This window comes from Neosynechococcus sphagnicola sy1, assembly GCF_000775285.1.
GTDB lineage: Bacteria > Cyanobacteriota > Cyanobacteriia > Neosynechococcales > Neosynechococcaceae > Neosynechococcus > Neosynechococcus sphagnicola.
The window spans coordinates 1-43635 of sequence record NZ_JJML01000063.1; the positions used below are offsets into that span (position 1 = coordinate 1).

41 protein-coding genes, 2 tRNA genes and 9 pseudogenes are annotated in these 43635 nt (G+C 52.6%); 17 read left to right on the forward strand and 35 right to left on the reverse strand.

Annotation, left to right across the window (positions count from 1 at the left end; genetic code table 11):
- Positions 1-414, forward strand: a 414-nt coding sequence (locus DO97_RS18355; protein WP_036536276.1) for an IS5 family transposase, incomplete at its 5' end; no start/stop codon positions are given.
- A gap of 190 nt (positions 415-604) precedes the next feature.
- Here the strand turns inward: DO97_RS18355 and DO97_RS18360 are convergent.
- The 4 genes from DO97_RS18360 to ebsA form a co-directional block, all read right to left on the reverse strand.
- Positions 605-1096 carry a YajQ family cyclic di-GMP-binding protein gene (locus DO97_RS18360; protein ID WP_036536279.1) on the reverse strand — a complete coding sequence of 164 codons (492 nt, stop codon included), beginning with the start codon at positions 1094-1096 and terminating at the stop codon, positions 605-607.
- A 352-nt stretch (positions 1097-1448) separates the two neighbouring features.
- Positions 1449-1955, reverse strand: a complete 507-nt coding sequence (locus tag DO97_RS18365; RefSeq protein ID WP_036536282.1) for a hypothetical protein — start codon at positions 1953-1955, stop codon at positions 1449-1451.
- An 85-nt stretch (positions 1956-2040) separates the two neighbouring features.
- The gene (locus tag DO97_RS18370; RefSeq protein WP_036536284.1) at positions 2041-3132 is read right to left on the reverse strand and encodes a phosphotransacetylase family protein; all 1092 of its coding nucleotides are present in this window, start codon (positions 3130-3132) and stop codon (positions 2041-2043) included.
- A gap of 132 nt (positions 3133-3264) precedes the next feature.
- A complete protein-coding gene (ebsA, locus tag DO97_RS18375; protein ID WP_036536287.1) occupies positions 3265-3648 on the reverse strand; it encodes a type IV pilus biogenesis protein EbsA in 384 nt (127 codons plus the stop codon).
- 99 nt (positions 3649-3747) lie between these two features.
- On the opposite strand from ebsA, the gene DO97_RS18380 reads away from it, so the two are divergent.
- Both DO97_RS18380 and DO97_RS18385 read left to right on the forward strand, forming a co-directional pair.
- A complete protein-coding gene (locus DO97_RS18380) occupies positions 3748-4722 on the forward strand; it encodes a radical SAM protein (RefSeq protein WP_036536289.1) in 975 nt (324 codons plus the stop codon).
- The gene (locus tag DO97_RS18385) at positions 4676-6112 is read left to right on the forward strand and encodes a glycosyltransferase family 2 protein (protein ID WP_036536292.1); all 1437 of its coding nucleotides are present in this window, start codon (positions 4676-4678) and stop codon (positions 6110-6112) included. The genes DO97_RS18380 and DO97_RS18385 overlap by 47 nt, the downstream gene beginning before the upstream one ends.
- 78 nt (positions 6113-6190) lie before the next feature.
- Here the strand turns inward: DO97_RS18385 and DO97_RS18390 are convergent, their stop codons facing one another.
- From DO97_RS18390 to DO97_RS18415, 6 genes and pseudogenes are all read right to left on the reverse strand, one after another.
- On the reverse strand, positions 6191-8134 hold the full coding sequence (locus DO97_RS18390; RefSeq protein WP_036536295.1) for a DNA polymerase III subunit gamma/tau: 1944 nt from the start codon (positions 8132-8134) through the stop codon (positions 6191-6193).
- A 34-nt stretch (positions 8135-8168) separates the two neighbouring features.
- The gene (locus DO97_RS18395) at positions 8169-8615 is read right to left on the reverse strand and encodes a hypothetical protein (RefSeq protein ID WP_081980856.1); all 447 of its coding nucleotides are present in this window, start codon (positions 8613-8615) and stop codon (positions 8169-8171) included.
- 138 nt (positions 8616-8753) lie between these two features.
- Positions 8754-10455, reverse strand: a pseudogene (nadB, locus tag DO97_RS31480) (L-aspartate oxidase).
- Between the two features lie 198 nt (positions 10456-10653).
- Positions 10654-11082, reverse strand: coding sequence for a photosystem II complex extrinsic protein PsbU (gene psbU / locus DO97_RS18405; RefSeq protein WP_036536297.1), 429 nt, complete (start codon positions 11080-11082; stop codon positions 10654-10656).
- Positions 11083-11201: 119 nt separating this feature from the next.
- Positions 11202-12255: pseudogene (locus DO97_RS18410) on the reverse strand (adenylate/guanylate cyclase domain-containing protein).
- A 223-nt stretch (positions 12256-12478) separates the two neighbouring features.
- On the reverse strand, positions 12479-12964 hold the full coding sequence (locus DO97_RS18415) for an acyl-CoA thioesterase (protein ID WP_036536300.1): 486 nt from the start codon (positions 12962-12964) through the stop codon (positions 12479-12481).
- 455 nt (positions 12965-13419) lie between these two features.
- On the opposite strand from DO97_RS18415, the gene DO97_RS18420 reads away from it, so the two are divergent.
- Positions 13420-14217, forward strand: coding sequence for a universal stress protein (locus DO97_RS18420; RefSeq protein ID WP_052128945.1), 798 nt, complete (start codon positions 13420-13422; stop codon positions 14215-14217).
- A 104-nt stretch (positions 14218-14321) separates the two neighbouring features.
- Here the strand turns inward: DO97_RS18420 and psbM are convergent, their stop codons facing one another.
- Both psbM and DO97_RS18430 read right to left on the reverse strand, forming a co-directional pair.
- The gene (gene psbM, locus DO97_RS18425) at positions 14322-14426 is read right to left on the reverse strand and encodes a photosystem II reaction center protein PsbM (RefSeq protein ID WP_036536303.1); all 105 of its coding nucleotides are present in this window, start codon (positions 14424-14426) and stop codon (positions 14322-14324) included.
- 94 nt (positions 14427-14520) lie between these two features.
- The gene (locus tag DO97_RS18430; protein WP_036536305.1) at positions 14521-14817 is read right to left on the reverse strand and encodes a 2Fe-2S iron-sulfur cluster-binding protein; all 297 of its coding nucleotides are present in this window, start codon (positions 14815-14817) and stop codon (positions 14521-14523) included.
- 633 nt (positions 14818-15450) lie between these two features.
- Between DO97_RS18430 and psbB the strand changes: the two are divergent.
- The 6 genes and pseudogenes from psbB to DO97_RS18460 all read left to right on the forward strand — a co-directional run bounded on the left by psbB (position 15451) and on the right by DO97_RS18460 (position 18797).
- Positions 15451-16981, forward strand: a pseudogene (gene psbB / locus DO97_RS18440) (photosystem II chlorophyll-binding protein CP47).
- Between the two features lie 123 nt (positions 16982-17104).
- A complete protein-coding gene (locus DO97_RS18445; protein WP_036536311.1) occupies positions 17105-17200 on the forward strand; it encodes a photosystem II reaction center protein T in 96 nt (31 codons plus the stop codon).
- Positions 17201-17367: 167 nt separating this feature from the next.
- On the forward strand, positions 17368-17868 hold the full coding sequence (gene nrdR / locus DO97_RS18450; RefSeq protein ID WP_052128946.1) for a transcriptional regulator NrdR: 501 nt from the start codon (positions 17368-17370) through the stop codon (positions 17866-17868).
- Between the two features lie 42 nt (positions 17869-17910).
- Positions 17911-17983: transfer RNA gene (locus DO97_RS18455), tRNA-Arg, on the forward strand.
- Between the two features lie 353 nt (positions 17984-18336).
- The gene (locus tag DO97_RS27015) at positions 18337-18471 is read left to right on the forward strand and encodes a ribbon-helix-helix domain-containing protein (protein ID WP_239651873.1); all 135 of its coding nucleotides are present in this window, start codon (positions 18337-18339) and stop codon (positions 18469-18471) included.
- Positions 18468-18797, forward strand: a complete 330-nt coding sequence (locus DO97_RS18460; RefSeq protein WP_036536312.1) for a hypothetical protein — start codon at positions 18468-18470, stop codon at positions 18795-18797. Before DO97_RS27015 ends, DO97_RS18460 begins: the two co-directional genes overlap by 4 nt.
- On the opposite strand, the gene DO97_RS18465 is transcribed toward DO97_RS18460, so the two are convergent.
- The 7 genes and pseudogenes from DO97_RS18465 to DO97_RS18495 all read right to left on the reverse strand — a co-directional run bounded on the left by DO97_RS18465 (position 18787) and on the right by DO97_RS18495 (position 21844).
- On the reverse strand, positions 18787-19032 hold the full coding sequence (locus DO97_RS18465; RefSeq protein WP_036536314.1) for a ssr2422 family thylakoid membrane protein: 246 nt from the start codon (positions 19030-19032) through the stop codon (positions 18787-18789). The genes DO97_RS18460 and DO97_RS18465 overlap by 11 nt on opposite strands.
- A gap of 20 nt (positions 19033-19052) precedes the next feature.
- Positions 19053-19298, reverse strand: a complete 246-nt coding sequence (locus DO97_RS18470; RefSeq protein ID WP_156120656.1) for a hypothetical protein — start codon at positions 19296-19298, stop codon at positions 19053-19055.
- A gap of 424 nt (positions 19299-19722) precedes the next feature.
- Positions 19723-20204 (reverse strand): annotated as a pseudogene (locus tag DO97_RS18475) (IS1 family transposase); the annotation flags it as partial.
- A 340-nt stretch (positions 20205-20544) separates the two neighbouring features.
- A tRNA-Pro gene (locus tag DO97_RS18480) sits at positions 20545-20618 on the reverse strand.
- 36 nt (positions 20619-20654) lie between these two features.
- Entirely contained in the window at positions 20655-21020 is a 366-nt protein-coding gene (locus DO97_RS18485) for a DUF1818 family protein (RefSeq protein WP_036536319.1), read from the reverse strand.
- A gap of 9 nt (positions 21021-21029) precedes the next feature.
- Positions 21030-21575 (reverse strand): hypothetical protein, encoded by a 546-nt coding sequence (locus tag DO97_RS18490; protein WP_052128947.1) that lies wholly within the window; start codon positions 21573-21575, stop codon positions 21030-21032.
- 41 nt (positions 21576-21616) lie between these two features.
- Positions 21617-21844, reverse strand: coding sequence for a DNA-directed RNA polymerase subunit omega (locus tag DO97_RS18495; protein WP_036536324.1), 228 nt, complete (start codon positions 21842-21844; stop codon positions 21617-21619).
- A gap of 53 nt (positions 21845-21897) precedes the next feature.
- On the opposite strand from DO97_RS18495, the gene mrdA reads away from it, so the two are divergent.
- Positions 21898-23697 (forward strand): penicillin-binding protein 2, encoded by a 1800-nt coding sequence (gene mrdA / locus DO97_RS18500; protein ID WP_036536326.1) that lies wholly within the window; start codon positions 21898-21900, stop codon positions 23695-23697.
- 207 nt (positions 23698-23904) lie between these two features.
- Here mrdA and DO97_RS18505 read toward each other — a convergent pair whose 3' ends face one another.
- A complete protein-coding gene (locus DO97_RS18505) occupies positions 23905-24243 on the reverse strand; it encodes a P-II family nitrogen regulator (RefSeq protein WP_036536328.1) in 339 nt (112 codons plus the stop codon).
- Between the two features lie 421 nt (positions 24244-24664).
- On the opposite strand from DO97_RS18505, the pseudogene ispD reads away from it, so the two are divergent.
- Together ispD and DO97_RS18515 are read left to right on the forward strand one after the other, a co-directional pair.
- Positions 24665-25379, forward strand: a pseudogene (ispD, locus tag DO97_RS31485) (2-C-methyl-D-erythritol 4-phosphate cytidylyltransferase).
- 121 nt (positions 25380-25500) lie between these two features.
- Positions 25501-25956 (forward strand): NUDIX hydrolase, encoded by a 456-nt coding sequence (locus DO97_RS18515; protein ID WP_036536330.1) that lies wholly within the window; start codon positions 25501-25503, stop codon positions 25954-25956.
- A 19-nt stretch (positions 25957-25975) separates the two neighbouring features.
- On the opposite strand, the gene DO97_RS25470 is transcribed toward DO97_RS18515, so the two are convergent.
- Together DO97_RS25470 and DO97_RS25475 are read right to left on the reverse strand one after the other, a co-directional pair.
- Positions 25976-26305 (reverse strand): acetate and sugar kinases/Hsc70/actin family protein, encoded by a 330-nt coding sequence (locus tag DO97_RS25470; protein WP_204368749.1) that lies wholly within the window; start codon positions 26303-26305, stop codon positions 25976-25978.
- On the reverse strand, positions 26268-26768 hold the full coding sequence (locus DO97_RS25475; protein WP_204368750.1) for a type III pantothenate kinase: 501 nt from the start codon (positions 26766-26768) through the stop codon (positions 26268-26270). The genes DO97_RS25470 and DO97_RS25475 overlap by 38 nt, the downstream gene beginning before the upstream one ends.
- Positions 26769-26912: 144 nt before the next feature.
- On the opposite strand from DO97_RS25475, the pseudogene DO97_RS31490 reads away from it, so the two are divergent.
- Both DO97_RS31490 and DO97_RS31495 read left to right on the forward strand, forming a co-directional pair.
- Positions 26913-27711, forward strand: a pseudogene (locus DO97_RS31490) (peptidylprolyl isomerase).
- A 25-nt stretch (positions 27712-27736) separates the two neighbouring features.
- Positions 27737-28872, forward strand: a pseudogene (locus DO97_RS31495) (beta-ketoacyl-ACP synthase).
- A 2-nt stretch (positions 28873-28874) separates the two neighbouring features.
- Here DO97_RS31495 and DO97_RS18535 read toward each other — a convergent pair.
- On the reverse strand, positions 28875-29441 hold the full coding sequence (locus tag DO97_RS18535; protein WP_036536333.1) for a photosystem I assembly protein Ycf4: 567 nt from the start codon (positions 29439-29441) through the stop codon (positions 28875-28877).
- A 375-nt stretch (positions 29442-29816) separates the two neighbouring features.
- Between DO97_RS18535 and psbD the strand changes: the two genes are divergently transcribed.
- Both psbD and psbC read left to right on the forward strand, forming a co-directional pair.
- On the forward strand, positions 29817-30875 hold the full coding sequence (psbD, locus tag DO97_RS18540; RefSeq protein WP_036533894.1) for a photosystem II D2 protein (photosystem q(a) protein): 1059 nt from the start codon (positions 29817-29819) through the stop codon (positions 30873-30875).
- 10 nt (positions 30876-30885) lie between these two features.
- The gene (gene psbC / locus DO97_RS18545) at positions 30886-32247 is read left to right on the forward strand and encodes a photosystem II reaction center protein CP43 (protein WP_036536336.1); all 1362 of its coding nucleotides are present in this window, start codon (positions 30886-30888) and stop codon (positions 32245-32247) included.
- A 120-nt stretch (positions 32248-32367) separates the two neighbouring features.
- Here the strand turns inward: psbC and DO97_RS23405 are convergent, their stop codons facing one another.
- The 12 genes and pseudogenes from DO97_RS23405 to DO97_RS18605 all read right to left on the reverse strand — a co-directional run.
- Positions 32368-32952 carry a sensor histidine kinase gene (locus DO97_RS23405; protein WP_081980860.1) on the reverse strand — a complete coding sequence of 195 codons (585 nt, stop codon included), beginning with the start codon at positions 32950-32952 and terminating at the stop codon, positions 32368-32370.
- A complete protein-coding gene (locus tag DO97_RS23410) occupies positions 32898-34409 on the reverse strand; it encodes a GAF domain-containing protein (RefSeq protein WP_052128949.1) in 1512 nt (503 codons plus the stop codon). The genes DO97_RS23405 and DO97_RS23410 overlap by 55 nt, the downstream gene beginning before the upstream one ends.
- Positions 34410-34455: 46 nt before the next feature.
- Entirely contained in the window at positions 34456-35538 is a 1083-nt protein-coding gene (locus DO97_RS18555) for a PAS domain-containing protein (protein ID WP_036536338.1), read from the reverse strand.
- 175 nt (positions 35539-35713) lie between these two features.
- Positions 35714-36340, reverse strand: coding sequence for a pseudouridine synthase (locus DO97_RS18560; protein ID WP_036536341.1), 627 nt, complete (start codon positions 36338-36340; stop codon positions 35714-35716).
- 14 nt (positions 36341-36354) lie between these two features.
- A pseudogene (locus DO97_RS31500) lies at positions 36355-37490 on the reverse strand (geranylgeranyl reductase family protein).
- 98 nt (positions 37491-37588) lie between these two features.
- The gene (locus tag DO97_RS18570; protein WP_036536344.1) at positions 37589-38578 is read right to left on the reverse strand and encodes a pentapeptide repeat-containing protein; all 990 of its coding nucleotides are present in this window, start codon (positions 38576-38578) and stop codon (positions 37589-37591) included.
- A gap of 29 nt (positions 38579-38607) precedes the next feature.
- Positions 38608-40275 (reverse strand): adenylate/guanylate cyclase domain-containing protein, encoded by a 1668-nt coding sequence (locus DO97_RS21550; RefSeq protein ID WP_052128950.1) that lies wholly within the window; start codon positions 40273-40275, stop codon positions 38608-38610.
- A 42-nt stretch (positions 40276-40317) separates the two neighbouring features.
- Positions 40318-41732, reverse strand: a pseudogene (locus tag DO97_RS18580) (dihydroorotase).
- 230 nt (positions 41733-41962) lie between these two features.
- The gene (locus tag DO97_RS18585; RefSeq protein WP_156120658.1) at positions 41963-42214 is read right to left on the reverse strand and encodes a hypothetical protein; all 252 of its coding nucleotides are present in this window, start codon (positions 42212-42214) and stop codon (positions 41963-41965) included.
- On the reverse strand, positions 42195-42419 hold the full coding sequence (locus DO97_RS24145; protein WP_156120659.1) for a hypothetical protein: 225 nt from the start codon (positions 42417-42419) through the stop codon (positions 42195-42197). Before DO97_RS24145 ends, DO97_RS18585 begins: the two co-directional genes overlap by 20 nt.
- Before the next feature lie 298 nt (positions 42420-42717).
- Positions 42718-43068, reverse strand: a complete 351-nt coding sequence (locus DO97_RS18600; RefSeq protein WP_036536353.1) for a hypothetical protein — start codon at positions 43066-43068, stop codon at positions 42718-42720.
- A gap of 65 nt (positions 43069-43133) precedes the next feature.
- The coding region (locus DO97_RS18605) for a hypothetical protein (RefSeq protein WP_204368751.1) at positions 43134-43635 on the reverse strand (502 nt) is incomplete at its 5' end.

Here is a 43635-nt window from a genome sequence, read left to right on the forward strand (position 1 = left end):
ATTAAAGGTCGAAAACGGTTTATGACGGTCGATACCCTGGGATTGCTGTTGCGGGTCTTGGTGACTGCCGCGAGTGTACCCGAACGAGAGGGGGCTAAACAGGTACTCCAACAGGTGAAACAGATGGGTCAAGGGGTATCGCGACTGCATACGATTTGGGCCGATGGCGGTTTTGACGGTAATCCATTCCTGATGTGGGTGATGGATGTTTGTCGGTGGATTGTGGAGGTTGTGCTGCGACCAGAGCAAACCAAAGGGTTCGTATTGCTGAAAAAAAGGTGGGTTGTTGAACGAACATTTGGCTGGCTCATGGGGTACCGTCGATTGGTTCGAGACTATGAGTTATGGCCAGAAACTTCGGAGACATTTATTTACCTGGCCATGATACGAATCATGGTGAGGCAGTTAGCATAAAATCTGACCCAAAAAGACTTTTAAAACATCCTCTAAGTAGCCCTCAAAAAAACTCTCCTTGTAAAGTCCTCTGAATCTATAGCAGTCCTAAGTCACTTATCAACTTTCATCCTTTCTGGACAAGGATTTTAGGCTGATTTAGTTTACGAATCTTTTAGGATTTCTATATCAACTCAACGTTGACTGCATGCTATCGATAGTTAGTAAATTGCAAAGCAACGGGCCAATCTTCTTGTTTGAGGTGCTGCATCACCCCTTGTAAGTCATCTTTAGACTTTGCCGAGACACGCACTGCATCCCCCTGGATCGATCCCTGGACTTTCTTAAACTCTTCTCGGATCAGTTTTGTAATTTGTTTGGCAACTTCTTGGCTAATCCCTTGCTTGAGCTTAATTTCCTGCCGCACGCGGTTGCCACTGGCAGACTCGATCTTGCCGTAATCAAAAATTTTCAGTGATAAGTTACGCTTTGCAGCCTTGGTTTGCAGCAGGGTATGTACCGCATCCAGGGTGAATTCGCTGTCAGTATTGACAACAATTGATTCTTCCCCGAGTTCCAGGACAGTTTTGGTATCTTTGAGGTCATAGCGGGCTTGAATTTCCCGTACAGTTTGATCGATCGCATTCACCAATTCTTGCCGATCAAAGTCACTGACAATATCAAATGAAAAAGTTGATGCCATAAGCGCTTCACTATCCTTGATGTACCTGTAATCAACTAACAACCCACAGATGGTCGGTTTAGAGAAACCACCCTATCCTGTGCTGTCCCTGGAGCCAAGAATCTCGTCGCTAAGATCATTCGGTGGCGGCAGCAAAACATCCACGCAACCGCATCTTAACTCTTAAGCCCCCCAAGTCACCGAAGGGTTGTCACAAAGCCATCGATCCAACAACGTCGGCAGCTGCTAGATCGAACTTGCCCTGCATCTGAGGGCAAACTACCCCAAAATGGAAAGGGCACTAAAACGATTGCCGTGCAAATTTTCCCAGCAGCATTACTGGCATCGGCAGAACAACAGGGATGGTATGCCTTTAGTCAAAATAGAACGGTGTCACCAACCGCCGTTGATCCTCGGCATCCCGACAGGTCTGCAACAAGGTGTGGCTGTCATGGAAGACAAAACAGATTAGTTGCTGACAACGGGAAACAATTTCCCAGTTACAGAGAGCACTGGCTTCTGCCAGAGACAGATGATCGTTGGCGGGGTTCTCCACAAGATGCATCACCTGCTCTAGTTGCTCACGGGATTCTCGGGGTTGACGCTCCATACTCTGGGGCAGAATTACCGTTAGCAAACTGGGGTTCGCTCGCATAGCTCCTCGCACAACCGCCAAGTTCGTCCCAGTCGCCCCTGATGTAATGAGGCTATTGCCAGAAAGAACCAGCGCATAGCTCATCATTTCAATCAGGTGTTGATGGGTCAGGGGAACATGGCGAGATCCCAGAATTGCCAGCCGCTTGGAGCCTGTTTGCTGGATTGTGGCAAGTTCTTGTAAGAATTCGTCTACCTGAGGCAGATCTTGAACGGGTTGACTCAAAGATTAGGGTTCAGGAGATTGACGCTGATTATTCTAACAGACCGGGTTGCCCCCTCGTGGAGGAATCTAGGGCGACGCTTTGCAGTTAAGCGACGGGGAGGGCTGCGACCAAGCCCAATCCTGCCATCAGGCGATCGATATTAAAATGCTCGATCATCAACTGTTGCATGCACTCAACCTTGATCGCCTCATGGAGCCGTACCTGACCAAAAGCTCGATCGATAATTTCAACGGTGCTCAAGGTATCTAAATCAACTGATAGCACCGGAATTTCCAATTCCTCAGCACGGCTGAGAATCGAGGTGTCTGGAGGGAGTTGCCCGGTTAAGATTAAACATTGGGTCGAGGTCTCCAGCGCCGCCCACTGAATATCCGTGCGATCGCCCCCAGTTACCACCGCCATGTTATTGGCCTGTTGAAAATACTTGAGGGCTGCACTGACGTTCATCGCTCCAATCTTCAAGCTCTCCACCATCAAATCCAAGCGATCGCGGCAACAGAGTACCTCGGCTTTGAGTTGACGGACGAGCTCGTCCACACTGACGCTGCGGAGCAAGTTATTCCGGGGCAACATCCCTAACACGGGAATGCCCGATCGCTCTAGGTAGGGTTGGACAACGGTTGCCACCGCTTCTGAATGCTCGACAGGAATATCATTAATCAACACCCCAATTAGACGATCGCCCAAATGTTGTCGAGCTGCAATCAGGGCATCCACCAACAGCACTGTATGGAACCGGGCAACTAACATCACGGAGGCATCAATCACCTCAGCCATTTGCAGCAATGATAAGTCAAACAATTGCCCTTCTTCGAGGGTGCCGGGGCCTTCCAACAACACCAACCCCTCCGCAGGAGCTTGTAAGCCCTGGAGCAGCAATGATTGATAATCGACTTGATCTTCACCCCGTAGCCGCTTCTGAATTGTTTGTTCATCCAACGAGAGCAGCGTTGGACGCAGACAGTGGGAGGGTAAATTCAGTACTTGGGCAATAAAACGAACATCTTCATCCAGGGTGTCAGCCTCGGACTCACTCAGGCAGGTGCCAACAGGTTTGCCGTAGACCAGCTTCAACCCCTGTTTTTGGATCAAATGGGCTAGCCCCAAAATAGTTGCTGATTTTCCACTATAGGTTTCGGTTGATCCAATCAACAAATGCTTCACAACGTTGGGCACGCGCTCACTCCTGCCATCTGACCGGTAATATACATGATCCTGATTCCTATTGTAGAGGGAAGCTTCTGAAGCTGACCCCCTTGGGGGATGCTCTCTGGGTCAATATCCCTTGATCCCCAGCGATGGGGCAGCCTAATCATCAAGATGTAGCAACTTGCGATAAAACGTCTGGGAGAAGTCTGCGCTTTTGGTGCGTTTATAGGTTTGAATCACATCGATTAAATAATCAACAAATTCAAAGTTCGCCAGCATCATTTCGTAGCTCAGTTCCCCACTGCCATCAAATTGCAGGCGACAACGGGTCAAGTCAGCCGGGAGGCTGGAGATGTTCCAAGTGGCAATAAAAGGAATGCTATCGGCTCCCTCAATGCGACGTTGACCTTCGAGAGAGCCTTTCTGATAGAGGCTGATCGCCAAGGGTAAAAAGCTGCGCTTGTTTCCCTGGTAATAGGGCATATAGACATTCACCGCTTGGGGAGCGGCAGGCTGGAGTTGGAGGATCTGCTCGGTTGACATAGTTGCTAATTCCTTAAATGTGCAGAATGGATAGGATTCCCCCTTTACCTGGGCGATGAGTCAGGTATCCTAAGATGAAAGACCTTGCGATCACCAGCTATGAGTCCCCTTGTTGCCAACTATTATTTGACCTATCGCTGTAATGCTCGTTGTCATTTTTGCGATATTTGGGCTTTAGAGCCGCCGCAGGAAGCTGACTTGCAAACCATTCAGCAGAATTTAGCTGATCTACGTCGCCTGGGCGTCAAATATGTAGACTTCACGGGTGGTGAACCTTTACTGCGCTCAGATGTAGGAGCAATCTATACTGAGGCCAAGCGTCAGGGATTCTACACCACCATGACGACCAACACCATTCTGTACCCAAAGCGGGCAAAAGAAATTCAAGGGCTGGTAGATTTCTTGAATTTTTCTCTGGATGGTTCTGATGCCGAAACCCATGACCAGTCTCGGGGGGTGAAAATTTTTGACACCCTCGTGGAGTCTGTGGCGATCGCCCAAGACTTGGGTGAATTTCCGGTGCTCAATCACACGGTAACAGCCCAGAACTATCAGCGCATCAGTGAGGTGGCGGAATTAGGGCAGCGCCTGAATGTACGCATCTGGCTGAATCCTGCTTTTACGGCCCACAGTCACTACAACTCCAAAAAGAACCCGACCCCAGAAATGGTGGCAGCCATTGAGTCTGCTGCACGGCAGTATAGTGGTTTGGGCTATAACAAGGCGGCTCTTGCTTTCATTCAAGCGGGGGGCAACGATACCCAGAATCCACGTTGCAAAGCCGTGGATGCCGTGATTGCGATTTCACCGGATAACAAGCTGCTCCTCCCCTGCTATCACTTTGCTCAAACCGGCGTTCCCATTGAAGGCCGACTCTATGACCTGTATCGTCAGTCCGAGGTGGTGGAGTCATACCGACAATCTCAAGGTAAACTATCAGTGTGCGAAGGTTGCACAGTCTGGTGTTACCTGATCCCCAGCTTTTTCATGGGGATGGACAAATACTGGTGGTTAAACCAAGTGACCTATGCCAGCGAATTCTTGGCCCGAAAACGATTCTTGCAACGAGTTTGAGGCGATAGATACTCTGCTTGCGGAGCTCTCGACCTTTAGCGAAGCGGATGAAACCCCTCATCCAGTTCAGGGGCAGTTTCAAGGTCGCCGTCGTAAGGCGGCGATCGTCCTAGTGATCATTTGGAGTGGTACCATTGCCCTCCACTTAGTTTCTTGGGGCATCTGGTTAGTCCTAGCCTTAACCACGGTCATGGGGGTTCATGCCCTGCGCATCTTACTGGCTCGTCCTCTGTCAGTGTCTGAATGGACGACGGCGAGCAAACCTGAGACGGACACCCTGGCTGAAACCTGGCCGCTGATTTCCTTACTGGTCGCCGCCAAAAATGAAGAGGCTGTGATTGGGAATCTGATTCGTACCCTTTGTAATCTGGACTATCCCGTCAGTCGCTACGAACTCTGGGTGATCGATGACAACAGTACGGATCAAACCCCTGTCATCTTGGAGCAGTTCACTGGAAAATATCCCCAACTGAAAGTATTACGACGTCCCCCCGGTGCTTCTGGGGGTAAATCCGGTGCCTTAAACCAAGTGTTGCCCCTGACCATGGGTGACATCGTTGGAGTCTTTGATGCCGATGCCCAGGTGACACCGGATCTCCTCCAACGTTTGTTGCCTCTGTTTGTCCGTCCAGCCGTGGGCGCGGTTCAGGTACGTAAAGATATTGCCAATGCCCCTACCAATCTTTGGACCCAGGGACAGGCAGCGGAAATGGCTCTGGATTCTTACTTTCAGCAGCAGCGAGTTGCCATTGGCGGTATTGGGGAGTTGCGCGGCAATGGTCAATTTGTCCGCCGCACGGCTCTGGAAGGATGTGGGGGTTGGAATGAGGAGACGATTACAGATGACTTGGATCTCACCCTGCGCCTCCATCTTCACAACTGGGATGTTGACTTTCTCCTCGCGCCCGCCGTGTCTGAGGAGGGGGTGACCCGTGCGATCTCCCTTTGGCACCAGCGAAATCGTTGGGCAGAAGGGGGATTCCAGCGTTATCTAGACTATTGGCAACTGTTATTCCAGAATCGCTTGGGCAAAGCTAAAACCTTTGATCTCATCTTGTTTTGGATCACGCAATATCTGTTGCCAACAGCTGCCATTCCCGATTCCTTAATGGCGATCGCCCGCAGTCGCCTTCCAATCTTGACTCCCATTACCGCCCTGACGATTGGGCTTTCCCTGGCGGGGATGTTCTTGGGTCTGCGGCGGATTCAGCAACGTTCCTACGTCACCACCCTTCTACAAACCCTCTACGGCACTTTTTATATGCTGCACTGGCTGGTCATTGTTGCCAGTGTCACGATGCGGATGTCCATTCGTCCCAAGCGTCTAAAGTGGATAAAGACAATACACCAGGGTTCCCACACCGCTGAGGTCGGTCAGTCCCAGAACTAGGGAGCGATGGCCGAAGGCCTCTCTAGAGAACGGAGGAGCAGCTCCGCCAATGACCATCGCAGCCTAGCCATCCTCGATTCAGAAGGAAGTTTCGCCATCCCCATCTGGCTCTTCCCAGATGGGCAGAGGATCGCTGGCGATCGCTTCGGGAGCGGTTGATCCCGACTCTAGACTTACGATCTGGCCGCGAAAAAAATCGGCCAAGCTCTTGGCGGCTCGGGTAACTTCGTCCTCGGGTTGCCAGGTGAAGCTCTGGCTCAAACCTGCTGTGGGGGTGGGTGGTACCTCTGAGTCTTGAGGTTCTGGTGTCGAAGGCGGAGTTGCCGCTTCCCCTATTTTCGGAGGAGGGGCGGCGGCAGCCATCGGCAGTGAATGGGAAGCAAGGGTTGGCGGCGGCGGGGCGACCAGAGGTGGCAGCGGCATCTCATTTACCGGGGCGCGATTCTGGTACTGTCCATTGTCAATGGGCAGAGGTGCGGGAGTCAGGGGCTGCTCGGGAGAACTGGCAACCTCTAGGGTGACTTTAACCTTGCGCTGGAAAACTTTTTCAAAGGCTGCTTCCAGATTGGGAAGTTTTCCCTGGGTAATCTTGAGGAGGGGCTGGGAACTAACCGCAACCCTGGCGTCCTGGCTCCGAAACGCTAGCAAGCGACACTGTTGTCGGACCAGTACCTGGGTTGAATAGGGTTGCACCTCCTCAATCACCGTATTCCAGATCTGGGTGAGTTCGGTTGTGGCATCTAGCTGCGGATCGGCGAAGTCAGAGGGTTTTGGAGCTGCTTCTGTCAGCGATTGCTGCGGTATTGGGGCGAGGCTTGTCTTGGGGGGCTGAGGTGGAGATGATGACGTGATTGCAGCTGGCGGCGTTAGCGGAGGGGTCGCAAGACTGGCGGATGCTGGAGGTGGGGCTTGGGATTTTAGGGACAGGATTTGGGCTGAAGGAAGTAACCCCATCAGGGTGACCTCTAGCCACAGGCGCGGCTGGGTGGTGTTTTTGATTTGCAGTTCTGCGGTTCGTAGATGTTGCTGCCCTACTAGAATGGTTGCCAGATCAAACCCCTGGACAAATTCACAGAGTTGTAACCAGGTGGGGGCCGTAATGGCTACCAAGTCCTGGCGAGTGGGGGCGGTCTTGGCAATCAGCAAGTCCCGGTAAAAGCTAGCTAAATTTTGGAGCACAATCAGGGGTTCCCGACCCCGATCCATCAGGTGGCGAGCCTGATCGAGGATCTGTTCTGGCTGATCCTGGGCGATCGCCTGCACCAGGGTGAGTAAGTCCCGCTCTGGCACCGCGCCCACCAGATCCCATACCTGTTCCACCCTCACGGGGCCGGGCAAGAGGCTCAACTGATCTAAGAGACTCTCCGCATCTCGCAGTCCTCCCTGAGCAATTTGACCCACCAGTTCCAGGGCATCGGGGGTAATTTGAATCTGCTCTTGGTGGGCGATCGCCCCCAAATGCCCCACCATCGCCTCTAGGGGAATGCGACGAAAATCAAACCGTTGACAGCGGGAAATAATCGTCGGTAAAACCCGCTGGGGGTCGGTGGTCGCTAGGACAAACACAACCCGGGGCGGGGGTTCCTCCAAAGTTTTCAACAGAGCATTGAAGGCCGCCACCGATAACATGTGGCATTCATCGATCACATAGACTTTGTAACGACATTGGACGGGGGCAAATTGAGCTCGTTCAATCAACTCCCGGATGTTATCGACCCCGGTATTGCTGGCGGCATCGATTTCAATCACATCCAGTGCTGCCCCGCGGATGATGGACAGACAAACTTCACAGACTCCGCAGGGGTGTTCCGTGGGTCGATCTTCCTGAATACAGTTGAGAGACTTGGCAAGAATCCGGGCACTGGAAGTTTTACCCGTTCCCCGTGGCCCGGTAAATAGGTAAGCTGGGGCGATCCGTTGCTGGCGCAGTGCGTTTGTCAAGGTGGTGGCGATCGCGGTTTGCCCCACCAACTGGGCAAAGGTTTGGGGTCGATACTTATGGTGAAGCGGTTCGTAGGTCACAATCGCCAGCGCCGGGAGGGAGTGGGTAAGCTGTCTATCGCCAACTTCGGATCACAGGTTCACGCAACAGTTCGCGGTTGCCTTGGGTCACCGTCAGGAAAATGCCCCGAGGGGTATCCGCCAAGATATAGAGCACATCTCCATTGACCGCTTCAAAATAGCTCCCTTGGGGAGCGTAGTCCTTGAGGGGGAGGCGAATTCGTTGCTGGGGATCTGCTTTGGCAACCCCCACGTAGAAACCAGGCAGATCGCCCCCGCAGATGCTAACCCAAAAGCTGCGGGTTTCGGTAGCGACAAAAACACTTTCCCCTGGTTGACAATAGTCCGGTGAATTTTGGGCCATCTGCATCGGGCGATCGCCCCCTCTCAACGGAGGCGCCTCAGTCCCTCCGCCAACCGATGCCAGAACCCCACTGATCCATCCCAGCCCCAGTAAAACCGCCGGCACAAGTCTATGGAGTAGTCGTCGTAGACGCACCATCTTTCTATTTCTCCGCGCAATCCTTCGCAAGCTTTCAACGTTGAGTTGGTGCCTCAAGAGTTTTCAAAGGGGACATTTTTGAGGATTTCCCCCCATGAATACGGGTCTTGACAGACCCCTAGGGTGAGTGTAACCCGTTCATTGCGGAATCGGGGCAGACTGCCAGAGGCGATCGCCCTGAACCAGGGTATGCACCTGCCATGACGTCTGGGTATGGGGATAATCCAAGCGATAATGACTGCCTCGACTTTCGGTGCGAAAGAGCGCACTCTGCAAAATCCCATCGGCAATGTCCAGCAGGTTCTGGGTCTCACCCCAGTACCGCAAACTGGCAGCAGGTTCTGGGTCAGCAGGTAACTCCCAGGAGACACCAGGAGGCAAGGATGCTAGAAATTGGCTGAGGGGGAAAGCGGCAAAGGATTGTCGCCAATCTGTGACTTGGGCGATCGCCCGCTGGAGATCGAGAAGTTGCCGACAGATCCCCGCCCCTTGCCATATGAGTTGGGGGAGTTGTTGGCGCAGGGAATGGATCGCATGGATCTGAGGCAGGGTGAGTAAGTTGGGTGGCAGCTGCAAGGCTGGCCGGAGAGGATTTGAGAGGGCTGGAATCTTGCAGCCCTCTCTCCCTAGGGGCAATTCCGCCATTTGCATCCCAAAGACCAGGCACTCCAGCAGGGAATTACTCGCCAGACGATTGGCACCATGCACCCCCGTACTAGCCGTTTCCCCCACCGCGTAGAGACCTGGGATGGAGGTCTGCCCGACGAGATCCGTCGTAATTCCCCCCATCCAGTAATGGGCAGCAGGAGCCACCGGAATCCGCTGCTGGGTAACATCAATCCCCCACTGTTGGCAGACCCGCAGAATGTTAGGGAAGCGGTGGTGCAGCGTTTCTGGGGGTAGGGGACGCAGATCTAGCCAGACATGGGCTGGGTGATCTGGATAGCGGTGGGCAAAGGTTTGCAGATGACTGTAAATCGCCCGACTGACGACATCCCTGGGGGCTAATTCCCCACTGGGATGGTAGTCAAAGGCAAATCGATGCCCCCGACTGTCAACCAAGTGTGCCCCTTCCCCCCCGCACTGCTTCACTGATGAGAAATCGTGGGGCTCCCGGACAGGTGAGAGCCGTGGGATGAAATTGCACAAATTCTAAATCCCGAACTTCAGCCCCTGCCCGCCAAGCTAGCGCCACCCCATCTCCGGTGCTCCCCTGGGGATTTGTGGTTTGGGCATAGACCTGACCTCCGCCTCCGGTGGCTAAAATCACTGCGTTGGCTCGAACCCAGAGAATGCGATCGCCGTGAACCAATGAGACTCCCTGACAGCGGTGTCCCTGAGCATCCATCCATAGATTCAAGACAAAGGTTTCTGAGAACAGATGAATGTGGGAGTGCTGTAAGACCTGGTGAATCAGGGTGGTGATGATCGCCTGCCCCGTGGTATCAGCCGCATGGAGCACCCGTCGTCGGGAGTGGGCTGCTTCTAAGGTGAGTGCCAGTTCTCCCTGCTGTCCCCGATCAAATCCCACCCCCATGTCTAGGAGCTTTTGAATACACCGGGGGGCTTGCTGTACCAGTAGTTCCACCGCATCCGGTTCACAGAGCCCCGCCCCTGCCCGCAGGGTGTCCTGAATGTGTAACTGGGGGGAGTCATCTGCCGAGATGGCGACAGCAATGCCCCCCTGTGCCCACCCACTGGCAGACAGCGACAGGGAATCCTTCGTGATCAGTCCCACACGAAGCGTTGGGGGCAAACACAGGGCTGCATACAGTCCAGCTGCTCCACCACCGATAATCAAGACATCAAAAGGACTGGACAGCCGGGATAACGATGCCAACTCTGGAGGATTCAACGTCCGATCCCATCAAACATAAAAAACTGCTCTCTGTTGGCGATACCAGGGATGAATTCCCTTGGGTCCCACCCAGGAATCCCAGAGAGCAAAAAAAATCATCCCTTTAAATTATCTCCGGCAGTCAGTGACTGGGAGCGATCCTGGGAGCGAGAAGGCTCAAGGTTCAACTACTCTCCCGGTTTAGCGATAGATCCCGTTATTGTAGCGATCGCCCCCTTCCACCAGCGCCGATTCGACATCCGTGACGGTAAAATTCCCCAGATTGCTCTGCAAGACCGATTTCTGGACATCGTTTAAGCCAGGGATGGCTAGCACCTCATCCACGGACGCATAGGGGGCATTTTCCACAATGATGCGAGCGAGGTTCGGATACATTCCCGCATACTGACGAAAGGCACGGACATTGGTGTTATTCAAATCAATCTTTTTACCAAAATCAGTGCCGAGCTTATCATCCACTGTATTTCGGATCGGCTCTTCCACGGCTAAAACTGCGGTGGCACGTACCTGATTGAAATCTATAGCAAGGGCAGGCTGAGGGAGGCCAAACCATCCCAGTAATCCAATGCCTAAACTCAAAACCGTCAATAAGTGAATGAATCGTTTCATAAATTCTTGCCTCTGACTCTTAGACTGCGTTCTAGACACATCATCTCTTTGAGACTACCATTTCCCCTGATCATAAAAGTCAATTTCTCCTTCCCTTAAAAGTTACAATTCTTAATGTTTTAAGAATAATAAGTCTCCGTTTCCTTCGCGGTTCCCAAGTTCTCTAATTGGGACAGCTCGACCCATTCACTGGCACAGGGAAACTCGAGCATGTTGACAATGAAGCTGCTGAGATCCTCAAAGGAACCCGCATAGGTTAGCATCGGAGACTCATAGCCCTTTAAACTGACCTGATGCTGCTGGAAAATATTGTGGTGGCCGAGAAGCTTGGACAGCAGGCGATAGGTTGTTTCTCCCAGGGCAAAGTCAAGGCTGATTTGTTTGGTGATCGTCTCTAATCGAAAGGCCTCATTCACCGTATCCCCTAAGGCTGTGTAGTCCGGGCGATCGCCACTGCCCGTATTCCCCACCATGGCATAGCCGGTATTGATGCCAGCCCCAACCCGCAACTGGAAAGGCACGGGGTAGAGGTTGCACAGTTCGCTGGTCATGTGATGAAAACTTTGGAGAGCCTGCAAAATCTGGAGCATTTCTCGGTGACCCACCCCCTGGGTGCCGTGAATCCAGACGGCCATGACGGCATCACCAATGTATTTGTCAACCCAGCTTCCATGCTCCCGAATAATGTCCCCTGCCCGCCGGAACCAGGTGCCAATCAACTCCGAGAGAATTTTCTCATCCATTTGCCGTGCTAACACGGTGAAGTTACGGATATCCACCACCAGCACCGAAATCAGGCTGCGGACGTGGAGAGCTGCGGTCGCCGTGTATTCCTTAGAGCCAGAGTTGTCGGTGGCCACAGGTGCATGGGAGGGGCAACAGAACTCTAGTTCACTCTGACCAAAGGTGAGGTGATCGCCATTGTGCAAAATGACTGGAATACTGACCCGACGACCATTGATAAAAGAACCATTCCGACTGCCCAAGTCAATCAGATAAAAATTCCCCCGTTTCCATATACTGCAACATGGCATGGTTCCGGGAAATCCAGCGGTCTATCAGCACAAAGTTGCTGTCACTACTCCGGCCAATTGTCCAGTAGTAACCGCCAACCAGTGGGAAATAGCGATCGCCAAACTCAGTTCTAAGAATGAGATGAGGAACAGCTTGCAAAGTATCTGAAGAGTGGAAGGGTGAGACCCGCTCATTTACAATGACGCATCAGACAAAATCATACGCCAGAGTTACCTAGAATAGGGTCGTATTGATGATTGATATCGGTACAAGCCTCGATCTTTGGCTACAGGTACCCTGGGTGCGGTGACTGTCGTCCATCTGCCCAGAGATGGTGAGCGGCTCGAGCCTAACTTCACGAGTGAGGAGGGCAAGACAGCTATTAGCGCTTTGCCAGCGCAGATTGAATGGTCGCTGGTAATTGCCGCAGGATTTTCCCCTTTTCCCGATCCACAGCCACCAAGGTCACTTGGGCACTGACATAGAGTTCTGAGGCGTTCGGAGACTGAATTTGATAGTCCCAGAGAATTCTCACCCCTTCTAAATCCGCCATCCGGGCTTTCACCAAGGCAGTCTGCCCCATCCGTACCGGGCGATGATAGCGTACCGACAATTCAACGACGGGCAGATCACAACCCATTCCCACCAAGGTGGCAAAATCGATCCCCAGTTGGTGCAGGTATTCGACTCGGGCTTCCTCCATCCAGGTGAGATAAGTGCCATGCCAGACTACACCAGCATAGTCTGTGTGATGGGGATAGGCTTGAACCAGATACTCAAACCAATCACCGGACGTTCCCTGAGAGCAGCTTTGGAGATCAGGTTTCGGTGGTAATTGGGGTTGAAATTGTGTCGCCGTATTGTTCATCCTTTGCCAACGCATTCCTCCAACAATATGCTCTTATAGCATCTTTAGCGTCCTTTGCTCACTGATGCTGGCAAGAAATCCCAATCTTTCTGATCATGGGTGAGTTTGAAACAATTCTTAAACCAGGGCGATCGCATTTTTTTATAATCCCCAGCCAGCCCTAGCCTGGAAGTACAATTACTTATACGAACCAACGTTGAGATCTAAATTGGATCCATCTCCAATCCAGAGGCAACGTTGGTTGCAAAGAGCAATATTGAGATTGAGGGGCGTTTGACGCATCTTAGACCATTATCGAAATCTTTCCCAAGGGCGAGCTGACACGTCAGCGCCTGTGAGATCCCAGAGAATGAGATCAACTGAAACGATTTGAGCAGACTGAACTCCATAGGGAAGCGCGACCATGATAGAAAAAACTTTTACTCGCAGATTCTGGCACCGGTCAGTCCGAACAAATGCTCAGAAGCCTGATGGAAATTCCATCCATTCAACGTGCTACCGTGACAGTTCTGCACGTTGTTCCTCCCCAAGTAACCGCTGAGGCCATGACTGACAAGTGGGAAGCAGGGGGTAAAACCCTCGCTGCCGCAATTCAAGCCCTTCGGCTCGATCCGAACTATGTCACGGCAATGCTCCGCCAAGGCGATCCCAAAGACATTGTTTGTAAAGTCGCTGAAGAAATCGACACCGATTTAATCATCATGGGATCGCGAGGGCTGAAGCGACTGGAATCAATTCTAGAAAACTCTGTCAGTCAGTACGTTTTCCAACTTTCCGCCCGACCGATGCTATTGGTCAAGGATGATATCTATGTCCGTAAGATCAACCGGATTATGGTTGCCATTGATCCATCCGATGCTGCCAAACAGGGGTTGAAACTGGCGCTCTACCTACTCCGAGACATCAAAGGCGGGCAGTTAACCCTGGTGCACATCAATGAAGATCCCAAGTCGGGGGCCGATGTCTCCGGGACACTTGCTGAGAAAGAACCGAGTTTGGCTGCTGCCGTTACCGAGGCTAAGAAGTTCGGTGTTCCCTACCGCTGCATTGCCAGCTCGGGGAAACCAGGGGAAGTCTTGTGCCGACTCGCCCAGGAAACCAATGCTGATCTGCTGGTGCTCGGTTCTCCCGATCGCCGTCCGTCCATTGCTCGGAGCATGCCTGACTTGGATCGACTCCTAGGTACCTCCCTCTCTGACTACGTGCGAGTTCACGCAGAGTGTCCGGTGTTGCTGGCTAGGACGGCCGCCTAGCCTTGGGCGGGAATCCATAAAACAAGCACCAGAAATAATCACTTCTGGTGCTTGGTTTTTTAGCGAAACAGGTATGACGTTTCCAAGAAGTCTTGAAATTTTGGTCAGCTTCCTTGCTTACCCGTCTGAATGTACAAAATCAATAGAAAGACGCTTGGCACCAAGACAAATAAGATGCTGGCAACAAACCCTAAGTCATTGACTTCCATTGCATCTGCCCCTAATACACATGAAATGCTGATCCACAGAATACCACTTCATGAATCGACCCGTTCTCCCCAGGGTCAGTTTTACAGTTTTGGCTCACGGTTTCGTCTTCACCGTCACAGGGCCTTGGACAACAACTTGGCAGGCTAACCGATAGGTATCTGGCTTCTTTTTTAACTTACGGGTTTCAAAATCACTGCGGGGCGAGAGATTCTCGGCACCCTCCACAATCTCAACCACACAGGTTCCACACTGACCGTAGCCGCCACAGTTCGTCATTTTGCCAACGAAGGTGTAGATATCCACTCCATTCTCTAGGGCCTGCAGTCGCAAGTTAGCTCCATCCGCAGCCACAACTTCCCGGCCTTCTTTAAGAAACGTAATATTTGCCATCCCTAATTTCCTGGTTCCTTCACAGGAAATTATAAAGAAAAGTGAGCATTTTTTGCTAATTGTAAACCTTCCGATGACTTCCTGAGGCCGCTTGCACGGAGACGGAATTCATGGTTACAATTCTTTAGATTCTTTTTCATAAACAAACCACAAGATTAACTTCCAGTTATGAGTGGAATTGCAACCGTCCAAAGTGGCACAATAGCTTCAAAGGAACGGGGGATTGGTGGAGTCTGAAGCTCAATCATCTGACAGAGTCATCTGAATGTTGCCACTGAAGCTTGGTAACCTGATAGGTGGGACTTAAAATACCCATCGATCAGGGATTCAGAAGGCTAAGGTTCAAGACTACAGGGGCACTTCCTCTGACGGTCATCTTAAATCAGGATTGATTTGAGGAATCTGGAATCTGAGTCATATGGGTATTGAGTTTCATTTTTTAACAAACAGGATGGGCAAATCCCAGCTTTTGCGGCGCAGACCCCTGCTCCGAAGTTGCGGAAACGATCTGACCTGGAGTTTCAGTCTCCTGATGCTGTTCAGGTCATCTGAGGGCATCAGCACTGACAACTTTAATAAGCTGCTGAAACCAGCGTAGAAGAAGTAGATGTATTAAGAGGAGGCGCGTAGTCAATGGGACTACCCTGGTATCGAGTACACACGGTCGTCCTGAATGACCCCGGGCGACTAATTGCTGTACACCTAATGCACACCGCTCTGGTGGCTGGCTGGGCTGGCTCTATGGCTTTGTATGAGCTAGCCATTTTTGATCCAAGTGACGCTGTTCTCAACCCGATGTGGCGTCAGGGTATGTTTGTGCTGCCATTCATGGCTCGCTTAGGCGTGACCAAGTTCCTGGGGAGGATGGAGCATTACCGGTGAATCTGTTGCAGATCCTGGTTTTTGGTCATTTGAGGGGGTTGCTAGCGTTCATATCGTCCTGGCGGGGTTGCTGTTCCTGGCAGCTTGCTGGCATTGGGTCTACTGGGATTTGGAGCTATTCAGAGATCCCCGAACAGGTGAGTCCGCCTTGGATCTACCTAAGATGTTTGGCATTCACCTGTTTCTGTCTGGTCTACTGTGTTTTGGTTTTGGGGCATTTCACCTGACGGGTCTGTTTGGACCAGGAATGTGGGTCTCCGATCCCTACGGCCTGACGGGTAGCATCCAACCCGTTGCTCCCGCATGGGGCCCCGATGGCTTCAACCCCTTCAATCCCGGAGGGATTGTCGCCCATCATATTGCGGCTGGTATTGTCGGCATCATTGCTGGGCTCTTTCATCTGAGTGTTCGTCCCCCCCAGCGACTCTACAAAGCGTTGCGGATGGGGAATATTGAGACTGTACTCTCTAGCAGTATTGCCGCTGTGTTCTTTGCTGCTTTTGTGGTGGCAGGAACGATGTGGTATGGAAGCGCTGCGACTCCCATTGAGTTGTTTGGCCCTACTCGCTACCAGTGGGATGGTGGCTACTTCCAGCAAGAGATTGATCGTCGTGTGCAGTCCAGTTTGGCAGATGGAAAAACTCCTGAAGCTGCTTGGTCTGCGATCCCTGAGAAGCTAGCCTTCTATGACTATGTCGGCAACAGCCCTGCGAAGGGAGGTTTGTTCCGAACTGGGCCGATGAACCAGGGGGATGGATTGGCTCAAAGTTGGTTGGGTCATCCTGTCTTTAGAGACAGTGCTGGTCGGGAATTAAGCGTTCGCCGACTACCGAACTTCTTCGAGAACTTCCCAGTTGTTCTCTCTGATCAAGATGGGGTAGTTCGTGCAGACATCCCCTTCCGTCGGGCTGAGTCTCGCTACAGCTTCGAGCAAGCAGGAATTACGGCTAGTTTCTACGGTGGCGCTTTGAATGGGCAGACCTTTACTGACCCAGCAACGGTCAAACAATATGCCCGGCGTGCCCAATTGGGTGAAGTGTTTGAGTTTGATCGGGAAACCTTGAACTCGGATGGAGTCTTCCGTACCAGTCCTCGTGGCTGGTTTACCTTTGGCCATGCGGTCTTTGCCCTCCTCTTCTTCTTCGGCCACATTTGGCACGGATCTCGGACACTCTTCCGAGATGTGTTTGCTGGGGTTGATCCAGATCTAGAGGAACAAGTTGAGTTTGGTCTCTTCCAAAAGGTGGGTGATCTGACAACTCGCAAGAAGGAAGCTGTCTAAGCTTTTCTCCTCAATGACAGAATGGCCTAACCCCTCCTGTGATTCTTCGCAGCTGATTTGTTAGGCCATTCTTAAAGGGCCGACTGTAAACTGATGATGATTAAATAGTTAGGACAGCTAGTTATGGAAAGCGTTGCTTACATTCTGATTTTGGCTTTGGGTATCGGGGTCCTGTTTTTTGCGATCGCCTTTCGGGAACCTCCCCGAATTGGTAAGTAAGTCCATCGCTCCTGGCAGCCATTCCTTACGGATTTTGTCAGGAGCGATGCCAGAGCTATCCGAGATTGGTCCTTTGAAATCACTATCCGAGATACTTAAGGTTAAGGGCATCAGTCCTAGTTAGTAAGTTTTATTTATCTATCCCTTGTCTACAGGACAACAGCAGTATGCGGTGTCCCTTCTGTCAGTTCACCGATAGTCGAGTGCTTGAGTCACGTTCCTCTGAAGCTGCCCAAAGTGTGCGTCGTCGTCGCGAGTGCTTGCAGTGTAACCGTCGCTTTACAACCTACGAACGCATTGAGTTTGTACCTATTACTGTGATCAAGCGAGATGGACTGCGTGAGTCCTTTGACCGCTCTAAGCTCCTCCATGGAATTATCCGTGCCTGTGAGAAAACTGGAATTCCCACCACTCGGCTTGAATCTCTCGTGGATGAAATTGAAGCAGATTTACAACAGCGTTCGGTACGGGAAGTTTCCAGCCACGAGATTGGTGAACTTGTTCTGGAAAACCTCCGCAATTTGAGTGAAGTTGCTTATATTCGTTTTGCCTCGGTTTATCGACAATTTCAAGGGATTCGAGACTTTGTAGACACTTTAAATCACCTCCAAGGAGAGATTTTGGTAGAACTCCCCGCGACCACTCCTAAAGCAGCCGGGTGCCTGTAGCTGCTTTGCTTAGGGGAAGTGCTATAATTCCTTGAGACGAGGGGGCATGTAGCTCAGTGGATAGAGCATCAGATTCCGGTTCTGAGGGTCGGGGGTTCGAATCCCTCCATGCTCGTCAACCCCATCCAGGTAGACGGTTTCGATGGATAGCCTGATCAGCTCCCTGGCTTGATCGGCGGTCAGGGTCTCAGGGTTGATTGCTGACGCCATCAGTGATCTGAACTTGCCAAGCGGCCTGATGTCCCCACCCCAAAAAGGGAGCCTTGCTACTCATCCCCGAACAGTTTCCAACTAATCCGATGTGAGTGAATCGGTAAACTAGCGGCTGATTAGAATTCCAGAGTCTTAAGTGAACCCTTTGTGGGCAATATACGTTATTTCCCGCGTATATCCTGGATAAAATAGTTTCATGGACAAAAGATTTCGCCCAGAATTCAAGGCAAATATCGCCCGACCTAGGGGGTGGGGGTGACTCACGACGCGCCCCCGGTTTGCGTTAAATTACCCCCCGCACTAGATGTCATTGTCCGAGCATTGCCTAACCGTTCAGAGTGGTTGCGTCAGGCTATTCAGGAGAAGGCTCAACGGGAGGGGCTACTTTGAGTCAGGCAAACGACATTTTCGGGCGGCTAACGGCTCTCGAAGTCGAGGTCGCAGAGCTGAGGCAGAGTCAGGTTGCCCCATCTGGCATCCAGCAGTTACTTAACTATTTAGGCCGGATGGATGCCAATCTCAGTGAGATGAATCAGCGACTGAGCCGAGTGCAGGGAGATGTGGCTCAGTTCAGTAGTCGAGTTGAGCGGATAGACGAAAACGTGACGGCGCTGCGTGAAGAGGTTGGGGTCTCAGAAATGAGGTGCGTCACTTGCGGGAAGAGATGTAAGCTAACCCCTCTTGCTGCCTGGTTACTGTTGCGCCTCAGCGCTTGAAAATAGCAGTGATAATCACGGTCAAGGTTGCAGAGGCGATCAGTGTAAACGCAAGCTGCACAACCCATTGGGTCGCTTGCTGATAGTTAGAAAAGCGATCGTTGAACTTCTCCTGATCCGCTGAAAACTTCTCTTGCTCCGCTGACAGTTTATCGAGCTTTGAATCAAAACTATGCTGCTCTGCGGCGATGTCGTCCAACCGCTTCAGAACTTCGGTTAATTCTGTGCTTTCCATTTAACTCTCCTATGAACGCTCTAGTAGGTTAGTTCATTGGTGGTGAGGTTGTTTTCAAAGTCGAAAACTTTCTCCTCATCCGGAAAGCTGCCCCACAGGACGTTGCGCTCCACGTCCTTGAAGTATTCAATAACTTCATTAACCCCATCCAGGTAGACGGTTTCGATGGATAGCCTGATCAGCTCTCTGGCTTGATCGGCGGTCAAGGTTTCAGGGTTGATTGTTGGCGTCATTGGTGGTCTTGTTGGCGGTTCGATCAACCCCAAGGGAGCGACTCAGAAAATCAATTTCTTCCCCGAGCGCGCTTAACTCCATAGCGTACTTCCCTGGAGGTTGATCTTTAGTAATCAGCCCATCCCATTTTTGGTTCAATTTTGTTTGCTAGTTCAGATTGACTCATGGTTTGTTCTTAGCGACCTTGGTTCTCATAGCGCTGACAGCTCCTCGGTTCAGGAGATTCATGTAGGCAGGATCGTAAGACAAATCTAGCTTAATTGCATCATACCCTTGCAACACTGCCAAGTAGCCTTATGTCTCCGCCCCAAAAAGGGAGCCTCGCGCCTCATCCCCGAAAAGTTTCCAACTAATCCGATTTGAGTGAATCAGTAAACTCACCTTCTAGGGAGCTTTACCCTAAAGGGTGTCTAGGCTACAAAACTCCACAATGAGATTTTTGCAATTCAGCAAGCCTAGCAATCGTTGGACATCTAAAGCCCTCTGCAATCCTTCAACGACTTTTGCGTAGTAGTTCTGTCGTCTGTGATAGGCGCTAGCTCGTCGTCTAAGGGAACTATTGTGAGCCTCATTGTGATTGGCATCAACCTCAGATTTGGGACTGATGGCAGTAAAGGGATGTTCTTGCCTGAGCCATTCAACATAAGGCTCGCCCTGAGACCCTTTGACTTTGATGGCCACTTCTAAGCCTTCTCGCCAGACTTTGCGATATGGATAGGCTTCGGTTGTTTCAGTTGGGGGCAGATACACACTGGCTAGCTTCCATAACGCTTTACCGTAGCCTCACGAATCCATTCGCTGGGCTTGGCCCAATCCCAGGCACGTTTGACCCCCCGTTCAAAGAGAGATGCATCCTTGAGTCCGGCTTGGGCATCGACCCAGTAGCGACTATTGCGCTCGATAAAGTGTATTGTCCAGCCTTCAGACACTTCGGGGGGGAAGGTTCGTCGTCTACAGGTTTTGCAACGATAAGCCTGGATAATTTGTCCGCAGGCTTGGTCTTTACTGTTCTTGACTATGTTCTCACTCTCTCAATATATGCAATTCATCCCGCTAAAATCAATGCGACGCTTATACTATAGCAATCACGTCTTAGTCGATCAGTGCCCGCGATCGCTCTCTATGGTAACTGTCATGGGTGTAATTTTTCCGGGTAAAATCCGGGTAAACTTACAGCCCAAACAGTCTATTGTATTGTGCTTATTGACCATCAAAAAGACCTTCAAGAGTTGTTTGCAAACTCCCGAAAGTCTTACCAGTTAATGATTCCCCAACCAATCGGAGCGGCGGGATTCGAACCCACGACCTCCACTACCCCAAAGTGGCGCGCTACCAAGCTGCGCTACGCCCCGTTGCGCTCTGCAAGTATAACATAGTCCTGTGACCGACTAATAAACCTTGAGGGTCTGAACCGCGAGCATCAACTCCCTCGCAACACTGGCAGGCCAGAAAACCTCACATCGGCGTCCTGTTTGTAGAATCAGACGGAGATCGTAAGCATGGGGATAGCCACTGATCTCTAGATATAACAAGTCCGTCTCTACTTCACAGTGGAGCGTCTCTTCATCCATGAGTTCCTGGGTCATTTGGCTCGTGGTATTTGCCAGTTGTGCGGATAATCGACAAAAATCATCCAGTTCTGCTGTTGTCAACTCGATCGCCCACTCCTCGCCACCGACTAACCCGTGAAATTCAGCAGCACTTTCATCCCAGCCCACCCGCCAACCACTGCCAGTTTTGACTAAACGCGCCATGTTCAGGTACTAAGGCAAGAGTAAGTGAGCATCGCCAGGGCGGGGGGCTCCTGGTAGCGAGGGTGTTGAGACAGGGGATGGAGAATGAGAGGGACTGGGGACTGGGGTATTAATCGGTGTTGAAGGTCGGTTGAGGTTAAAGGTGTTGACCAAAACCTGAACCAGGGCATCTCTTTGGGCACGATTCAGACGACGAATGGCCGCGCGATCGCCCACCATCGGGTTAATGGTTAAAAAGCCCTCCCCAGGATAGGCCGACTCAATCATGAGTTCATTGGCTTCCAAATAGTCGGCGAGGGTCAGCTTCCAATCCAAGCGATACTGAGCTGGGCGACCCTTGACATATAGATGGTAGCGAATCAAACGACCCACAAGAGTATCATTGGGGTTGACCTTGCCAGTTCCAAGACTGACATACTGATTTTCCAGGGGCAGGGTTGGTAACTGTTGATAAACTTGCTTCCAGGCATCCTGAACCCTCAGGGAGGATTGAGCCAGACTCAGAGGAGGGGGGCTCCAACCCCCGAAAACGCCAAGGGTGAGGAATGCTCCCATGAAAACACCTATCCCCCATCGGAACCGCTGCCGCTGCCTATTCATTCGCCAATGATTTCAGGTTGCGTTAATTCATCTGACATTTCAATTACGGCCCGGAGCACAGGTTTCATCATTGGGTCATCCAGGCTATCAAACTCTTCAAAGCGCCGCCGCTTGGCACGATTTGCCACCTGAACAGTGATGCGGTAGCGGTTGGAGGCTGCATTGATCAGATCCTCTGCTCGCCGCATGATTTGAGTGGTATCCAAGGAATTACGTTTGTGCATGAAACCGATTTGAGCATTATCATTCTTGATTGTATGCGAACCACAGGACTGAGATGGCTGGCGGACTTTCTTTTTCGACTGGAGAACGCTTCGACAAATCAAATCGGCTGAAAAACTCAGCCCAGCAGCACAGTCAGTCACAACGGGCGATTGTTTTGATGCTGATTGTCTCGTTGGTTATAGGAGCCTGCACCCTACGCCTGGTGAGACTGCAACTTTTAGACGGGTCGCGCAATCGACAACTGGCGGATACCAATCGCATTCGTCCGGTTCCCATTGCGTCTGACCGGGGAACGATTCTAGACCGCAAAGGTAGGCCACTGGCAACCAATCGTTTAACTCGCTCGGTCTATTTGTGGCCGCGCGAGCAAACCCCAAGCCAATGGCAACAAACTGCTAGTAAGCTCAGTCTGCTGCTGAAAATTCCCGCTTCCGAAATTTTGGCGAAACTCTCTCAGGCGGGTTATCGCTCTGCCATTCCCGTCCGCATTAGTCGTGACCTAACCCCCACTGCATTTGTAGCCCTGGCTGAGAATACCGCTGCGCTTCCGGGATTAGAAATTCGGGGGGAGTCTAGCCGTCTTTATCCCCAGGGGAATCTTGCCTCCCATGTCCTGGGATATATCGGTGAGGCTACCCTAGAGGATTTGAAGGTGAATCCCAGCTATCCCATGGGGATGATCATTGGCCGGATGGGGGTGGAACGAATTGCGAATAGCCAACTGGAGGGAACTTGGGGCAGCCATTTGATTGAGGTGGATGCGGAAGGCCAACCCTTGCGAGTCCTGGGCAGTAAACCAGCGGTGCGGGGATCGGCGGTGCAACTCACCCTAGACTTAGATTTACAACAGGCAGCTGAAAAAGCACTGGGCCAACGTCGTGGTGCGGTAGTGGTGTTGGATGTGAAGACGGGAGCGGTGCTGGCCATGGCGAGTGGCCCTTCCTTTGATCCGAATCTCTTTACCCGTCGCATCTCCACGGCGGAGTGGAATCGGCTGCAAAATACCGATAACCCCTTCCTGAATCGGGCCTTACAGGGGTATCCTCCCGGCAGCACGTTTAAGATTGTCACCTCGACTGCTGGTATGGAGTCTGGTAAGTTCACCCCGGACTCAATGGTGGCCACAGCGGCCTTTATTACCGTCGGTGGCATTGCCTTCCATGAACATGGAGATGGCTATGGAGTCATTGGCTTCATTGATGCTCTCACCTATAGCAGCAATACGTTCTTTTATCAGGTGGGGTTGACGGTTGGGCCTGAAGAGATTGCTAAATGGGGGCGCAAGCTCGGGATTGGTACAACTTCTAATATGGGCTTGGATGGCGGCAATCATGGATCTCTTCCCACGCCCGCTGATAAAGAAAAGCTCTATGGTGAACCCTGGTATGCCGGTGATACGGTCAGTATGGCAATTGGTCAGGGGGTGGTACAGGTAACGCCCTTAGAACTAGCCGTCATGGTCTCCGCGATCGCCAATGGGGGTTTACGGGTGCAGCCCCATCTGTTTGCCTCTCAAACCCATACGCCTGCTACCCAACCCGTGCGGATTGGCTTTCATCCGGGAACCCTGAAAGTGATCCGCGATGGTCTTGTGTCGGTGGTGCAGCATGGCACCGGACAAAGCTTAAATGACGGCTCAATCCCCCTTACTGGGGGTAAAACCGGAACCGCTGAAGTCCCCGGTCAACCGGATAATGCCCTGTGGGTAGGCTTTGGTCCGGTGAGCAATCCCCAAATTGCTGTGGCGGTTGTGGTGGAAAATGGCGGTTTTGGCGCAGTTTCGGCGGTGCCGATCGCCCATACAGTTTACAAAGCCTATTTCAAAAAACACCAATCCCCAGCCCCTCGCTGATAAAAATAGACACCTCCGTGAATGGAGCGTGTCTAAGGATTTATGCAACAACCCGGATACTTGATAATTGTACCGAAGCCTGATCATCCTAACTTGATTTCCGTCAGTGTTACTGCATCGGGAGTCAGGCTAGGTGAGCAGACTGATCACTTTGATTAATCAACTCAATTTGATATTCAGACACTTAGAAAGGCGACGCATCAGGAACTAGATGGCTTCCAGGTTCTTTTCGCCAGTCCGAATCCGAATGGTTTGTTCCACAGGTGTAACAAAGATTTTGCCATCACCGATTTCACCAGTGCGGGCAGCTGTAATCACCTTGTCCACAACCAGATCAACCTGGTCATCTTCCACTACAAGCTCGATTTTTAATTTTTGCAGGAACTCAACCGTATACTCGGAACCCCGGTAGCGCTCCGTTTGGCCTTTTTGTCGTCCAAACCCGCGAACCTCGGACACAGTCATGCCGACAATGCCTGCATTCACTAAGGCAATCTTGACTTCGTCCAGCTTAAAGGGCCGAATAATTGCTTCAACCTTTTTCAATTCCCAACTCCTTACTTATAGTGTTTGTGTGCGCCCTACTAGCATGACACTTTCTATCACCGCCAAGAGTGATGGTTTTGTAGCCGAAGATACTTTCTCCTGGAAGCTCTGTCTCAGCAGGTTCGTTAGCTGAATTCTTCGCCGGATGTAAGGTTGTGTCGTCGACTATTCGTCATCAATAGTACAGGGACAGCTGCTCACGGAGAAGTTCAAACTCAGAACTGTATTGTGGGCGGATTTCTCAAGGCAGATTGAGCTAGCGACTCTTCAAGGCGGGGCAAGCCAGGGCAAACCTAACCCCATCGCCCCGGCAGTCACTCCCCCAAACGTGGCCTCCACGAGATCAGGAATGACTGCCCCAGAAATCCTCTAAAGTAAATGTGAGCAACCATCCAACCTCTCAAGTTTTCAAGGCACCATTGTGTACTTATTGATTCCAGCAGCCGGAATGGGTCGGCGTATGGGGAGTCAGCGCAACAAACTCCTCCTAAACCTATTGGGGGAACCTCTGATTGCCTGGACGCTCCGGGCGGCGGCAGCTTCCCGTGAGATTCAGTGGATTGGGATTATCAGTCAGCCAGAAGATTGGCCGGATCTGAAGTCGATCCTGGAAGGATTAGCCCTGAACAAACCTGTGGAGATGATCCTGGGGGGGGTCGACTCGCCAAGCATCGGTTCACAACGGTCTACAGGCGTTACCCTCAAACGCTCAACAGGTGCTGATCCATGATGGGGCGAGGTGCCTTGCCACTCCTGACCTCCTCGATCGCTGTGCCCAGGCAATTTACCAATGTATGGGCCTGATTGCCGCCATTCCCGTTAAAGACACCATCAAGGTGGTAGAGACCCAAACCTTGCAAATTCAAAACACCCCCGATCGCCGCTATTTGTGGGCGGCTCAAACGCCCCAAGGCTTTGAGGTCGATCGCTTGAAACAATGCCATGGCGAAGCCCTACGCCTGGGATGGGAGGTTACCGATGATGCCGCGTTGTTTGAGCGGTGTGAACTCCCGGTGCAGATTGTGCTTGGGGAAGAAACCAACCTCAAAATCACCACTCCCGTTGATTTGGCGATCGCTGAGTTGATTCTGCGTCAACGCCTCCAGTCTCTCGATTCATCGGTAAGTCATCGATGATACCGAGCCTGGTTGAGTATGGTTTGATTGTAAATACAGCACCATCCCAGGGTTTATCCCGTTGTATTCTCCAGTAACAACCTGATATGCATTCCAGAGATCCTTAAGATAAGGGGTGGCGATGCGTTGGCTTTGGCACGTGTTCAAAACAGTCCTCGGGCTATTGTTTCGTCACCCCGTTGCTGGCACCAGCATTATCCCAATTTTGCCCAGTGGGGAGGTGGTTCTGATTCGGCGACGGGACAATGGGCGGTGGTCTTTGCCCGGTGGCATGGTGGACTGGGGAGAAGACATTACGACTACTGTGGCTCGGGAACTGCGAGAAGAAACGGGGCTGGAAGTGCAGCAAATTGGCCGCCTGGTTGGAATTTATTCTTCACCTGAGCGAGATCCGCGACTGCACTCGATTTGTATTGTGGTTGAGGTGGCGGCCCAGGGCAGAATGCAAGTTCAAGATCGGCTGGAAGTGATGGAAGTGCGTGCCTTTCCCCCCAGTCTCCTGCCTTTGGGGGAACTCTCCCACGACCACGATCGGCAGTTACAGGACTATTTCAGTGGTCTCACCGTCCTAGCCTAGCTTTGGGTTGAGGGCAATGTTACAGGCAACTATCCCCCGAAAGATCAGGATTGGATCCCAGCGGATGTAAGTTGCCAGGGTGGGGAATTGCTGCTGGAGACCCCAAAATAACACCTCGGCATACCCCCCCTGTGAGGGCGATCTCACTCTGGGGAAACCGTTGTTTCCAATCCGCTGCAAAGTCATGAATACTACTCAGAAGGGTATAAATCACCCCACTGGCGATCGCCCCTGGGGTATTCAGCGCCCAGCGATCGGGTAAAAATTCCAAGTCTAGGGCTGTCAGAGCCGGTAACAGCGCGGTTCCTTGGCTAAGGACACGAAATTGCAGTTGTAGCCCCGGTAGCACCGACCCCCCCCACCAGGGAGGCTGCCGCCGTTGCCCCCGTAAACGTCAGGCTGGTACCTGCATCAATGCTCAATGCCGGCCATCCCCAAGTAGACCCCACACCCCAGAGCGCCAACGCCCGATCAATGCCCAGGGTTGGGTAGGTTCCCCCCAGGGGAATGTGGTCAAGGGTCAGCACCTGTACCTGGGGATAGGCTTGCCAGAGCAGGGTTTGCGACGGCACCACCGAAGCCAGAACGAGGGGCAGGGGGAAACCCAATTGCCGCAGGTGGGCGATCGCGGTTGCTCCCATGGCTGGCATGACATTCTCACAGGCTGCCTCCCCAAATTGACTGGTCACCAGTGCTGAAACTGCTGGAGAGGGTAAGTGGGGCATTTGCCAAACCGTTTGAATTTCAGCCCCCAGGCATCCAGCCCAGTGGAGACGAGAATTCCCAATCACCAGCGCTAACCAGGGTTGCAATTGCGTCTAGAGAAGAAGTGGAGAGCGGAATTCACTGGAACTACCCCCTGCCTGAGCAGGAGGCTATTTAGGGGTTTTGTGTCCAGAACCCGCTATCCTGGATGAGATAGTTTACCGTACCCTTTCTTGCTAGGTCACTGAAAGATGCAGAATCTATGCCGAGGCTGGTTCGGGTTTCTACTGGTGATACTGGTTCTACTGACGGGGGGATGTTCCTTTCCCCAGGCAAACTCTGCGGCTTCCTCGCCATCCGCTGCTAGCGCCAGTCCCCTCTCTACCCCAGAATCCTCTGCTGCCAATAATCCGGCCACCCCTTCTTCTGTTGCGACGAATCCTCAAATGACAAACTTACCTCGCCTTGACGGCAAAGCTACCGTTGTGATGGTGGTCAAAGGCTCTCCTATTACCATCGAAGTGGACGGCAGCGATGCACCGATTACGGCTGGCAATTTCGTGGACTTGGTGAACCGGGGCGTTTATGACGGACTGGTTTTTCATCGCGTTGTCCGCCAACCCCAGCCCTTTGTAGTTCACGGGGGGGGATCCCCAGGGCAAAGACCCAAAATTTTCCCCTGATTTGTTGGGAACCGGTGGCTTTATCGATCCCGCAACCAAACAACCTCGGTTAATTCCCCTGGAGATTAAACCGAAGGGAGCCCCGGAGCCGATCTACAGCAAAACTCTGAAATCAGCAGGCATCAGCACCCCCCCGGCTCTGCGCCACACTCGCGGAGCCGTTGCCATGGCTCGGTCTGCAATGCCAGATTCGGCATCTTCACAGTTCTATATTGCCCTAGCGGATCTCCCCTTCCTGGATGGAGACTATGCTGTCTTTGGTTACGTTACCCAAGGGATGGAGGTGGTGGATCAAATCCAGCAGGGAGATCGCATTGGGTCGGCAAAGGTGACTCAGGGGTTGGAAAACCTGAAAGTCGCCAAATAAGATCGGATTGGGGATTCCCACCTCCATGGATGTGGTGATCACCGGCATTGGCCTGGTTTCAGCCCTGGGGAATCTGGAGCAGACGTGGGGGCAACTTTTGGCAGGGCGCACCGGCATTCAACGACGACAGCCTTTCCCAGAGTTGCCCTCTTTGCCCTTAGGATTGATTGATCAGATGCCCACACACTTAACGCCCCTGACTCAGCAGTTGCTTGAGGAGGCGCTCCAGGATGCAGGTCTGACACCCCCCGTTGCCCGACTGTGGGGTCGTCGTGGGCTCGAGTCGCCACCATCAAGCCAAGTGGGAGTATTGGGCTCAACGGTTCCATCAGGGGGATTGGGAGTCAGCATTCAGTGGGCAATGGTTAGAAGCCCTCCCCCAAGCCACGGCCATGACGGTGGCGCATGGGATTGCCTCCACTGCTCCAGTGTTATCGCCGATGGCGGCGTGTGCAACGGGCCTGTGGGCGATCGCCCAAGGCTATGAACTATTACAAACCCAGGTATGCCAGCGGGTAATTGTAGGGGCGATCGAAGCCCCGATCACGGCCCTGACCCTTGGAGGCTTTGCCCAGATGGGAGCCCTGGCTCAAACGGGAGCCTTTCCCTTCGATCGGAACCGCGAGGGTTTGGTCCTGGGCGAGGGGGGTAGCTCTTTTGGTTCTGGAAACCGCGACCCTCGCCAGCCGCCGTCAGGCTCCGATCTACGGACGGATTCTCGGGTTTGGTCTGACCAATGATGCCAGGTACTTGAATGCCCCGGAACCCCAATATGCCAGTGCCCACCGGGCGATCGCCGACTGTCTCCAGCGCAGTGGGCTGGCGGCGACGGCGGTGGATTATCTCCATCTCCACGGCACTGCCACCCTTCTCAATGACCGGATGGAAGCCGATCTCGTCCGTCAGCAGTTTCCCGATGCCTGGATCAGTTCCACTAAGGGGGCAACGGGGCATACCTTAGGAGCCTCTGGAGCCTTGGGGGTCGCCCTTTGTAGCATGGCACTCCAGCAACAGGAGCTTCCCCCCTGTGTAGGACTGACCAATCCTGAATTTAGCTTGAAGTTTGTCCGGACGGGACAGCAACACACTCTGCGGCATACCCTGTGCTTAAGCTTTGGCTTTGGTGGTCAAAACGCTGCGATCGCCCTCGGCCAGGGTTGAACCTAAAGCCCTTCCAAGGGGACTCCTAAAAATCGAGCCAGCTCCGCCCCTTGGTTTTCTAAGACGGAGAGTGGCAGGGGCTGTCCCACCCGTGTTAGGAGAATCTCCCGCTTCCCCTTCAGCCGCAAATACAAAGCGCGGCGGGGGCTGATACCTTCCTTCAGATCAACCCGGATCGCTTGGGCATCGGTGAGGGGACACTCAATCGCGATCCGTCGATTTTTACCCAGAAACCCCCAACGGAAAATGCAAATCTTGCCCGTCTGACGATTGAACTCATTGTAGCCACCGCCTACATCCAGGATCGCTACCCCCCACTGATACAGTCCCAGGAGGATTCCCGCAACCCCATAGAAACCCATGGCCAGTCCCTGGGGCACAAAGATCAATTGGGTGGGGTCTGCAAATGGCAGCAAATTGACCCGGTAATAGCTGGACAAGCTCGCTAGCAAAAAGCCAGCACCCCCCAGCAACGTAACCGTCGCCCACCAGTAGTTACTGAGCCGCCGTGAACCCAGAACCGTTTGGTGAAGCATCTGATCATTCGTGGATGTAGTGGTTGCAGCCATAGAGATAAATTAGAATTCTGAGAGAACAGATATCGAATTGTAAAATTTTCCCCATCCATTATTATAGAGTTGTCGCTGGAGAGTCCATTCTCTAGGGACTAAAGGGATGAGGTGGAGGGGTCTGCTAAAGTATAACGAATGTGATACTTTAAGAAAAATTAAGCAGCCTTGGGTTGATCTTGCAGCCTGTGGTGCTTAGCGGACGAACAGCTTCTTTGAGAATCACGACTGTCAACAAACTGAGTATTTACACTCAATCAAGACAGTTAGTAATTGTTCAGAGTTGTCAACTCGTATTAAGGTTGAAATAATCTGAACTAATTTCTTTACGCCTCTACTTCAGGTTTCGCAATTTTATTGAGAGGGTTTTAATCCATGACCATAGCAGTAGGGCGCGTACAGTCAAGTCGGGGATGGTTCGACATCCTGGACGACTGGCTGAAACGCGATCGCTTCGTGTTCATTGGGTGGTCAGGGTTGCTGCTGTTTCCCTGCGCCTTTTTGGCGGTTGGCGGCTGGATGACCGGCACCACCTTTGTCAGTTCTTGGTACAGCCACGGGCTAGCTAGCTCCTACCTGGAAGGCTGTAACTTTTTGACCGTTGCGGTTTCGACTCCCCCCAACAGTTTGGGACACTCCCTACTGTTGCTGTGGGGTCCAGAAGCCCAAGGTGACTTCACCCGCTGGTGTCAGCTGGGAGGGCTGTGGACATTCCTCGCCTTGCACGGAGCCTTTGGGTTGATTGGGTTCATGCTGCGGCAGTTTGAGATTGCCCGCTTGGTCGGGATTCGTCCTTACAACGCCTTGGCTTTTTCGGGGCCGATTGCGGTGTTTGTTTCGGTGTTTTTGATGTACCCCTTGGGTCAGTCGGGGTGGTTTTTTGCCCCCAGTTTTGGCGTGGCAGCAATTTTCCGCTTTTTATTGTTTCTGCAAGGGTTCCACAACTGGACGCTGAATCCATTCCACATGATGGGCGTTGCCGGGATTTTAGGGGGAGCGTTGCTCTGTGCCATTCATGGTGCCACCGTCGAGAACACCTTGTTCCAGGATGGGGACAAGGCGAACACCTTCCGAGCTTTTAATCCCACCCAAGCGGAAGAGACCTATTCCATGGTGACGGCCAATCGGTTTTGGTCTCAGATTTTTGGGATTGCGTTTTCCAACAAGCGCTGGCTGCACTTTTTCATGTTGTTTGTGCCAGTGATGGGCTTGTGGATGAGTTCGGTTGGGATTGTCGGCTTGGCATTGAATCTGCGAGCCTATGATTTTGTCTCCCAGGAGCTTCGGGCGGCTGAAGACCCTGAGTTTGAGACCTTCTACACCAAGAACATTCTGCTGAATGAGGGGATTCGTGCCTGGATGGCTCCTCAAGATCAGCCCCATGAACAATTTGTCTTCCCTGAAGAGGTACTGCCCCGTGGAAACGCCCTTTAATAGTTCGCTGATGATGGGTGCTGGTCGCGACCTGGAATCCTCTGGATTCGCTTGGTGGGCTGGTAATGCCCGTCTGATTAATCTCTCTGGCAAGTTGCTGGGTGCCCATGTCGCCCATGCGGGTCTGATTGTCTTCTGGGCTGGAGCTATGACCTTATTTGAGGTGGCTCACTTTGTGCCCGAGAAGCCAATGTATGAGCAGGGCTTGATCCTGCTGCCTCACTTAGCAACCTTGGGCTGGGGTGTTGGCCCTGGTGGTGAGGTCATAGATATCTTCCCCTACTTTGTTGTTGGGGTGCTGCACCTGATTTCGTCTGCAGTGTTAGGGCTGGGTGGCATCTACCACGCCGTTCGCGGCCCTGAAGTACTAGAAGCGTACTCCTCTTTCTTCGGCTATGACTGGAAGGATAAGAACAAGATGACCACCATCTTGGGCTTTCACCTGATTGTCCTAGGGTGTGGGGCACTCCTACTGGTGCTGAAGGCCATGTTCTTCGGCGGCGTTTATGATACCTGGGCTCCCGGTGGTGGTGATGTGCGGGTGATTACGAATCCGACCCTGAATCCTGCGGTGATCTTTGGCTATCTGGTGAAGTCTCCCTTTGGGGGTGAAGGCTGGCTAGTCAGCGTCAACAACATGGAAGATGTGATTGGTGGTCACATCTGGATTGGCTTTACCTGCATCGCGGGAGGTATCTGGCACGTCTTGACCAAACCCTTTGCCTGGTCACGTCGGGCTTCCATCTGGTCTGGTGAGGCTTATTTGTCTTACAGTCTCGGGGCGCTCTCTCTGATGGCGTTTATCGCTACCTGCTTTGTCTGGTTCAATAACACCGTCTATCCCAGCGAATTCTATGGTCCCACAGGCCCTGAGGCCTCTCAAGCTCAGGCCATGACCTTCCTCGTTCGTGACCAACGGTTGGGTGCGAACATCGGTTCGGCGCAAGGACCGACAGGTTTGGGTAAATATCTCATGCGTTCCCCCAGTGGCGAAATCATCTTTGGTGGTGAAACCATGCGCTTCTGGGATTTCCAAGGCCCCTGGCTAGAGCCACTACGTGGTCCCAACGGTCTGGATTTGAACAAGCTGAAGAATGATATTCAACCCTGGCAAGCTCGTCGTGCTGCTGAATACATGACCCATGCTCCCCTGGGATCGATAAATTCCGTAGGTGGAGTGATCACGGAAGTCAATGCGTTTAACTACGTGTCTCCCCGTGCCTGGTTGGCTGCGTCTCATTTTATCCTAGGCTTTTTCTTCCTTGTAGGTCATCTCTGGCATGCAGGTCGTGCCCGAGCTGCCGCCGCTGGATTTGAGAAGGGTATTGATCGGGAAACTGAGCCCGTATTATCGATGCCTGACCTCGACTAGTCCTCTTCCAGCGTTGAGTGAATGAATCAAGGCTTGATAAAATGGAAGTCTTTTTGAGGGTGTTCAGCCCTCAAAAAAATCAGAAATTATGGTTGAGTCAATAGATTGGCTCCTGTGAACTCACAGGAGCTTTTTTGATGGGGGCTGTCGGGGCAATATCAGGGTGAAGCAGGTTTTCTGAGGATCGCTGGTTGTCTGAATCCGACCCCCTAAATGCTCAACTAACTTTTTGACGAGAGCCAACCCTAGGCCGGTGCCCCCATGTTTCCAGGGGTCAATATCAGGAATGCGGTAGAACTTATCAAAGATGCGGGTGAGTTTATCGGCGGGGATCTGTACCCCAGAATTACTGATCTGGAGTTGGAGTTCGTCAGGTTCCACTAGCACGTTCAAGGTAATGATGCCCTCTGCCGGAGTATATTTCCAAGCGTTATAGAGGACTTCTGTAATCACCCGTTCCAGGCTAACCCGATCAGAAATTAAGGGCGGTGTTGTCTCCGGAATTTGGATCACTAGGCGCTGTTGGCTATTTTGAATCCGTTGCTCAAAGGGTTCGATCAGATGGGGTAGCCAATGTTGCAGTTGAATTGTGACGAGATCTAAGGGTAGGATGTCGGCCTCAAGGTGTTGCAGGTCAAGGAGATCGTTGATCAGGCGCATTTCACGATCGCACTCTTGATGGAGAATTCGCAGATAGCTAGCCATGCGATCTCGGGGGGGGTAGTCTCTGGCTCAGAAGCTGCTGGGAGCAATCCCTGTTGCTGCAATCCAATCTCTACCATCTGGACTGCCATTTTGATGCTGGCGATGGGGGTGCGTAACTCATGGGAGACGGTACTGAGAAAATCGTCCTTGAGACGATTGAGTTTTTCTAACTCCGCTACCTGAGATTGAGCGGCCTGATAGAGACGTGCCTGACGAATTGCGATCGCGCACTGATTGGCAATTTGCCGCACCAGTCGTTGCTCGATGCCATCGAAGGTGGCACCAGCTGCTCTGACTAACCAGAGATCCCCTAATACCTCTTGATCAACGGTGTGTGGCGTTGTGTGTTCCAGGAAGATGGGACACACGAGCATCGTCACCTGGCTCTCCCTGGCGGAGGGCATTCGGGATGAAAACTGGAAATCCTGGGCTTGCAGGAGTTGAGGGTAGATTTCAGGGAACAGGGACATCTGTAAGACCTGCCCCCGTTGCGTCCAGCCAGCAAGGGTATGCTCATAATAGACGCTAGCAGTCTGCTGTTCGAGATCGTAGAGAGAGGCGTTACAGCAATCAACCCCCAAGACCTGCACCAGCTCCTGTACCGCAGTTTGTAAGATCTGCCCCTCATCCAAACTCCCCCGCACCCGATCGGTAATCCGCTTCATGGCCGCCTCGAAGTCTAGGGATTGCTGTAATTGCTGGGTGCGCTCCCACACCTGACTTTCGAGGTTAGCATTCAGCTGCCGCACCTGCTGATAGAGTTGGGATTGTTCAATGGCAATTCCGACCTGTAGGGCTAGCTGTTGCAGCAACTCGATTTCCCAGGGTTGCCACCGTCGGGCTTGGGCACAGTGTTGGGCAGCGAGCAAGCCCCAAAGTTTTTCACCCTGCAAAATGGGAATCACTAAGTTGGCTCGAACCTGAAACGGCTGCAACAGCTCTAAATAGCAAGGAGCCAACCCCGCTGTATGGATATCTTCAATGGCCTGGACTTGTCCCTGGGTATAGCGCTGGATGCAAGATTCAACGATCAGGCAGGGATCGTAAATGTGCTCCCCCAGCAGCGATCGCCAGTCGGAGCCAACGGACTCCACGGTCACAGTGCCACTCCAGTCCGGTTCAAATTGATAAATAATCACTCGGTCGGTCTGGAGAAACTGCCGAACTTCTGTGACTGTGGTTTTGAGGACTGCTTCCAGATCCAGGGACCGGCGAATCCGTTGGGCGATCGCTGCCATCAGCCGCTCCCGCTCGGTCTGATTTTGTAGCACTGTTTCCATTTGCTGTCGTTCCACGGCCAAGGAAATCGCTGCTGCCGCGGCCTTGAGTAAATCGACTTCCGCCGAGTCCCAGGCCCGCGCCTCTTCGCAGTTGTCAAAGCCGATGAAGCCAAAAAACTCCCCATTGACCACTAGGGGCAGCATCAACACCGACAGAATCCCGAGGGGAACCAGCATTGGAGCCTCGGATTCAGGAAAATCTGCTACGATGCCAGCAATAATCTCACCCCGCGAAAAACGTCGCTAACCAACGGGGCACCAGGGCATAGGAGAGGTTTTGGTACAGAGGGTTGTGAAGTTCGGGTTGAATACCCTCGGCACACCATTCAGCCCGTTGACTGGTCAGCAGTTCTCCAGCCTGATTCCAGTGATTCTCGAACAGGTAAGTGCGACTGGCAAGGGCAGCCTGTCCCAGGGATGCTAGCACTTGTTGGTAAAAGCTATCGCGTCCATGAACGCTCAATAACTGTTGCTGAATCTCAACCAACGCCGAAAGATAGCGTCCCCGATTCGATGAAACTGTTTCAATTCGCTGGTGTTCGGTGACATCTTGGGCAATGACTACTCTGGCAGCTCGACCCAACCATTGCATCGGCTGAGATGTGATCCTGACATCCAGTAGCGCCCCATCTTTCTGGCGATGCAGCCATACTCCGCTGGACTGGGAGAACTGGGGGGATTGATTCTGGATCGATGCCAGCAGTTTGGGAATCTCCTGAGGGGGACGGATATCCGCGATAGTCATGGAGAGGAACTCTGCCTGGGAATAACCATACAGCGTCACGGCTGCCTGATTAACCGCCAAAAATGCCAGTGTTTCTAGGTCATAGATCCACATGGGATTGGGGTTTTGCTCAAACAAAAGGCGATGGTACTGACTCAAATCCTCAGGGGAGCTGGAGTACGGTTGAAGGTGCTGTTTTGACTCAGATGCCAAGGGATTCGCCTCAACCGCTGGTGGTTTTTGAGCGGTAATCTCCTGAAAGACGAGCAGGTGGCGATGGGGCTGCACCTGGGGAAGGGATTGGACAAGAATTTGGTGAGCCGCCTGATCGGGGAGCTGGAATTCAAACTCCCCTACCCAGGGTACTTGCCAGACATGATCCGCTGGGTGGATCAGATGGGGATGCAGCAGATCTGAGAGGGCATAGCCCCGCAGGGTCTCCGGCGTCAGGTGGAAGAGCACGCAAGCGGCTAGGTTGGCATCTAAACATTCCCCTGCGTCATTGACAAGCAGGACGGCCTCCGATGCCACATTAAAGAATGCCCGGAGCTCCTCCTCACTGGCTGATGGGGGCTGATGCACCTTCAGATCTATCCTCTGGGAATGCTGGTTCGACCCCACTCTGGGGTTGCAGACAGCAACGTCTGACCTGATTAGTGATCATATAACCATCAGGGAGGGATTTTCCTTGCGTAAATCCCCGGAATCTCTACCGGAAAATCGGTTTTTTGTCCCTGAAATCCCCCAGATCTTAATGTTAGTCTCGACACTCCCTAGCCCATCGCTCGGGAGATCGGTGGGCAAGTTGGTGCCGGAGTTGCTGTAGTTCCTCAACTCCCAGCGATCGCCATTGCCCAGGAAGGAGGCCAGAGATGGACAGCGTAGCGATCGCCACTCGTACCAGACGGAGGGTGGGAAATCCTACCGCTGCGGTCATCCGCCGGACTTGGCGATTGCGGCCTTCCGTCAGGATCATCTCTAGCCAGGCAGTGGGGATCTGTTGGCGATAGCGAATCGGGGGATCCCGCTCGGCCAGGGTCGGCTCTGGGGAGAGCAGCCGTACCTGAGCCGGACGGGTGGGAGTGCCTTGAATCTCCACCCCCTGGGCTAGTTGAGCCAAGGCTGCCCCATCGGGAATCCCCTCTACCTGCACCCAATAGGTGCGGGGATGGAAAAAACGCGGATCGCTGAGACGATGTTGCAGGCGGCCATCATTGGTTAACAGTAGCAGACCCTCGCTATCCCGATCTAACCGACCTACCGGGTAGACCCCCGGTACGGAAATGTAGTCCTTGAGGGTTTGGCGCTGGGTAGCCAGTTCCCCTGCATCCGTGAACTGGCTCAGGACGTTATAGGGTTTGTAAAACAGCAGGTACTGATACATTCAGAACTGCTTGATCAAGACTTCTTGATGCCGGGGATCCAGTTGGTGCTGAGGCGCTTCAGCGCCCGCATCGCCACATCGGAATAGCGAACGTCACCACAGAGAATTTGTCCCATCCGCTGGGTGGCGGTGGGCCACTTAATGCCAATCTGGTAGCCAATTCCAGGAAGGCGGTAAAACACCCCTGCCAGTCGCTGAGCCCAGATCATGTCACTCCCCCAGGAGGCTTGAATTGTCTGGGTGTAACGCGCCAGAGCTGCCCCATCTCCCCCCCAGGGCGTCGGCGATCGCCTCAGCCGCCTTGAGGCCACTAAAAATGGAGGGTCGAATTCCCTCGGCGGTGAAGGGGTCAACCACGCAAGCGGCTTCTCCCACCAGCAGGGCTTGTTGCGTATGCAAATTTTGGTTGCCATCCCAGAGACACAGGGGATGACCATACTGGCGCGTCGTTTTCAGATCAATGCCAAACAGGGTGGCGTACTCGCTGAGAATGCCTTTGAAGTCCTGAGGCTCTCCTCCGCGAAAGGTGCCAATGCCAATGGAGTAGCCATCGGCTTTGGGGAAGTTCCAGATGTAGCCAGTTTTTCACCATGCCGAACTCAAAGTGGGCAATGTGAGCCTCGCTAACGGTTGCCGCTGCTTCGGCTTCTAAGGCACCGGCGAAGCGCCGTTTCCGCTCTTTAAACCCAAGCCATTTGGCCATGGTGCCCTTGGCACCATCAGCCCCCACAACATAACGACCCAGGACGGGCCCCGCCGCCGTTTCTACCTGCCAGTGATCCCCCAGGAATTGAATCCCCGTGACGGCGGTGCGATCGCGCAGTTCCGCCCCTTGTCCTTGGGCTTGCTGCACCAAAAACTGGTCAAAAACATCTCGCCGTACCATCCACACCGGTTCTGATTCCAGTTGGGCTTGCACCGGGTCACCCATCTGCCAGGTGTAGCGAATCGTATCAACCTTGAGGGAAATCGCAGGGGAAAAGTCAAAATCAAACCACTGGGCAACTTGCGGGGATACCCCACCGCCACAGGGCTTATATCGGGGCAGGGACTCTTTCTCGAGAATCAAAACGGAGACCCCCCGTTTTGCCAGGTGATAGGCGACGGTTCCCCCCGCAGGGCCAGCCCCGACAACAATGCAGTCAAACATAAAGCGCGTTTAGCGATGAGCTTGGAGGAACTTGCCAGAAGCGTTCGTTACAGCAGCTTTAAGAATACCTGAAAACCCATCGCTTTCCCTAGGAGGGTTTAGGAGTGAATTTTGCCATCGGGCATGGTTGCCCCCTTGAGATCAGCCCCCAACAGATTGGCACTGCTCAATTCCGCGCGATAGAGATTGGCATTTTGTAACACCGCATCTCGCAGATCCGTTCTCGCAAGGTAGGCATTATTCAGGTTCGCTTCCGTCAAGTTTGCCTGACGGAAATCGGCGCGACTCAGATCGGCATGGGTAAGCTTGGCGCGTTTTAAGTTAGCCCGATTGAGGTTAGCACCGCTGAGGTTAGCACCTGGGAGGAAGGCATTCTCTAAATTGATGCCATTGAGATTTGCTTCTAGCAGCACCGCTCGTTCCAGCTTGGCATCGAACAAATTGGCAGATTGGAGTACCGCCCCTTGGAGATTGGCCTCGGTCAAAAATGCCCCCTGGAGATTGGCCTGACTCAGTACCGCTCCTTGCAGATTTGCCCTTCGGAGATTGGCCTCAGTCAGGTTGGCTCCTTGGAGATTGGCACGATGGAGATTCGCTCCTTGCAGATTTGCCCCCCGCAGATCGGCATCTATGAGATTACTCGCCCTTAACATCACACAGATCTGGCGTTCTTCCCGCAAATTTGCTCCCCGTAAACAGGCCCCCCGCAGATCGGCTCCATTGAGGTTGGCTCCCCGGAGATCGGCATCCATGAGATTGCAATCGAGTAACACCGCCAGGGTAATGTTGGCACCGTTGAGAATCGCCCCCTGCAAGCTGGCACCGTGGAGGTCGGCTTCCCTGAGATTGGTGTCTCGCAAATCTGCCTGATTCAGATTCGCCCCGCTGAGACGGGTATTGATCAACATCGCCCCCCGCAGCGTCGCTCGGTTCAGATAGGCCAAAACCAGATTAGCACTGCGTAAGTCAGCACCGCTCAAGTCAATTCCAATCAGATCGGCATGGTTGAGATCGACTCCGCTCAACTTGGCATCGCTAAAGTTCACCTCACCGGCTGCATACCGAAGCAACAGTTCATTCGCATCCATTGGCAGGATTGGGGAGCTAGGGAGTTGGACTAGGGATAGTAAAGTCTCATGGAATGGGCGATCGCCCCCGCCACCTGAGTATATTCATCTCTAGGCTCTAGCGTTACGGCTGCTTTGCTGAGGATGGATTCTATCTCTGTCGTCGTCCCACAATTCCCCAAAAGCGTCTGCAGCAGATCCTCCAATTTATGTTGGGCGATCGCAGCTCCATAGGGATCGTTGGCAGACAGCGGGGGATACAGCACCGCAACCAAAAGAATTTTGGCCCGCAGCGGATTGGTATGCTTCATCACCTCTAAGCGCAGATCGAAGCGGTGCGTTCCCCAGGATGGAGGTGGAGGAAGCTGGGGTCTGGGGGGAGGAGCTAAGGGGATGGCTGATGGCTTCTCAGCTCCTGAGACTACATCAGGTAGTGACTGACTCCAGGGATGGCACGTCAATTCTGCCGCTGAAACATACAGTGGCTCTAGATGCCGCTGGATGAGATTTGCCACCTGCTCGTACTCTGCGGGTTTGTTCAGGCTACTGGCGGCGTTTTCCAAGGCGGAGCACAGATGAGCCAGGGTGGGTGCAGACTCTACCAGTTCTGACAGTAAATCCGAGAGCTTTACCTGGTTGAGGTGGGCTATATCCGTTTCCCAGGTGCCCCGACCCATCCACAGCAGCAGTTTCTTAATCCGCCCAACCCATTCGCTGCGCTCCAACTCGGCAGCAATTTCTGTATAGGGATTGCGCTCTAGGAGGGCTGGCTGCGGATACAAGGGCTCCACCTGATACAAGATCCAGCTGGCGATGGGGAAGTATTCTGCCTGTTTGTTGAGTCCGCCGACGATGTCGTAGAGCAGAGTTTGGAGGTGAATCAGCGTCGGGGCTGCATAGAGTAACTGGGGCAGCAGTTCTTGGAGTTGCAGTTGCCCTAGTTTGATCGGGTCGGGTTCCCAAATATTGCGGCAAGCGTAGAGCAACAATTTCTTGACGCGCAATCGGTGTTCAGTATGACTCAGATTTTGGGCAATTTCCCGATACAAACTCTGGGGCAAATCAGGGGGGCCGGGATAGGTATCCCCCGCCGCTTGTAGCGATCGCTGCTCAGGAAGCAGTGGCGGGGCTGGCGATGTCATCGGAGCTAAGCTGGGAGGAAGGTCCGCAGAGCCGGTTGGCAGAATTAAGTATATTGGCAACGCGTCACAAAAGTTTTTCAGCTGCCGCTCACCCAAATAGCTGACGGGCAAGTCAAGATTCCACTTGACAACCTCATAGAGAGTTTGGGAGATGCAAATTCCCCCTGGACTGGCTTCTTCTTGTAAACGGGATGCAATGTTCACCCCATTGCCAATCACGTCCGAACCATTGAAATAGACATCCCCTAGGTGAATGCCAATTCGATGGCTGAGAACTTCTTCCGGTGGCAGTTGGGTGGCGGTCTGCGCCAGAGTTTTTTGAATTTCAATCGCACAGTTAACGGCATTAACCGCGCTGGTAAAACACATTAATAAACTGTCACCAATCGTTTTGAGAACTTGACCTTCATATTGGTGGCACAGACGGTTCATCATCAGAAAATCACGATGAATCGAGTTAAAAGTGCCGGATTCATCCGCAGACATCCGCAGACTAAAACTCACTGCATCTGTAAACACAACGGCAGCTAGAGTGCGCTTTCCCTTGAAATTTGGGGTTACTGCCTCAGGGTGCATAGGTGGCTAAAGCCAATGCTAGAGGTAATCATGATGTCAGGTTCAGCTCAGTATATCTAGTCCCATGGTCTCCATGTTGCTACTGTCAGAGAAGTTTAAAGCCTGCCCGCGCACCTCCTGGTACAGCCGTCCTCGTTCATAGACAATCTGGCCTCCGACGATGGTCACCACGGGCCATCCTGTGAGGTTCCAGCCCTCGAAGGGACTCCAACCACATTTGGTCAATAGTTCTGCTCGCAATACGGGTCGGTAGGTTTGGAGATCAACCAGAACCAGATCCGCATCATAGCCAGGGGCAATCACGCCCTTGTGGGCAATGCCGTAAGCTCTTGCGACATTACGACTCATCCACTGGCTGACCTGGGCCACCGTACATTTTCCTGCCATTGCTTGTGTCAGCATCAGCGGGAGTGAAGTTTCTACTCCCGGCATCCCTGAAGGAACATTTGCGGGTTCTAACAGTAGGGTATCAGCAGCAGAGGCATCCCGTTGAGCAGTGATTTGACCTTTCTCTGCCAATGTATGCGGAGCATGATCCGTCGCAATAAAATCAATCACTCCGTCTAGCAAAGCTTGCCAAAGCACTTCTTGATCATGGGGCGATCGCAGGGGGGGATTCATCTGCGCCAGGGTTCCAATTTTTTCATAGGCACTGGTATTCATCAGCAAATGCTGGGGCGTTACCTCTGCGGTCACCCATTGGGGCTTGTCTTGTCGCAATAAGTCCGCTTCTTCGGCGGTCGATAGATGTAGGATATGCAGCCGTCGCTGGTATTTTTTAGCCAGAGTTAAGACAAGTTGAGTGGCGTTGAGGGCAGCTTGATTATCCTGAATGATGGAGTGAATCGCCGGATCTGGATTCCCAGCAAATTCCTGACGGCGTTGGGCAATCCGTGCCTGATCTTCGGCATGGACGGCAATCAGGCGGCTTCCCTGGGCAAAAATCCGATCTAAAATCTCTGCTTGGTCAACGAGCAAAGCTCCAGACATGGATCCCATAAAAACCTTAATCCCACAGGTCGGGGATGCTTGGATCAGATCAGGTAACACCTCTGCGGTGGCACCGATAAAAAACCATAGTTGACCAAGCACTTGGCAGCTGCTCGCTGTAACTTGTCGTCCAAAGCTGCCTGGGTGGTCGTGGGGGGACGGGTGTTAGGCATCTCTAAAAAGGACGTGACACCACCTTTGGCACAGGCACAACTGGCTGTGAATAAATCCTCTTTATGCTCCAAACCTGGTTCACGGAAATGGACTTGGGGGTCAATGACTCCCGGCAATAAATTCAGTCCCGTGGCATCGATCTCTTTCAGGGTAGAAGTTGTATCGCTGGTGGGGATATGGGAGCCAACCTCAAGAATGCGGCCATTTGCGATCAGCACATCCCCCTGGAACCATTCACCATTAGGTAAAAGGATCTGAGCATTGCGAATCAATAAGCCAGACTCAGCAGTCATCGTGTTTTACCCCAATAATGATGTATCGGAAATTGCGGGGACAGTGATATTAAAGACAGTCATCCTAGGGTTGAATCTACCAGGAATTGCTTGACAGATTGTCCCTGACAGCAGTTTTGTCCTAACTTTGAAGTCCGTGGCAATGGCTGATAGAGATATGGCATCGGCTTCAAGGAAACGCCACCGCCCATTCAGGGAAGCCATGAGCTACTAGAATAAATCCCCAGTGTTTACTTTTGGTTAACGAGTTGTCTGAGGAGAGCATTGTTTTCCTGGACGGCCTGGGTCAGCTCGCGTATATTGCCCTGCAACTCGCTGGCCTGCTTCTGCGAATATTCGAGTTGCGGCGAACAAATTTGCCCATAGAACGCCAGGAACCCCGCGCCCAACAGCGTCAGGATGCCCGTAATTGCCCCCACCAATTGCAACGCCTGAGAAACGGGTATAGGGGATGGCGTGGGATTAATCGGTGTCGAGTTCATCTGTATCACCTATTTCAGACAATCGGTCGTCATACTCACCGGAATTGAGATAGTCCCTCAGCTCTGCCTCAGAAACGGGCGACATGAGCAGCTCCCCAGGGCGAACGACAAAATTGATGTGTTCCTGACCACCACTCACAGGAGGGAGATGACCGTAGAGAGTGGGATAGAAATCAGGATGACCGGGCAAGATTAGGGAGTCCATTTTTCCAGTACCACAGACCAAACTGCATTAGAGGGGTATTTAGCTCTGACACCGACGCGGCGGGTCAAGGGTAACGCGAGTGACTCAAAGACAAAAATCTGCTGCTCATTGAACGGGCAATAGAAAGACTTGATGCCCTGGTTAGCACCATCAAACGACTGGCAAATCAGCCCCGGCAGGATGTTGGGATTGCTGTTAGGTCTGAGAGAGAGCCTAACGATTTCATCTCCAGTACCTAGAGGGACTGAATAACGCCAGTCACTACTGACCTTAATAGACCCAATGGTGAACCAAGACATTAACGACTTGAGCCAATCAAGCTCACAGAATCGATGTTGATTCCCTGATACTTCTTGCCGTTTAAACTTCCACCCGTAACCAGGTCATTCAAGTTATCAATCTGAGCGAATCGGATAATCGAACTCTTTTTAGTAGAGCCACCTAAGTTGATCCTCACTCTTGCGGGCCTGGGCGAGTTGGCACCAAATACCAGCCCCTTATCGGTGTCCTTTGACTTGGTGACCCCAAGCGCTTTGGCGATATCCTTGTACTTGTCCTCTTTAGCTCTCCAGGCAAAGCGAATAGAACCAGCATTTGCAAGACTGCCCCCAAGATCGCAATACCAGACAGTCGTAACTGAATCAGCCATTTTAAACTCCAGAATAAGTTAATGAATCAACCAGAATAAGTCAATGAATCAACCGAGCGACGGGATTAGCCCGGTGGGGTGGACTCGTCAATATAGGCAGCAGCGACAAAGACCGGAGCACCAGTCGTGCCATCAACGCTAAACGTCATCGGCAACGTTGCGGTAACGCTCATCTCCAGGGCATCAGTATCAAACGTGATTGAGATGTTATTCGGGCTGTCTGGATTCGATTCGATTGCCTCTTGTTCCGCAATCTGCAACCTGACCAAAGCTTCAACAAACGCAGATTCGAGGTTCGGAGCGTCCAAATCACCATCGCCCTTAGTAAACGTGGTATATGCCGCTGTGCCGCTCGACAAAATCCACTTATTAGCAACCATGGTGGGTCTGCCAGCAGTCGGGTTAATCGTCACCGTGATGGGAATGGTTGCAGTAATTGAGCATTCGGCAGGCTCAGTGTCAAACGTGACGTTGAGGTTACTGGGGGAAGCGGGGTCATCAGCGATCGCTGAATTTTCGTGCCCTTGGAGCTTACTTGCGACCTCGATCACCGCAGCTTCGAGGGAA

What these genes read in the sequence shown, in the direction of transcription:
- DO97_RS18360 (WP_036536279.1), bottom strand. Translation starts at nt 1,096, where the DNA reads ATGGCATCAACTTTTTCATTTGATATTGTCAGTGACTTTGATCGGCAA.
- ebsA (WP_036536287.1), bottom strand. Translation starts at nt 3,648, where the DNA reads ATGTCAACCGAGCAGATCCTCCAACTCCAGCCTGCCGCTCCCCAAGCG.
- DO97_RS18380 (WP_036536289.1), top strand. Translation starts at nt 3,748, where the DNA reads ATGAGTCCCCTTGTTGCCAACTATTATTTGACCTATCGCTGTAATGCT.
- DO97_RS18385 (WP_036536292.1), top strand. Translation starts at nt 4,676, where the DNA reads ATGCCAGCGAATTCTTGGCCCGAAAACGATTCTTGCAACGAGTTTGAG.
- DO97_RS18395 (WP_081980856.1), bottom strand. Translation starts at nt 8,615, where the DNA reads ATGGTGCGTCTACGACGACTACTCCATAGACTTGTGCCGGCGGTTTTA.
- psbU (WP_036536297.1), bottom strand. Translation starts at nt 11,082, where the DNA reads ATGAAACGATTCATTCACTTATTGACGGTTTTGAGTTTAGGCATTGGA.
- DO97_RS18415 (WP_036536300.1), bottom strand. Translation starts at nt 12,964, where the DNA reads ATGAACAATACGGCGACACAATTTCAACCCCAATTACCACCGAAACCT.
- DO97_RS18420 (WP_052128945.1), top strand. Translation starts at nt 13,420, where the DNA reads ATGCTCAGAAGCCTGATGGAAATTCCATCCATTCAACGTGCTACCGTG.
- psbM (WP_036536303.1), bottom strand. Translation starts at nt 14,426, where the DNA reads ATGGAAGTCAATGACTTAGGGTTTGTTGCCAGCATCTTATTTGTCTTG.
- DO97_RS18430 (WP_036536305.1), bottom strand. Translation starts at nt 14,817, where the DNA reads ATGGCAAATATTACGTTTCTTAAAGAAGGCCGGGAAGTTGTGGCTGCG.
- DO97_RS18445 (WP_036536311.1), top strand. Translation starts at nt 17,105, where the DNA reads ATGGAAAGCGTTGCTTACATTCTGATTTTGGCTTTGGGTATCGGGGTC.
- nrdR (WP_052128946.1), top strand. Translation starts at nt 17,368, where the DNA reads ATGCGGTGTCCCTTCTGTCAGTTCACCGATAGTCGAGTGCTTGAGTCA.
- DO97_RS18465 (WP_036536314.1), bottom strand. Translation starts at nt 19,032, where the DNA reads ATGGAAAGCACAGAATTAACCGAAGTTCTGAAGCGGTTGGACGACATC.
- DO97_RS18485 (WP_036536319.1), bottom strand. Translation starts at nt 21,020, where the DNA reads ATGGCGCGTTTAGTCAAAACTGGCAGTGGTTGGCGGGTGGGCTGGGAT.
- DO97_RS18490 (WP_052128947.1), bottom strand. Translation starts at nt 21,575, where the DNA reads ATGGGAGCATTCCTCACCCTTGGCGTTTTCGGGGGTTGGAGCCCCCCT.
- DO97_RS18495 (WP_036536324.1), bottom strand. Translation starts at nt 21,844, where the DNA reads ATGCACAAACGTAATTCCTTGGATACCACTCAAATCATGCGGCGAGCA.
- mrdA (WP_036536326.1), top strand. Translation starts at nt 21,898, where the DNA reads ATGGCTGGCGGACTTTCTTTTTCGACTGGAGAACGCTTCGACAAATCA.
- DO97_RS18515 (WP_036536330.1), top strand. Translation starts at nt 25,501, where the DNA reads ATGCGTTGGCTTTGGCACGTGTTCAAAACAGTCCTCGGGCTATTGTTT.
- DO97_RS18535 (WP_036536333.1), bottom strand. Translation starts at nt 29,441, where the DNA reads ATGGCTGCAACCACTACATCCACGAATGATCAGATGCTTCACCAAACG.
- psbD (WP_036533894.1), top strand. Translation starts at nt 29,817, where the DNA reads ATGACCATAGCAGTAGGGCGCGTACAGTCAAGTCGGGGATGGTTCGAC.
- psbC (WP_036536336.1), top strand. Translation starts at nt 30,886, where the DNA reads ATGATGGGTGCTGGTCGCGACCTGGAATCCTCTGGATTCGCTTGGTGG.
- DO97_RS23405 (WP_081980860.1), bottom strand. Translation starts at nt 32,952, where the DNA reads ATGGCTAGCTATCTGCGAATTCTCCATCAAGAGTGCGATCGTGAAATG.
- DO97_RS23410 (WP_052128949.1), bottom strand. Translation starts at nt 34,409, where the DNA reads ATGCTGGTTCCCCTCGGGATTCTGTCGGTGTTGATGCTGCCCCTAGTG.
- DO97_RS18560 (WP_036536341.1), bottom strand. Translation starts at nt 36,340, where the DNA reads ATGTATCAGTACCTGCTGTTTTACAAACCCTATAACGTCCTGAGCCAG.
- DO97_RS18570 (WP_036536344.1), bottom strand. Translation starts at nt 38,578, where the DNA reads ATGGATGCGAATGAACTGTTGCTTCGGTATGCAGCCGGTGAGGTGAAC.
- DO97_RS21550 (WP_052128950.1), bottom strand. Translation starts at nt 40,275, where the DNA reads ATGCACCCTGAGGCAGTAACCCCAAATTTCAAGGGAAAGCGCACTCTA.
- DO97_RS18585 (WP_156120658.1), bottom strand. Translation starts at nt 42,214, where the DNA reads ATGAACTCGACACCGATTAATCCCACGCCATCCCCTATACCCGTTTCT.
- DO97_RS24145 (WP_156120659.1), bottom strand. Translation starts at nt 42,419, where the DNA reads ATGGACTCCCTAATCTTGCCCGGTCATCCTGATTTCTATCCCACTCTC.
- DO97_RS18600 (WP_036536353.1), bottom strand. Translation starts at nt 43,068, where the DNA reads ATGGCTGATTCAGTTACGACTGTCTGGTATTGCGATCTTGGGGGCAGT.